This window comes from Paenibacillus tianmuensis (genome assembly GCF_900100345.1).
In the GTDB taxonomy this organism is placed as follows: domain Bacteria; phylum Bacillota; class Bacilli; order Paenibacillales; family NBRC-103111; genus Paenibacillus_G; species Paenibacillus_G tianmuensis.
In genome coordinates, this window is the sequence record NZ_FMTT01000047.1 from 1 (window position 1) to 50293 (window position 50293).

50 protein-coding genes and 3 pseudogenes are annotated in these 50293 nt (G+C 51.0%); 19 read left to right on the forward strand and 34 right to left on the reverse strand.

The window, feature by feature from the left end; all coding sequences use genetic code 11:
- Together BLO51_RS23150 and BLO51_RS31280 are read left to right on the forward strand one after the other, a co-directional pair.
- A pseudogene (locus BLO51_RS23150) lies at positions 1 to 273 on the forward strand (IS4 family transposase); the annotation flags it as partial.
- Positions 274 to 427: 154 nt separating this feature from the next.
- A pseudogene (locus BLO51_RS31280) lies at positions 428 to 1145 on the forward strand (IS1595 family transposase).
- Between the two features lie 168 nt (positions 1146 to 1313).
- Here the strand turns inward: BLO51_RS31280 and BLO51_RS23160 are convergent.
- The 9 genes from BLO51_RS23160 to BLO51_RS23200 form a co-directional block, all read right to left on the reverse strand.
- Positions 1314 to 1529, reverse strand: coding sequence for a hypothetical protein (locus BLO51_RS23160; RefSeq protein ID WP_090675615.1), 216 nt, complete (start codon positions 1527 to 1529; stop codon positions 1314 to 1316).
- The gene (locus BLO51_RS23165) at positions 1529 to 2038 is read right to left on the reverse strand and encodes a helix-turn-helix domain-containing protein (protein ID WP_167670296.1); all 510 of its coding nucleotides are present in this window, start codon (positions 2036 to 2038) and stop codon (positions 1529 to 1531) included. The genes BLO51_RS23160 and BLO51_RS23165 overlap by 1 nt, the downstream gene beginning before the upstream one ends.
- A gap of 181 nt (positions 2039 to 2219) precedes the next feature.
- Positions 2220 to 2534: a type II toxin-antitoxin system RelE/ParE family toxin gene (locus BLO51_RS23170; RefSeq protein WP_090675619.1), complete on the reverse strand. Its 315-nt coding sequence runs from the start codon at positions 2532 to 2534 to the stop codon at positions 2220 to 2222.
- Between the two features lie 11 nt (positions 2535 to 2545).
- Positions 2546 to 4393 (reverse strand): N-6 DNA methylase, encoded by a 1848-nt coding sequence (locus tag BLO51_RS23175; RefSeq protein WP_167670297.1) that lies wholly within the window; start codon positions 4391 to 4393, stop codon positions 2546 to 2548.
- Between the two features lie 148 nt (positions 4394 to 4541).
- Positions 4542 to 4820 (reverse strand): type II toxin-antitoxin system Phd/YefM family antitoxin, encoded by a 279-nt coding sequence (locus tag BLO51_RS23180; protein WP_090675622.1) that lies wholly within the window; start codon positions 4818 to 4820, stop codon positions 4542 to 4544.
- Between the two features lie 65 nt (positions 4821 to 4885).
- Complete coding sequence (gene rlmD / locus BLO51_RS23185; protein ID WP_174551305.1) at positions 4886 to 6400, reverse strand: 23S rRNA (uracil(1939)-C(5))-methyltransferase RlmD; 1515 nt, start codon at positions 6398 to 6400, stop codon at positions 4886 to 4888.
- Positions 6387 to 7373 (reverse strand): diacylglycerol kinase, encoded by a 987-nt coding sequence (locus tag BLO51_RS23190; protein ID WP_090675624.1) that lies wholly within the window; start codon positions 7371 to 7373, stop codon positions 6387 to 6389. Before BLO51_RS23190 ends, rlmD begins: the two co-directional genes overlap by 14 nt.
- Positions 7374 to 7449: 76 nt before the next feature.
- A complete protein-coding gene (locus tag BLO51_RS23195) occupies positions 7450 to 8241 on the reverse strand; it encodes a sirohydrochlorin chelatase (RefSeq protein WP_090675626.1) in 792 nt (263 codons plus the stop codon).
- Between the two features lie 155 nt (positions 8242 to 8396).
- Positions 8397 to 8687: a YerC/YecD family TrpR-related protein gene (locus BLO51_RS23200; RefSeq protein WP_010494821.1), complete on the reverse strand. Its 291-nt coding sequence runs from the start codon at positions 8685 to 8687 to the stop codon at positions 8397 to 8399.
- Between the two features lie 286 nt (positions 8688 to 8973).
- On the opposite strand from BLO51_RS23200, the gene BLO51_RS23205 reads away from it, so the two are divergent.
- Both BLO51_RS23205 and namA read left to right on the forward strand, forming a co-directional pair.
- The gene (locus BLO51_RS23205) at positions 8974 to 9516 is read left to right on the forward strand and encodes a hypothetical protein (RefSeq protein ID WP_143006950.1); all 543 of its coding nucleotides are present in this window, start codon (positions 8974 to 8976) and stop codon (positions 9514 to 9516) included.
- Between the two features lie 293 nt (positions 9517 to 9809).
- The gene (gene namA / locus BLO51_RS23210; RefSeq protein WP_090675630.1) at positions 9810 to 10817 is read left to right on the forward strand and encodes an NADPH dehydrogenase NamA; all 1008 of its coding nucleotides are present in this window, start codon (positions 9810 to 9812) and stop codon (positions 10815 to 10817) included.
- A gap of 142 nt (positions 10818 to 10959) precedes the next feature.
- Here the strand turns inward: namA and BLO51_RS23215 are convergent, their stop codons facing one another.
- Together BLO51_RS23215 and gap are read right to left on the reverse strand one after the other, a co-directional pair.
- Positions 10960 to 11178, reverse strand: coding sequence for a GapA-binding peptide SR1P (locus tag BLO51_RS23215; RefSeq protein WP_143006951.1), 219 nt, complete (start codon positions 11176 to 11178; stop codon positions 10960 to 10962).
- The gene (gap, locus tag BLO51_RS23220) at positions 11157 to 12203 is read right to left on the reverse strand and encodes a type I glyceraldehyde-3-phosphate dehydrogenase (protein ID WP_090675634.1); all 1047 of its coding nucleotides are present in this window, start codon (positions 12201 to 12203) and stop codon (positions 11157 to 11159) included. Before gap ends, BLO51_RS23215 begins: the two co-directional genes overlap by 22 nt.
- Positions 12204 to 12590: 387 nt before the next feature.
- Between gap and BLO51_RS23225 the strand changes: the two genes are divergently transcribed.
- Entirely contained in the window at positions 12591 to 13262 is a 672-nt protein-coding gene (locus BLO51_RS23225) for an RlpA-like double-psi beta-barrel domain-containing protein (RefSeq protein ID WP_090675636.1), read from the forward strand.
- The gene (locus BLO51_RS23230) at positions 13255 to 14337 is read left to right on the forward strand and encodes a TolB-like translocation protein (RefSeq protein ID WP_090675637.1); all 1083 of its coding nucleotides are present in this window, start codon (positions 13255 to 13257) and stop codon (positions 14335 to 14337) included. The genes BLO51_RS23225 and BLO51_RS23230 overlap by 8 nt, the downstream gene beginning before the upstream one ends.
- Before the next feature lie 118 nt (positions 14338 to 14455).
- Here the strand turns inward: BLO51_RS23230 and BLO51_RS23235 are convergent, their stop codons facing one another.
- From BLO51_RS23235 to BLO51_RS23250, 4 genes are all read right to left on the reverse strand, one after another.
- The gene (locus BLO51_RS23235; protein WP_090675639.1) at positions 14456 to 14896 is read right to left on the reverse strand and encodes an N-acetyltransferase; all 441 of its coding nucleotides are present in this window, start codon (positions 14894 to 14896) and stop codon (positions 14456 to 14458) included.
- Between the two features lie 91 nt (positions 14897 to 14987).
- Positions 14988 to 16442: a PH domain-containing protein gene (locus BLO51_RS23240; RefSeq protein ID WP_090675641.1), complete on the reverse strand. Its 1455-nt coding sequence runs from the start codon at positions 16440 to 16442 to the stop codon at positions 14988 to 14990.
- On the reverse strand, positions 16429 to 16905 hold the full coding sequence (locus BLO51_RS23245) for a PH domain-containing protein (RefSeq protein WP_090675692.1): 477 nt from the start codon (positions 16903 to 16905) through the stop codon (positions 16429 to 16431). The genes BLO51_RS23240 and BLO51_RS23245 overlap by 14 nt, the downstream gene beginning before the upstream one ends.
- 202 nt (positions 16906 to 17107) lie before the next feature.
- Entirely contained in the window at positions 17108 to 17845 is a 738-nt protein-coding gene (locus tag BLO51_RS23250; RefSeq protein WP_090675643.1) for a ThuA domain-containing protein, read from the reverse strand.
- A gap of 240 nt (positions 17846 to 18085) precedes the next feature.
- Here BLO51_RS23250 and BLO51_RS23255 point away from each other — a divergent pair, with 240 nt between their 5' ends.
- Positions 18086 to 19009 (forward strand): helix-turn-helix domain-containing protein, encoded by a 924-nt coding sequence (locus BLO51_RS23255; RefSeq protein ID WP_245719785.1) that lies wholly within the window; start codon positions 18086 to 18088, stop codon positions 19007 to 19009.
- Between the two features lie 350 nt (positions 19010 to 19359).
- On the opposite strand, the gene BLO51_RS23260 is transcribed toward BLO51_RS23255, so the two are convergent.
- The gene (locus BLO51_RS23260; RefSeq protein WP_342672455.1) at positions 19360 to 19929 is read right to left on the reverse strand and encodes a DNA-binding response regulator; all 570 of its coding nucleotides are present in this window, start codon (positions 19927 to 19929) and stop codon (positions 19360 to 19362) included.
- A gap of 502 nt (positions 19930 to 20431) precedes the next feature.
- Between BLO51_RS23260 and erm the strand changes: the two genes are divergently transcribed.
- Together erm and BLO51_RS23270 are read left to right on the forward strand one after the other, a co-directional pair.
- The gene (gene erm, locus BLO51_RS23265; protein WP_090675647.1) at positions 20432 to 21283 is read left to right on the forward strand and encodes a 23S ribosomal RNA methyltransferase Erm; all 852 of its coding nucleotides are present in this window, start codon (positions 20432 to 20434) and stop codon (positions 21281 to 21283) included.
- A 136-nt stretch (positions 21284 to 21419) separates the two neighbouring features.
- A complete protein-coding gene (locus BLO51_RS23270; RefSeq protein ID WP_090675649.1) occupies positions 21420 to 22097 on the forward strand; it encodes a DUF2238 domain-containing protein in 678 nt (225 codons plus the stop codon).
- Positions 22098 to 22218: 121 nt separating this feature from the next.
- Here BLO51_RS23270 and BLO51_RS23275 read toward each other — a convergent pair whose 3' ends face one another.
- A complete protein-coding gene (locus BLO51_RS23275) occupies positions 22219 to 23214 on the reverse strand; it encodes an endo-1,4-beta-xylanase (protein ID WP_143006952.1) in 996 nt (331 codons plus the stop codon).
- 290 nt (positions 23215 to 23504) lie between these two features.
- Between BLO51_RS23275 and BLO51_RS30905 the strand changes: the two genes are divergently transcribed.
- The 3 genes from BLO51_RS30905 (at position 23505) to BLO51_RS23285 (ending at position 26005) form a co-directional block, all read left to right on the forward strand.
- The gene (locus BLO51_RS30905) at positions 23505 to 23639 is read left to right on the forward strand and encodes a hypothetical protein (protein WP_281180420.1); all 135 of its coding nucleotides are present in this window, start codon (positions 23505 to 23507) and stop codon (positions 23637 to 23639) included.
- A complete protein-coding gene (locus tag BLO51_RS23280; protein WP_090675653.1) occupies positions 23636 to 25138 on the forward strand; it encodes a glycoside hydrolase family 26 protein in 1503 nt (500 codons plus the stop codon). The genes BLO51_RS30905 and BLO51_RS23280 overlap by 4 nt, the downstream gene beginning before the upstream one ends.
- A gap of 258 nt (positions 25139 to 25396) precedes the next feature.
- On the forward strand, positions 25397 to 26005 hold the full coding sequence (locus BLO51_RS23285) for a pyridoxamine 5'-phosphate oxidase family protein (protein ID WP_090675655.1): 609 nt from the start codon (positions 25397 to 25399) through the stop codon (positions 26003 to 26005).
- A gap of 15 nt (positions 26006 to 26020) precedes the next feature.
- Here BLO51_RS23285 and BLO51_RS23290 read toward each other — a convergent pair whose 3' ends face one another.
- The 3 genes from BLO51_RS23290 to BLO51_RS23300 are packed head-to-tail and all read right to left on the reverse strand — an operon-like array spanning position 26021 to position 27638.
- Positions 26021 to 26809: a sigma-70 family RNA polymerase sigma factor gene (locus BLO51_RS23290; RefSeq protein ID WP_090675656.1), complete on the reverse strand. Its 789-nt coding sequence runs from the start codon at positions 26807 to 26809 to the stop codon at positions 26021 to 26023.
- Positions 26806 to 27255, reverse strand: coding sequence for an anti-sigma B factor RsbW (gene rsbW, locus BLO51_RS23295; RefSeq protein ID WP_090675658.1), 450 nt, complete (start codon positions 27253 to 27255; stop codon positions 26806 to 26808). The genes BLO51_RS23290 and rsbW overlap by 4 nt, the downstream gene beginning before the upstream one ends.
- A 20-nt stretch (positions 27256 to 27275) precedes the next feature.
- The gene (locus tag BLO51_RS23300; protein ID WP_425415829.1) at positions 27276 to 27638 is read right to left on the reverse strand and encodes an STAS domain-containing protein; all 363 of its coding nucleotides are present in this window, start codon (positions 27636 to 27638) and stop codon (positions 27276 to 27278) included.
- Positions 27639 to 27857: 219 nt separating this feature from the next.
- Here BLO51_RS23300 and BLO51_RS23305 point away from each other — a divergent pair, with 219 nt between their 5' ends.
- From BLO51_RS23305 to BLO51_RS23320, 4 genes are read left to right on the forward strand one after another with little or no spacing between them, the layout of a single operon-like run.
- A complete protein-coding gene (locus BLO51_RS23305) occupies positions 27858 to 28910 on the forward strand; it encodes a BMP family lipoprotein (protein ID WP_090675660.1) in 1053 nt (350 codons plus the stop codon).
- Positions 28907 to 30466: an ABC transporter ATP-binding protein gene (locus tag BLO51_RS23310; RefSeq protein ID WP_090675661.1), complete on the forward strand. Its 1560-nt coding sequence runs from the start codon at positions 28907 to 28909 to the stop codon at positions 30464 to 30466. The genes BLO51_RS23305 and BLO51_RS23310 overlap by 4 nt, the downstream gene beginning before the upstream one ends.
- The gene (locus BLO51_RS23315) at positions 30459 to 31535 is read left to right on the forward strand and encodes an ABC transporter permease (protein ID WP_090675663.1); all 1077 of its coding nucleotides are present in this window, start codon (positions 30459 to 30461) and stop codon (positions 31533 to 31535) included. Before BLO51_RS23310 ends, BLO51_RS23315 begins: the two co-directional genes overlap by 8 nt.
- A gap of 4 nt (positions 31536 to 31539) precedes the next feature.
- Positions 31540 to 32502 (forward strand): ABC transporter permease, encoded by a 963-nt coding sequence (locus tag BLO51_RS23320; protein WP_090675665.1) that lies wholly within the window; start codon positions 31540 to 31542, stop codon positions 32500 to 32502.
- 148 nt (positions 32503 to 32650) lie between these two features.
- Here the strand turns inward: BLO51_RS23320 and BLO51_RS23325 are convergent, their stop codons facing one another.
- The 7 genes and pseudogenes from BLO51_RS23325 to BLO51_RS29405 form a co-directional block, all read right to left on the reverse strand.
- Positions 32651 to 33115: an ATP-binding protein gene (locus BLO51_RS23325; RefSeq protein ID WP_090675667.1), complete on the reverse strand. Its 465-nt coding sequence runs from the start codon at positions 33113 to 33115 to the stop codon at positions 32651 to 32653.
- Positions 33112 to 33447, reverse strand: a complete 336-nt coding sequence (locus BLO51_RS23330; protein ID WP_090675668.1) for an STAS domain-containing protein — start codon at positions 33445 to 33447, stop codon at positions 33112 to 33114. The genes BLO51_RS23325 and BLO51_RS23330 overlap by 4 nt, the downstream gene beginning before the upstream one ends.
- A 61-nt stretch (positions 33448 to 33508) precedes the next feature.
- The gene (locus tag BLO51_RS23335; RefSeq protein ID WP_245719786.1) at positions 33509 to 35821 is read right to left on the reverse strand and encodes an ATP-binding protein; all 2313 of its coding nucleotides are present in this window, start codon (positions 35819 to 35821) and stop codon (positions 33509 to 33511) included.
- Between the two features lie 62 nt (positions 35822 to 35883).
- Positions 35884 to 37034 (reverse strand): annotated as a pseudogene (locus BLO51_RS23340) (PP2C family protein-serine/threonine phosphatase).
- A 196-nt stretch (positions 37035 to 37230) separates the two neighbouring features.
- Complete coding sequence (locus tag BLO51_RS23345) at positions 37231 to 38145, reverse strand: polyprenyl synthetase family protein (RefSeq protein WP_143006953.1); 915 nt, start codon at positions 38143 to 38145, stop codon at positions 37231 to 37233.
- Between the two features lie 33 nt (positions 38146 to 38178).
- Positions 38179 to 38805: a response regulator transcription factor gene (locus tag BLO51_RS23350; RefSeq protein WP_090675672.1), complete on the reverse strand. Its 627-nt coding sequence runs from the start codon at positions 38803 to 38805 to the stop codon at positions 38179 to 38181.
- Positions 38802 to 40058 carry a sensor histidine kinase gene (locus BLO51_RS29405; RefSeq protein WP_167670299.1) on the reverse strand — a complete coding sequence of 419 codons (1257 nt, stop codon included), beginning with the start codon at positions 40056 to 40058 and terminating at the stop codon, positions 38802 to 38804. The genes BLO51_RS23350 and BLO51_RS29405 overlap by 4 nt, the downstream gene beginning before the upstream one ends.
- Before the next feature lie 1151 nt (positions 40059 to 41209).
- Between BLO51_RS29405 and BLO51_RS28805 the strand changes: the two genes are divergently transcribed.
- Positions 41210 to 41401 carry a hypothetical protein gene (locus tag BLO51_RS28805; protein WP_143006954.1) on the forward strand — a complete coding sequence of 64 codons (192 nt, stop codon included), beginning with the start codon at positions 41210 to 41212 and terminating at the stop codon, positions 41399 to 41401.
- Positions 41402 to 42228: 827 nt separating this feature from the next.
- Complete coding sequence (locus tag BLO51_RS23360) at positions 42229 to 43953, forward strand: sensor histidine kinase (protein WP_090675676.1); 1725 nt, start codon at positions 42229 to 42231, stop codon at positions 43951 to 43953.
- A 285-nt stretch (positions 43954 to 44238) separates the two neighbouring features.
- Here BLO51_RS23360 and BLO51_RS23370 read toward each other — a convergent pair whose 3' ends face one another.
- The 3 genes from BLO51_RS23370 to BLO51_RS23380 all read right to left on the reverse strand — a co-directional run bounded on the left by BLO51_RS23370 (position 44239) and on the right by BLO51_RS23380 (position 47480).
- Positions 44239 to 45165 carry a hypothetical protein gene (locus BLO51_RS23370; protein ID WP_090675680.1) on the reverse strand — a complete coding sequence of 309 codons (927 nt, stop codon included), beginning with the start codon at positions 45163 to 45165 and terminating at the stop codon, positions 44239 to 44241.
- A 138-nt stretch (positions 45166 to 45303) separates the two neighbouring features.
- Positions 45304 to 46086: a LytR/AlgR family response regulator transcription factor gene (locus BLO51_RS23375; RefSeq protein ID WP_090675681.1), complete on the reverse strand. Its 783-nt coding sequence runs from the start codon at positions 46084 to 46086 to the stop codon at positions 45304 to 45306.
- 308 nt (positions 46087 to 46394) lie between these two features.
- Positions 46395 to 47480, reverse strand: coding sequence for a DUF1648 domain-containing protein (locus BLO51_RS23380; RefSeq protein ID WP_090675684.1), 1086 nt, complete (start codon positions 47478 to 47480; stop codon positions 46395 to 46397).
- Positions 47481 to 47792: 312 nt separating this feature from the next.
- Between BLO51_RS23380 and BLO51_RS23385 the strand changes: the two genes are divergently transcribed.
- Complete coding sequence (locus BLO51_RS23385; protein WP_090675686.1) at positions 47793 to 48476, forward strand: aspartate/glutamate racemase family protein; 684 nt, start codon at positions 47793 to 47795, stop codon at positions 48474 to 48476.
- Between the two features lie 229 nt (positions 48477 to 48705).
- Here the strand turns inward: BLO51_RS23385 and BLO51_RS23390 are convergent, their stop codons facing one another.
- The 4 genes from BLO51_RS23390 to BLO51_RS23405 all read right to left on the reverse strand — a co-directional run.
- Complete coding sequence (locus tag BLO51_RS23390) at positions 48706 to 48966, reverse strand: hypothetical protein (RefSeq protein WP_143006955.1); 261 nt, start codon at positions 48964 to 48966, stop codon at positions 48706 to 48708.
- 48 nt (positions 48967 to 49014) lie between these two features.
- Positions 49015 to 49692: an ABC transporter ATP-binding protein gene (locus BLO51_RS23395; protein WP_090675689.1), complete on the reverse strand. Its 678-nt coding sequence runs from the start codon at positions 49690 to 49692 to the stop codon at positions 49015 to 49017.
- Positions 49693 to 49698: 6 nt separating this feature from the next.
- Positions 49699 to 49929 (reverse strand): hypothetical protein, encoded by a 231-nt coding sequence (locus tag BLO51_RS23400; RefSeq protein WP_174551306.1) that lies wholly within the window; start codon positions 49927 to 49929, stop codon positions 49699 to 49701.
- A 90-nt stretch (positions 49930 to 50019) separates the two neighbouring features.
- Positions 50020 to 50293: transposase (locus BLO51_RS23405; RefSeq protein ID WP_174551307.1), on the reverse strand; the 274-nt coding region annotated here is incomplete at its 5' end.

The following is a 50293-nucleotide window of genomic DNA, read 5'->3' on the forward strand; positions in this document are numbered from 1 at the left end:
GAGGTATTTTTTCGTTGGATTAAGCAGCATTTAAACATTCCTACGTTGTTTGGGACAACAGAGAACGCCGTTTATGGTCAGTTATTTGCAGCATTGATGGTGTACGTTCTGCTGAAATGGCTGTTTGACTCCGTTTCTGCATCCATATCTCGACATGTGGAACTCTCCTTTGTCCGATTTACACGTTTATTCGCTCTTCATCTGCTGCCTGCTGAATGGCTTATAAAGATTCAATATATTGTGCAGACACATAACCCCCAGAGGGTTGTTTAGATTACATAATTTGGTTAATCAACAGGCCTGATACAATAATATACATTCCCTCTTATATTATATAATTTGATTCTCCAGTTAACTCAGGTAACTCCATTAATACGAACGTATGTTTTTTATACCAGAATCAAACATATGTTCGGGAGTGATCTTGATGGCAAAGAAGGAAGCGATGAATCTCATCCAGTTTCAAAAGGCGTTCCAAACGGAAGAAGCATGCCATCGTCATCTCATGAAAATGAAGTGGCCTGAAGGCTTCTGTTGTCCGAAGTGTCAGCATGACAAGGCTTACGAGATCACGACACGTAAGCTGCCGCTGTTTGAATGCGTTCGTTGCCACCATCAAACCACTGTCATTGCAGGTACGATTTTCGACCTCGTGAAATGGTTCTGGGCCGTCTTTTTGATCGCTCACGATAAGCGAGGCGTTTCGGCAACGTATCTATAATCTATCGGAGGAAGTCGGTATTGCTTATCAGACTGCATGGACGATCCAACATAAAGTGAGAAAGGGCATGGGCGAGCGCTCGTGGATTTCGCACAGAAGTATATCGAGGCCGGCTCCACGAATTTCCAGCGACAAGTATCGCTCTTACCAGGCTCTGACCAAACAAGGCTACCAGCATGAAGCTAAATTGTTTAACCCTGTTGAAAACCCGGATCACCTCAAGTGGCTTCATACGGTCATTTCCAACGCCAAAGCGTTTATTGGCGGTACGTTCCACGGTCTTGACTCAAAGCATTTGCAAGCTTATCTGGATGAGTTCTGCTATCGGTTCAACCGACGAGAAGTGAAGAGCGAGTTGTTCAACCGACTTGTTCAGTGTTGTGTTTTATCTGCAACCATCACCTATCCTGAGTTAGTTGGATAATCAAATTATATAATTAATTCAATTATACTATATAAGCATTCCTGTGAAAGATGGATTTTCCTCACGGGTACATTGTTAGATGGGCTTCACACCCCGGATGTGCTCGTATCCGACGCATGCCATCCTAGCCTGACCGGGTTGAGGTAGCCTGTCGCTTCGTAAGAAGCCTCAACGTATTGCGCCTCGTGGCGCACGCTCATCTTCCTGCCAAACAATCTCGCCAGTGGCATAGTCAACCGTTGCCAACAGTTTGATGACGCGATGATTGCCAGTGGTTCGTATGATCCGCTGTTTGCCGCGCAGAAACCATGTTTTTTGAATGGCTTGGTAGTCACGGATCATCGACTCATCTTCAAACAGTAAATAATCGATTTCATCATTCATCAGTCTTTTTTTAAATGCGGGAATGTATCTTCCGAAAACTGGCGCTGCTTTTCTTCATCCGCCGCCGCTAAGGTATACGTGGGTTTCGTATAGCTTAACCCTTGGCGATGCATCATTTTCGAAACACCACGAAGCGAATAGATATAGCCAAATTCTCGTTTAATAAAGGCCGCGATGATTTCCAACGTCCAGTTGTGGCGGGCCGTAAAACCCACATCATTTGGAACTGAACTTACAATGGTCTGCTTTAGTTTTTCCTGCTGTTCTTTCGTTAAGCGAACAGGTGCTCCTGGTGAATGATTCATTTTCAGAGCGGAAAGACCGCCTGTTTGATAAACTTGAATATAGCCTTTGACCGTTTGAACGCTTCGGTTTAAAATAGGCGCGATCGCTTCCGCCCGGGTACCTTGCAAATATAAATATAGCGCCTGATAACGCTCGTACATGCGGCGATCTTTTGCTTTTTTCATCGCTTGCTTGACTTCTTCTAATTTTTGTGCATTTTCCATCTTCATTCCCTGCCTGTCTGTTCATGTTTCATTACTGATTCGACAAGCAGGTATGAAATTCCTTACATTTTTAGTTCAACTCCCTCAGGAAATTAAAGTTGAAGGAAACAAATGACGACCCGAAGCGGACTGGTGGGCCTCCTCTTCTTTGTTTCATTAGTTCACATACATACGGTCAGTATTACAAAAACATATTCTCATAATTGCGTTTACTATAAATAATGCGTCGGATTTCTACAATATTGTCTAGCACAACATAGAACACGAGGTAATTCTCAACGGCAAGCATTCGATATTCATCTTCGAGTTTACCCGTACATCTATAGGGATGTCCAGAATACGGAAAATCCTCCAATCTGGAAATAGCCTTTTCGAACTTATTAACAAGATTATTTGCTGCTTGTGGCGCGCAGAGTTGTTCACTAATATAATTAACAATATCTATCAAATCTGATTCTGCCAGTGCAAGATAACGTAAATTGTACTTTTTCTCCATATGGGCCCCCTCTAAGCTTTGTCATTAATCCCCAATTGTTTAAGTAATGTTCTCTTTTGCATTACAAACTTGTTTTCAGTTTCCTTAATTTTTTCTTCGTATTCTTGTTTATTCTGCTTTAATTTCTCACCCACTTCATTCATGAATTCCATAGGATATAACGGGATTTCAAGCTGCTCTAATCTGGAAGGGTTAATCAATTTAATTGTTGTACCCGTTTGGAGACCATCAATCATTCTGCGCCCCACCTCACTTTGCAAAAACTCATACAGTACATATGCGTTATATTGTTTAGGGTTTACTCGAATAATCGATAAATTCCCACTAATAAATGCCTCGTTAAATGGATTTTTGACCATGGCAAATTTGATCATTGAACCTTTAGAAGTGATGAGAATATCCATCGGTTGAATCGCAAACTTCACAAGCCAGTCTTTCTTTTTATAGGTTATTTTTGATTCTTCATCATAAGTAATTCTCCCATTCTCTATATCTTTGATATTTAGAAAATAATGTGTTGCAGATACCATAAGATCTTCGTATTCTTCTTTTGATAATTGAACGCCCCGTCTGACCTCTGCGATTTCACCAAGCTTGACTGTATGCTCGAATGAATTCTTCAAAATATCAAAATCTAAATATTCTTTTGAATTGAGGCTGTAGTTGTAAGATTTAATTTTTTCAACGTCAATAAGTCTGCAAAACCGATCTTCTTCAGTTCCATTCCAATAAGCATGATTGATTTTCGAAAGGCCCTCCTCAGTAATTGCATGTTGATTTCTATTTATTCTGGATGAATATTCACTAGCATCTATAAACAATACTTTGCCCAGCCTATTTTGCGGTTTCCTTTTATTAAAAATGATCAGTTCTGTACTGATATTGGTTTTAGAGTAGAGATTCTCTGGTAATGTTATGATCGCTTCAATTAAGTCCTTGTCAATGATTGATTGTCTTATGTTAACTTCACTGCCTCTAACTAACGTTCCTTTTGTCCCGACAACAATTGCTTTACCGTTATCATTCAAATGGTAGAGAACATTTTGATAAAATGCCCAATCGGCAGAAGATTTCGGTGGAATACCGTGCTCATATCTGGGATCATTAAGAGCATTTTCATAGTTCCAAGTTACTCCAAAAGGAACATCTGAAAAAATGAAATCGAAAGTTTTCTGCTCTTCATCTCTACTTATACGGTCTAAAACATCCTTATTAACAATATTGAAATTTGGGACTCGATTTAAGAGCACTAATAATTTTGAAATCAAATAAGACAATACATTTATTTCTTCCCCATAATATGATGTGAGGTCTACTTTTCCCATAGCTTTCAAACGACGAAATACCTCAAGGTACACACTTGAAGTCCCTGAACAGTAATCGGCAAATGAATGAATGTTTTCAAGGCGGACCAGATCGAGAGTCAAATTGGTTATTGCTTCAGGGGTCCCTACATCACCAAATCTAAGCGCCAGTAGATTAATAAGTTGTAGAAGTTCATCTTGATTGTTGAATTGAAAACTGCCCAGATTATTTATTATTGTTTTCAAGGCCCGGTTAGTAGCGGAATTGGAAAAATAACGAAATGAAGTGACAAGACCCGTGAAAATACCTTTCAACTTTTTGTTATCATTCTCCAATTGTTTCATTCTAGTATCTAACAACTCAACGATTGAATTTTCTTGATTAACCCGGAACCATTGCAATTTCTGCTCGGGGCTTAGTTCATGTTCATTTAAATAATAAATGGAGGAAACGACCAATAACATACAAACTGACTGTTCAGTCGTATATGTTCCCCTTAACTCATCAAGACAGACCCATATTAGTTTGTTCAGTTCAGCATTCCTATCGCTCATATACATCCCTTCTCCATTAGGTATGTCCATACCAATTAAATTTGATTAAAAAAATATGTATAAATATACCTTCAATTTTAACATGGCAAAAAATATTTATCAATAATTTCATAAAACTGGAGGCAATCACCCCCAGTTTTATATCACCTTATGTTTCTTCCCCTTTGCGATTTCGCATTCTTAACTTATTAAACACCTCAGAGTGACTATAACGGACGTCAGAGTTATTCGCTTCAAGTTCAGCCTCTTTAAGCTTTATAAAAATCTCGTTGTTGTTCTGAATAGTCTCATATTGCTCAATACTCATGACAACCATATCGCCATATCCGTTTTTTGTGAGAAATACGGGCTCATTACTTTCGTGAACAATTTTAGATATTTCTGCAAAATTGTTTCGCAGATCAGATACAGGCCTAATTTGCGGCACGGTATCCCCCTCCTTCTTTTGACATTATTTTATCATTATTATGATAATCATTCAATATTATCATTTCAGCTTTTCCTATGCATCCTTACCACACTCTCCACATGCACCGTATGCGGAAACATGTCCACCGGCTGCACCTCCACCGTGCGGTACCCGCCATCCTCCAGCACGCGAAGGTCGCGCGCCAGCGTCGACGGGTTGCATGAGACGTACACCACGCGCTCTGGCCGCATCGCGAGGATCGTTTCCAGCAGCGCGGCGTCGCAGCCTTTGCGCGGCGGGTCGACGACGATCACGTCAGGCGCGATGCCCTGTCGCTTCCACTCGGGGATGACAACCTCCGCGCCGCCGACCTCGAACCGCACGTTGCGGATCTCGTTCACCAGCGCGTTGCGCTTCGCGTCCTCGATCGCCTCCGGGACGATCTCGACGCCGTACACCTCGCGGGCCTTCTGCGCGAGGAAAAGCGAGATCGTGCCGATGCCGCAGTAGGCATCGATCACCGTCTCTTCGCCGCTCAACCCGGCGTAGTCCAACGCCTTCCGGTACAGCACCTCGGTCTGAACCGGGTTGACCTGATAGAACGAGCGCGCCGAGATCGCGAAGCGGACATCTCCGATCGTATCGTAGATGACCTCGCTGCCCCAGAGCACCCGCGTCTCGTCGCCGAAGATCACGTTCGTCTGCTGCCGGTTGACGTTCTGGCAAATGCTCCGCACGTCCGGGATCGCCTCGCGGATCAGCCCGACCAACTCGTCCCTACGAGGAATGTCGCGGCCGTTCGTTACGAGCACGACCATAATCTCGCCTGTGTTGAAGCCGTAGCGGGCGATAACGTGGCGCAGCAGCCCTTTGCCCGTACCCTCGTTGTACGGCCGGATGCCGAGTTCGCCCGCGATCCGTTTGACTGCCGCGACGACGGCGTCGTTGTTCTCGTGCTGGATCAGGCACGCCTCCATGTCGATAATCCGGTGGCTGCCCTGCGCGTAGAAGCCGCCAATCAGACCGCCCTCTTCGCCCGCGGCGAGGCCGATCGGCACCTGCGCCTTGTTGCGGTACCGCCACGGGTCACTCATGCCGAGCGTTGGATGCACAACGATACCCGCATCCCTCGCGCCGCCGCTCCCGGCTCCCACGCCTACACCCGCCACAGCCTCCGCGCCAACGCGCAGCTCTGCCCCAGCATCCGCCACTCGCAGCTTCCCGATCCGCTCCAGATTGTCAATGACAAGCCGGCGCTTCCAGCGGAGCTGCGCGTCGTAGCTCAGGTGCTGGAGCTGGCAGCCGCCGCACTGCTTGTAGATCGGACAGGGCGCGTCGATCCGGTCCGGGCTCGCCTCGATAATCTCCAGCAGCTTGGCGTAGCCGTATTGCTTCTTCACCTTGAGCACCTTGGCCCGTACTTTTTCGCCGGGCAGGGCGCCCTGAATAAAAAGGGTAAAGCCGTTCACACGGCCTACCCCTTCTCCGTCATGTCCCAAGCCGACAATGTCGGCGATATATTCTTCGTTCTTCGCGACGGGCAGGCCGCTGAGATCGGCAGCGGACGCGCCCGGGCGTCGTTTATTATTCCTGTTCATGTTCGTCCACTCCGGGTCTCGTTTTCCATGGCAGCTTCATCATGTTGATCGGAGGCGACTTGTAAGTCGACTGGCCCGTCTCGTCGATGAAGATGTGCAGATGCTGCGGCAGGTTCGTGAAAATGCACGGCAGCGTGCCGCCCAGCTCCCCGTCCAGGTTCACCTGCACGTAGTCGGGGGACGTCACTTGAATCTGCCTCGTTTGAAGGTAAATCAGGTTCGGATCGGACAAATGCTCGCCGCGCAGCGCCAGCGAGACGACGCGGATAAATTCCGCGAGGTTGCATTTGCGCAGGATCAGCACGTCGAACAGACCGTCGCTGAGCGACGCGTCCGGCGCCAGACGCTCGAAGCCGCCGACGGAGTTGCTGTTCGAGATGAGGAAGAGCATCACTTCCTCGTGCATCTCCACCTCCGCCGTCTTGATATACAGCTCGATCGGGCGCAGCCGCGGCAGCTTCTCCAGCCCCTTCATATAGTAGGCCATCTGGCCGATCATCGTCTTCAGCTTGCTCGGCACCTCATAGGTCAGCTCGGTCAGCGATCCGCCGCCGGCGATGTTGATGAAGTAGCGCTGGTTCACCTTCCCGACGTCGATCACCCGTGAGTGCTGGCGCAGAATGACGTCCACCGCGCCTTCCAAGTTCCGCGGAATGTTCAGCGCCCGGGCAAAATCGTTCGTCGTCCCGAGCGGCAAGATCCCGAGCGGCGGCCGATTCGGCTTCTCCGCCAAGCCGTTGATTACCTCGTACAGCGTGCCGTCGCCTCCGGCCGCGATGACGATGTCGAACCCCCGTTCCACCGCCTCCGCCGCCGCGAGCGTCGCGTCGCCTTCCCCAATCGTCGCATGCGTGCTCGTCTCCAGCCCGCCGCGTTCCAGCCGCTGCAATATGTCCGGCAGCCGCTTCTTCATTTCCTCCCGGCCGGAGGACGGATTGTATATGAGCCTTGCCCGTTTGACTGGCTGAGCCATTCTTTTTCTCACCCGTTCGCATAAGAAATCGTATGAAAGCAATTTTGACCATAGGTCGTTTGACCGCAAAAAACTGCTAAAGCTGCGTTCGCATTCCATCCTTCATCGGATCGACAAAAGGCCTGATCTGCCGCTCAATCCACCGGGAAATGCCGGGATGCGGCAGCAGCGCTTCTCCGTTGTATCGATACGAGTACCCCTGCAAACGCTCCGGGATGACCTCTTCGGTAAAATACCCCTCGCTCAGGAACAGCGGCGCCACAATGACCGTATGCCCCGGCTTGCGCTTCCGCCAATACTCCATCCGGTCCGGAATCTGATTAGGCAGCAGCATCGCCGAAGCCGCTTCGTCGAAGCCGCCGAGCCGCTTCAGGCGCTCCGCCAGCCGCTCCAGTCCCCGCCGCCAGCGCTGATGGAAGCCGTTCTCGATGCTTCCGTGGCCGACGAGCAGCACCATTTCGCGTCCCGGGTCCGTTGATAGCGCTTTGATTTTCGCATAGACGATCTCGGCGATCACCGGGTCGTCGTCGATCGGCGTCGTCAAGTGAATGCGCGCCCGGATGGCGAACGGCTTCATGTCCGTCGGCAGCTGCGGCGCTTTCTTGACGCCCAGCGCATAAGCGATCTCGTCGATATGCGTGCTGCCGGACGAGACAAAGAGCGGAACGACGACGATATTCGTCACGCCGAGCGACTCCAAATGCGTGATGCCGTCCTGGATCAGGCGTCCTTCCACAATTTCCAGAAAAGAGGAAAAGACCGGTACTTCCGCAGGGAGCCGCACAGCGCCGACCGCCTCGTCCACCAGGCGGACCCACGACTCGCTCCGGGACCCGTGACTTATCACTAATATACCGTATTTTACCACACTGTATCCCTCCCGGGTGAAAAAGATCGTGTCCCGCAGCAATGGCTTTCAGCCGTACGAACACGAAAAATCCCACTCCACCGGCCCGGCGAGAAGGATTTGTTCGAGTGCTCCGTTGTAATCGAGTCCGGACGCGGTAAGAGGTAACGTTCGTTTTACCTTCCCAGGCGCTCCAGCGTCATTTTGTAGCCGTCGTTGCCGTAGTTCAAGCAGCGCTTGACACGCGAGATCGTCGCCGTGCTGGCGCCGGTCTCCGCTTCAATCTGGTTGTAGGTGTTGCCCTTGCGCAGCATGCGGGCTACCTCAAGCCGCTGCGACAGCGACTGGATTTCGTTCACCGTGCACAAGTCGTCAAAAAACACATAGCATTCCTCTATATCCTTGAGCGTCAGGATCGCCTCGAATAATTGGTCGATCGCTTTATCATTCAACTTTTTCAGCTGCATTACGAATTTTCAACCCCTTGATGGTCTGCTAAGATCGATGAATTCCAAAGTCCATAACTTAATTTCGACATCTGGGAGTGAAATCCTCCCTTTAAGTTAGCAAAACGTTGCTATTTTTATGCGGTAGTGGGCTAAACCGAAACTGGGCAAAAATCATTAAAACCGTGACAGGAGTCCAATCCAACCATTCGCCCACCACATACAGTATACTAGGAAACCGCCTATAGAGGAAAGTGCGACAAGATGAACTTTGCGACATTACTATGAATAAAAGGGTTGTGAAACGATGAGCTATCCAAGACGAATGATTGGCAACCGAAGCATGACACCCTATCCGCGTGCCGTCACGTACGCGCATCCGCATGCAACACCCCAGGTGTACGCTCCGGGCCAGCAGCAAGTATTTACGCGCAGTCTTACGCCGGCTGCAGGTATGGGCGCGGGCAATCCTTACGGAGATTTCGGAGAATTCGGCGGCAACCCGCTGGCCTTGCATCCGGCGGCCGGGCAGGAAGGCGGAGGTCTTCTCTCCTCCATGTTCGGAGGCGGCGGCGCAACGGGCACAGCAGGGGCCGGGGGCGGCTTTAACGTCGAGCAGGTCAAAGCCGTCATCGACAAGCTCGGCGGTGTGGAAGGCATCGTCGAAACCTTCAGCAAAATGCAAAAGATGGTGCAGAGCGTTCAGCAATTCGCCCCGATGATAAAGCTACTGTTCAATTCCTTTGGCAAAAAAGATTCGGCCGCCTCCAAGAGCGGGGGCAACAGATCGGGCAGGAGACGGCGCAGGAGACGGGGAACGGCGCAAGGCCGCAAACGGTCGAACAAATAGCCGCCCGGCCCCGTCGCCCGCTGGCAGCAAGAGCTCGAAAAACAAGCAAAACCGGCTGTGCTTGCCGTATGAATACGGTTTGGGTGCAGCCGGTTTTTGGCTTGTACCGACGCTGCGCCGCAATTCCGCACCGGGTACGCGTATGCTTTGCAGCTCGACGCCATACCTTGCCTGAAGCTTGCGCACAAACCTTTGCCATCCGGCCAAATTACTGCTAAACTAACATAAGTAGTATACATCATGTAACCTGCTAACCATAGTATAGATAAAATCGCAAAGGATGTGGAAAACGCATGCTGTTCACTTCTTACCCGCTGCAAAAGCTGACGCTCAAAAACCGGATTGTCATGTCGCCGATGTGTATGTACTCCTGCCACGATGAATCGGGCCGCGTCACGGACTGGCACAAAATCCATTATCCGGCCCGCGCCGTGGGCCAAGTCGGACTCATCATCGTAGAAGCCTCAGCCGTCACGCCTCAGGGGCGCATCTCGCCTTATGACCTCGGCATTTGGAGCGACGATCAGGTGCCGGGCCTGCGCGAGCTGACCGGGCTCGTACACGGGCAAGGCTCCCATATCGGCATTCAGTTGGCCCATGCCGGGCGCAAGGCCGTGCTGGACGGGCCCATTGTGGCGCCATCGGCCATTCCGTTCGACGACAAGTCGAAAACGCCGGAAGCGATGACTGCGCAGCAGATCGCCGAGACCATCGAAGCGTTCAAGGCTGCCGCCGCTCGGGCGAAGGAAGCGGGCTTCGACGTCGTCGAGATCCATGCCGCGCACGGCTACCTGATCAACGAGTTTCTGTCGCCGCTGACGAACCTCCGCACAGACGAATACGGCGGAGACCGCGACGGCCGCTACCGCTTCCTGCGCGAGGTCATCGACAGCGTCAAAACCGTGTGGGACGGACCGCTGCTTGTCCGCATCTCCGCGCACGATTACCATCCGGAAGGCCTCACGCCGGAAGATTATGTCTACTACGCTCGCTTGATGAAAGCGCAAGGCGTCGACTTGATCGACGTCAGCTCCGGCGCTGTCGTCGGTGGTCCGCCGAAGGTATATCCGGGCTACCAGGTTCCGTTTGCAGAGCTGATCCGCCGCAGCGCGGACGTGCCGACCGGAGCCGTCGGCTTAATTACGCAGGCCGAGCAGGCGGAGGAGATTTTGCAGAACGGCCGTGCCGACCTGATCTTCATCGGCCGCGAGCTGCTGCGCGATCCGTTCTGGGCCCGCACCGCCGCCAAGCAATTGCGTGCGGAGCTCACGCCGCCCAAGCCGTATACCCGCGGCTGGTAAGCCTTAGTCCAGCGTGTCAAAGCATGATCCCGAACCGCAAAAAGCCGACTGGCTCCCGCGACGCTGTAAGCTCGTCGCAGGACCGGTCCGGCTTTTTTCTCATGCTGATCTAAGATCTGGCTGTTTATATCGAACAGGCGCGTTAAGCTTCGAAGACGGTGTGCGGTCCGGCTGAGGCGACGGCGGACCCGTCCGCCACCAGGGAGCGTCCCCGGCCGTCCAAGCAGTGCTCATGACTGCATTCGCTGTAATAGACTGTAACCTTCCGCGTATCCTGCGTACCGATGACTTGATGGCAATGCTTGCACAGAATCGTTCCGAGGTGCATTTCCTTCTCCATTACACGACGGCTTCTTTCCACGCTTCATCGCTCTCCTTTTTCATGGTTTCAGAAACAATTTTCGCCAAATCCATTACCCGGCTCGCATACGCCCATTCGTTATCGTACCAAGCCAGCACTTTGATCTGATCCTCAGCCACCATCAACGACTGGCCGTCAATGACCGCCGATTGATCGCAGCCGATAAAATCCGAAGAGACGAGCGGCTCGTTGCTGTAGCCCATATAGCGGGCCATCGGGCCTTCCGCTGCTTGACGGAACGCCGACTGTACTTCCTCCAACTGAACCGGCCGCTTCACCTGTACGGTGAGGTCGACCAGCGAGACGTCCGGCGTCGGGACGCGGACCGAGATGCCGTTCACGTGCGGCGCAAGATGCGGCAGCACGTCGATGAGCGCTTTGCCTACGCCCGTGCTCGTCGGAATGATCGACTGCGTGCAGGCGCGCGCGCGGCGCAAATCGGAATGCGGATTGTCCATGTGCTTCTGGTCGTTCGTGTACGAATGAACGGTTGTCATCCAGCCGTTCTTCACCTGAAACGCCTGATCCAGCACATGCAGCACGGGAGCGACGCAGTTCGTCGTGCAGGACGCGGCGGACAGCAGCGTATGCTCCTTGGCATTGTAGCGGTTATCGTTGACGCCCATGACGACCGTCAAGTCCATGCGCTTGCCCGGCGCCGTAATCAGCACCTTGCTCGCGCCCGCCGTCAGGTGCCGCGTAGCGCCTTCCCGGTCGTTGAACTTGCCTGTCGCGTCGATGGCCAGATCCACGCCGAGGGCTTTCCACGGAATAGCCGCTGGGTCGCGCTCAAACACGATGCGGACACGTCGACCGTTAATGACCAGATCGTTTCCTTCCTCGCGGATGTCGGCTTTCCAAGTTCCATGTATGGTGTCATATTTAAGCAAATGGGCGATCGTGCCCGCTGGGTATAGTGAGTTAATCGCTTGCAGGCCCATCCCGTTCTCATCCGTATCAAAAGCGCGGCGAACCAGCAGTCTGCCGATTCTTCCCATCCCGCTTACGCCAATCGTTCCTGTCATTCCGGTCCCCTCCCAAGCTTGCTGTTGGTTTTGCAACGTCTATATATATTGTATAACATATATTCAAATAGTACACAATAAATATTTTCATTACATTTTTGTGATGACTTATATCCGACACAGAAAGCCTAATCCAACCACAAGCCGACAAAGAAAAAAAGCTGCCCGCGGCAGCTTTCAGGCTGTTGACAAAGCTCTGTTTTTTTGAGTTCGTTTGAATAATTAAGTTAATCCTGAAGTATCGCGCTAGTAAGGCTAAATGCTCCCATGAATCTCACCCTGTGACGAGGTCTTAGGTTGATTTATACATAATATTTTCCCAAAGTGGGGAAATTATATAGGAAAAACTTAAATAAATTTACATTTCTGAAAGGAGATAAATATTGTATGGGTATAAAAATAATCAGGTACTGCGTGCTTATAGCACTCCTGTTTACCACAAACTTTTTCGCTGGGACTCCGAAGATACTTGCGCAACCTAAGCGAATTCCAGAAAAGATGGATCCGGGAACCGTAATTCATTATGTGGCGGATAATAAATACGAGGTGATTGCAAAAGGCATACCCCTTAGCGATCCTGAAGCCGTTCGTCCCCCTGAAAAAAAGGATAAATATTTGCCGCGCGGTAAAAAAGGAGTCACTGTCGAATATGGCGTAGATGGAAGACCTTCCTACATGAAAGGAGTTTCTTTCGGCGAGGAAAATCCTGGAAGAATGGTGCCGCACGCTTTAGGAATTGTACAACCTGCATCGAAGGATGGCGAGGTTATGGAGGGGAACGTTTCCATGTATGGGATAGGCGGCTATTCTAAAAACGAACGCGGATTTCCCCTTGATAATTTTACATGCGCTACAAATCAGGAGATGGATGATCCCCCTTACGGGAGTACTGTCGTCTTGAAAAATCTTGAAAACGGAAAAGTCGTTTACTTAAAAAAGAAAGATGTCGGACGACTTCATACAGGCGTTGTGTTAGACATTCGCCCTTACGTATTTGAGGAGGTGCTCGGAGTGAACAGAGAACAGGGATGGTTAAAAGGAGCGTATTTCCATGATTAGTCACATGGTGAAGAAAAAATATTTCCTTTGGTGTCCTTTAATCGCGGTATTGGCGATGGCGTTTAGTTGCCATGCGGTAATTGCAGAAGAGCCGCTCCCTTCAGACCAGTTGTTTATTGTGGCTTCAGATATAAAAGAAGCTACTGACAATGTAAACTTTATTCTTTTTGATCACAGAACACAAGAAACAAATTCCCTTCTCCGAAGGAAAAATACGGTGTTTCCAACCGCGGTATTATCCAGAGATGGAAAAAATCTTTACACGAGCAAGATTCATCAGACCGGAGCCGGCTCTCCTGACTATATTGAATTGTTCGGATACGCGATGCCGATCAATCCACGAAACATGCCGGAACTTTTGACGGAGCCCCAAAAAATTTGGAATGTAGATTACATGCGGAGCAGCGCGGATAACACCAAAGTATTTATGCGCGTTGTGCAGGCGAAGCGTGATAATGCCCAGCTAGCCGTGTACAATGTCGATTCAAAAAAAATAAACGTTTGGAACGAAAACGATTCTACTAATGAAATTCACTACTTTGATTATTCTCCTGCTTCGCGTACGATTATCGCACTGGAACATTCCCTGGACGAAGAAACGGCTCTTCTTCAACATGCAAATCGGAATCAAGTTGCATTGCCGCCTGTTACCTACCGCGTTGTTCTCTATTCTGAAGATGGCAGGAAACTTCGTGAGGTCGGAACCATAAAAAAGCATATTCTCGATATTTCGCTTTCCCCCGATGGAAAGCATGCGCTATTCACAGTAACAGATCAGATCAATTCCAATTCTTTCAACTTAGTGTTTAAGCTTAATTTGGAGAGTGGTTCCTACGAAGAAGTTTTTCGCGATACCGATACTTTTAGGAGAATCAAGCATGCCCAATACGCTTCAGATGGAAAACGCATCTATTTTTCTGGAATTTTGAAAAATGCCCCTGTGTTGAGTGGTGAGAGGCGCAGAAAAGTTCCTGCTCGTAACATTGCCATTTACGACCCGAAAACCAATCAAATGACAAAGGTTTGGTCCATGGAGAAGGGAACAGTCAACCAGTTTCAAGTTTTATATCCGTGATTTCCCGCAGACAACAGCGACCGGAAGTGGCCCCCCCCTTCGTAATCCCTTCTCACAACGGACCACTTTCTTAACAGGCTCAAAGCTGCCCCGTCAGCTTCTTCCGAGTTATAGCCATCTATTCATGATTCCTCATCCATACCATCCCGTACTCTTCCGTCGATGTCGCTTCGTCGATCGTTTCCTCTTCGATGCGAAAGCCTTGCTTCTCATAGAAGCGGACGGCTTGCTCGTTCTGGCGATACACCTGCAGCCGGATCGCGGTCCGGTCTTGTTTTACATGGGCGAGCAGTTGTTTGCCCAGCCCTTTCTTTTGATGCCTGCTGTCGATAAACAAGGCAGCCATGTAATCGTCCACCATGGAAACAAACCCTGCGACGCGCCCGTCTTCCTCGATCACAACCGTATCCGCCTTAGGCAAATACTTCGTCTTCATCTCTTCCGCATTCGTCCGCCAATACTCCGCATCGATAAACGGATGGGCGGTCAAGGATTCTTGCAGCCAAAGCTCAACTAACCCATCGATATCTTGGGGAACGCTCGGTCTAATCCTGCTCATTCTGACAATCACTCCTGTTTGTTCGTTTTTCGAATCATTCTCATCGTGACGATACCCATTCGATTTCCGGGAAAAAGCTGTCCGCGAACGGCTATCGCTTATTCCGGTCCATATACCAGCGGACCAGTTCCCGCGCCTCCTGCTCCGGCACCCCCGCCAAGCGGAAAAAGGCGCCGCGTCTGCCCGACGCCACGGCAATCCGCAAGGTAGACAAGCCGAGCTTGCGCTGCAGCGGCCCGATCTCCACGCTGACGGACTGTACCCGCGGCAGCGGGATGACTGCCGTCGTCTTCGCCAACCGGCGGAAGCGCAGGACGAGCATCCGGCCTTCCCGGCTCCAGCCCGCGCTCCGGTACCTCCACCCTTGCCAGATCATGACGAGCGGGCACAGCAGCAGTCCGGCATAAGCCCACGGGGCGATCAAACCGGCGGCCACGGCAGCCAGCGCCAGCACGAGCGGCGCGGGCAGCGCATAGCACCACAATGCCCGCCGCGGCAGCGTATGATGCTTCAGCGAAGCCGGAACCTCGAACAGAGGCGTCATTCGCTTCGCGAATTCGCCGATCTCGCGATTGCGGAGCAGCGGGAATAAATGCGCGTTCTCCCCCTTTTGCGCGCCATAGCCGGCGGTTTCCGCATAAAGCGCCGAAAAGCCGAAGAGCTGCCACAGCGGCTCTTCCACGATGCGAATCGCCTGAATCCGGCGGAGCGGAACAGTCACTTGGCGGCGCTCCAGCAAGCCTCGGGTCAGGAGCAGCTTGTTTTCTTTTCGCGTGATCGTAAAGTTTGCAAACTTCAGGACAGACGCGATCGTCGAAATCATCCACGCCACCAGCAAAATGCCCAGGGCAAACACAGGAATCATCGCCGCATCGAGCGCATTCCACAAATACCGGTACACCTGAGCGTCCGGAAACAGCTCGTCCAGCCTGCTCATGGCCGCCGCCAGCAAAGAAACGGACACCCCGAATCCGCCCGTGGTCAGCGCGGCGACGAACAAGCTTCCGGCCGGAAGCTTGTAGGTCAACCGGAGCTTGGGAGGCTCTCTCTCGGCAGATAAAGATAAGACCCCGGGCTGCCCTTGCCCTTGAGGCGCTTTCCCCGGCTCCAGCATGCTCCGCAGCCGCAAGGCGTCCTCGCGGGCGAGCGCCGGGAACACCGCCTCCGGCTTCTGGCCTCCGGCGGTCTGCACCTCGACGCGGACCAGCCCGAACAAGCGGTGAAGCACTCCTTCCATCAGGTCGACGGACTGGATACGTTCCAACGAGATGAACGTCTTTTTTTGCACGAATACGCCCTGCGTCACCTTAAGCTGCTCATCCGACACTTCATACCGGAACCGGCGCCAGGATAAAAATCCCCATACGATGGAACCCGCCAGCGCGACCAAGCCCCAACCGACCTGAAAATAGAGCGGAGACCCCGACCCGGAACGCGAATGCTTGGACAGGAGAATGACGAGCAGCGGGACGATGAGCCCTTTGACGATCTGCAGCGAGACCAGGACGGCGGCAAACGGGTGGAGCCTTCCCTCAGAGGTCTTCATGGGACACCTTCGCCAGCTCCGCAATCCGCACGCGCAGCGCTTCTGCCGTTTCGCTGGTCAGCGCGGGAATCTGATGGCTGCCCGCCGCCGTGGAGAACGTAATGCCGGACAGCCCGTAGGCCCGCAGCAGCGGACCTTGATTCGTATCGACGTGCTGGATGCGCACCATCGGAATGAGCGTCCGCTTGACGAACATAACCCCTTGCTGCAGCATAATTTCGTCTTCCCGCACCTCGTAACGCCACCGCTTCCAGCGCAGCTCAGGCATGACAAGAACCGTCAGGACGATTTCCGCCAGTACGCCTGCCATCAGCACAACGGGAATCCACCCGGGCCAATGAAAACGATGCGCGAGATAAAATACCGCGGCAGCCAGCAGGGCGGAGACCGCCGAACTGATAAATCCGCTCCATCTCCATACAACGATGGCTTTGCGGTCAATTTGTTCCTGCGGCTCGATCATTCGATTCACTCCAATACGCAGCGAAAAGCTTTTCATTTCCATTATCGAACAAACCGCCCCGCTCTGCAAGCGCCCCGTCCTGCACGAAGCAGCGCCGGAACGCAGCACCGGAAGCCAGCCGGGACAGATAGGCAAAAAGAAAAGCCCGACGCGGTTCATGCTTTCGCATGCCGTGTCGGGCTTTAGTCTTATGGCTTGGGAGTTAAGCGTTCGCGTTCCCTTTAATCGCTTCGAGCGGCTTGTGGTTGCCGTATTTCGGGTACTCGCGCGTCGTCGGCGCGGCCCATTGGGCGGCGTTACGGATGACGCGGCGCACTTGCTCGTTGTAATAGGTCGGGTACGTTTCGTGACCCGGACGGAAGTAGAAGATTTTGCCTTGGCCGCGATGGAACGTGCAGCCGCTGCGGAATACCTCGCCGCCCTCGAACCAACTGACCATAATCAGCTCGTCCGGCTGCGGGATGTCGAAGTGCTCACCGTACATTTCCTCGGCCGGCAGCTCGATATATTCGCCGATCCCTTCGACGATCGGGTGGCCCGGGGATACGACCCAAATGCGCTCTTTCTCGTTGGCTTCGCGCCATTTGAGGTCACAGCCGGTGCCCATGAGCTTCTTGAAAATTTTCGAAAAATGCCCCGAATGCAGCACGATCAGCCCCATGCCCTGCAGGACACGCTGATGCACACGCTCTACGATATCATCCTGAACGTCTCCGTGGGCTTTATGGCCCCACCAGATCAGCACGTCGGTATGGTTCAGCCTCTCTTCGGTCAATCCATGCTCCGGCTCGTCCAGCGTCGCGCAAGCTACTTCGAAGTTCGCGCCCAGCCCTTCGCCGATCGCCGTGTGAATACCGTTCGGATATACGGAACGCACGATCTCGCTTTCTTTTTCATGACGGAATTCGTTCCATACGGTAACGCGCAATTTTTGGCTCATAAGAGTCCCTCCAACGTTAGAATTGAAGCTTTTCTTACAGTATAGTGATTCCCTTTGCAAAAAGATATTCCCAATCCTGTTTCGTCTATATGCAAAACTGCCATCGACGCCGTTTTCGTGATATACTGAATTGCGGATTGTGTCTAGAAAGACTATAAACCGATCTATTCAAAAATGGCTTGCCGTCTATCGTATACATAGAAGCGAGGTGCCAACGAACCGATGAAAACCGTCGTCGATATGCCAATGGAAACAGCCAGCGAGGAGGAGGTTATTTACCAGAACCCGCTGCTGTGCTTGAAAATATGGGAAATTTGCTGGGATTCGCCCTACCACGGCCTCTCGGACAAGTGGCAGTGGCACTACCACAAGGAAGTGGAGTTCCTTGCGATCATCGAGGGGCGGCTCGGCATCCAGACGAAGCATGAGTACACCGTTATCGGTCCCGGCGATCTGATCCTGCTGGGGTCCTCGCAGCTGCACCGGACGGCCAAGCTCGACCCGGGGATGCTTCGCTATATTGTGTTTCAGGTCGATTTGTCCCAGCATTTCGATCAAAGCACGATGCCTTACCTGAACTGCTTTTCGGAGCTGACGCAGCCGCTATGGAAGCTGAATTATATTTTCCGCGACAATGACGCAGCGCAGCGGGAAGCGTACGCGCTCATTATGGATATTTTCGAGGAGTCCCAAAGCCGGATGCGCGGCTACGAGCTGGCCATCAGCGCTGCGATCAAGCGGCTGATGCTTCTGCTCATGCGAAGCGACACGGAGGGCGTGCTCGGCGGCGCAGAGGAAACCGAGCTGACCCGGCTCCGCCCGGCGCTCGATTACGTCGACCGGCACCTGAACGAGAAAATCGCCGTGGAGGACATGTGCGGGCTGCTGAACCTGAGCTACCATTATTTCATCAAGTACTTCAAGAAGGTCATGGGCCTCTCCTTCGTCGATTACGTCAACTACAAGCGCGTGAAAAAAGCCGAGCGCCTGCTGCTGACTCGCGATCTGAGCATCGTCGAGGTCGGCTTCGAGGTCGGCATCCCCAATATGGCTCAGTTCTACAAGCTGTTCAAACGGCATAATCACTGCTCGCCGAAGGAGTTCAAACAGCGGATGCGCGGCGAAGCGGGAGTCGGCGTGAGCGAAGCCACACCGCAGGCGTAGGCAGCGGTTGGGGGACGCAATAAGCCTCTCATGCCACGAACGGCGGGCGGCGGGCCCTAAAGTACGGAGCGCCGGGGGCACGATAGTCCAATATGAGAACGGCGGCGCGCGCCTAAAGGGTGCCATACAAAATAGCGGAACTCAAGTGACTTATTCTCTCTAAACCAACGATGTCTGAGAAAATAGAGGAAGTACACTTCCTCTAACAGCCTTCGTCCTCATCACATTCACATTTTTCGACACGTATAAAGCACCTCAGTTCCGCTACATTTTGGCGATCGGTCAAAAGAAACAAATAGCGCATCTCAAAGTACTTCATTTGTCCATCATCTCCAGGACACCCACCCCCGCTACAAAAACACCGGTTTCCCATTCGGATTTAGCAGGTAAGCCCGAACGCGCAAGGTGCCCGAAGCCGGCACCAGCACCTGGCGCTTTAGGAGGCTCTGCAACAGCTCCCGCGCGTACCGCACGCTTACGCCTAAGTGTTGACTCACTTCAGCAGGGGTCACCCGCCGCTGTTTATGAACAAGTAAGCGCACAATTTCTTTCTCCTTCAGTGTCAACGCGACCGGTACGTTCTCGTCCCCGAACCACCTGCCCATCAGTTGCTGGATCATTTGTTGGCAGCGCCTCGGCTTCTCTTTAATATCGTCGTAAGCAAAACGAATCACTTTCCAATCGTCGATCACCAAATGATTCTGCCTGACAAGCCGGTCGGCAAATTGCCAGCGGCTCGCATCCCGGCTATGCGGACCGTAGCCGTCGATTTCGAAGCACACCTTGAACGGCGGGCGCAGATAAGCAAAATCCAAGTAACGGGTTCCATCCTTGAAGTCATGGACCTCAAACTCCGGATGCAAGTGCTCAAAATGTCCGACAGCCGGCCACCACACTTCCTGCAAAAACAGTTTCTCCATATGCCCGTGCCCCTCCTTCAACCGCCGCTGCCTCTCGCCCGTTGACGAGAGCATATGTGCTTGCAAAAAAGCTTCGTAAGCGTCTTGGAATGTCCTTCCTCAGGTTCACCTCCAAAAATAAAAAACCGCCCGATCTCCATTACCGGAGATGGACGGTGTGTGCTTCACAACCAAATCATATAGCTTAATCATAAACGAATCGGGCAGTAACAAGCAAGGCACACGTAGTGCCCGGTTGTAGTCCCCCCTCGTCGCATAAAAATCCGTGGTATTCCTTTTTCTGCCATGCTATACTTTAAAAAAGGCTCGCGAACCTTTTACTCTAACAAATTCCGAGGTATTTTCTTTCATGTGCATCCAAATGTGTATCCAATTCATGCGTTTGCGGTAATGTGAGGTACAGAACACGTATTCCCGGCTAAAAACAGCTTTTCGCCCGGGTTTATTTGTGCTGTACCTTTTTCATTCCCCAAAAACGAATGAATGAGGTGCATTTTTTGTGATGTCCAAAAACAAACGTCCGTCCCGTCAAGCGGGGCGTCCTGCCCTTCCCAACTTTTCAGGCCAACACCTGATCCGCGATAAATCGCTTGTCCGCCGCATGATCGAGCTTGCCCGACTCTCGCCCCAGCCGCTTGTGCTGGATATCGGGGCGGGAGCCGGCGCGTTGACGCTTCCGCTCGCCCAAGAAGGCTGGCAGGTGCTCGCCATCGAGAACGATTCCCGTATCGCCGAAAAGCTCCGCGGCAAGATCGGAGAAACGGAAGGCATTCGGCTCGTCGAGACCGACTTCTTAGAAATGCCGCTCCCCCGCAAGCCTTTTGGCGTCGTAGCCAACATCCCTTTTGCCATCACGACGGCAGTGCTCGGCAGGCTGATGGATCATCCCGCCGTCCCGTTCCGGCATGGCGTGCTGATCGTCGAGTTCGGGGCGGCCCGCCGCTTTACGGCCGATCCGGTCACGCAGGCGCGAATTCTGGGATGGCGCATGCAGTTCGATCTGAAGCTCGCCGAGCCGGTATCGCCTGATCGCTTCTCGCCCCCGCCCCGGGTGCATTGCGCGATCTTGACCGTACGCCGCAAAAATGAGCCGCTCGTGCGGCCGAGCGACCACGCCCGCTTCATGGGGCTCGTCACGCAAGCGCTCCGGGTGCCCGGCGCTCCGTTACACGCGGCGCTCGGGCCTTGGTTTACCCCGGCCCAGTTGAAGCATCTCGTCAAGCTGCTGCGGGTGGACCGAAGCGTACCGGTCGGCGCCTTGAACGAGCGACAGTGGGCTGCCGTCTTCGAGACAATAATCCGCTATGTGGAGCCATACCGGTGGCCCAAAGCAGGCGGCTTGTTCAGGTGGTAAGCGTCAGCCCTTCCAGAATTGCCGAAGAAGAAAACCCATTAAGGTATGACATTGACTATTTTGCCAATACTACGAACGTCGTCCGAACCGGCTGGAAACAGCCGGTCACCATGAAAAACCGAAAGGAGAAGCTACGATGGCTCGACAATCCGCAGTTCGCGGTGGAACGGGAACCAACTGGTTGATGGACCCGGAACTACCTTTTTCCCGCAACATCATCCTGCAGCTGCTGCTCGCGGTTTTTGTTGTATTTTGGATCGTCATGGCGATCTCGCCGACCGACCGGATTCAATGGCTGATGGAAAACGTGCTTGTGGTCGCGGCCTTTTTCACCCTGCTGTTTACGTACAAAGCATTCCGCTTCTCGAATCTATCTTATTTGCTGATCTTTCTATTCCTCTGCGTCCATGTCTTCGCGGCTCACTATACGTATCAGAATACGCCGGTCGACCAGTGGCTGAAAGCTTCGTTTCATCTCCAAAGAAGCTACCTCGACCGGGTCGTTCACTTCTTGTTCGGCCTGTGTCTTGCCTACTGCCTCCGGGAGTTGCTTATCCGGGCCGCAGGTCTGCGCAATTTCTGGTCTTACGGGATTCTGGTCATGTCGATGCTCGGGTTCAGCGCGTTGTTCGAAATCGTGGAAATGGGGGCCGCTTCCGTGGCCGGACAAGCCGGAGCCGACTATCTCGGGCTGCAGGGCGATGTGTTCGATACCCAAAAAGATATGTTGATGGGACTCGTCGGCGCTATAATTTCGATGGGTACGCTCGCAATCATCTTGCACAAAACGAGGCACGCGAAGCCCTCTTCCTGATCCGGCATTCTGCCGCAGGGCCCAGCTTCTTCGGCATCCGGCCTGCGTCTACTCGCAAAAAAACGCCCCGGGAAATTACGGAGCGTTTTCGTTGTAAGACAAGCGACGCCAAAGCCCGTGCTTAAGGGCTTTGCAGCGCATCTCTTATTTTATAGTACGGGAGCTTCGGCGCATAATGCTCGTCGTAGATGAGTCCGTTGCCGAATTCGTTGTATTCGTCCGCAGGCTGGAGCGACGAATAGCGGTCGGTAAATCCCCACATGGCGTAGGACGTAAACCGGTTATTCGCTTTGGTTGGCGCCAGGATCGATTTGAAATACTCCGCCTGCTTTTTGCGCAGCGTGTCCGTGACCTTGCCATGCATGTTTACGTCCAGCTCCGATACCCGCACCTCCAGACCAAGATCGGTAAACCGTTTGGCCGTGCGCTTGAACTCGTTAACCGATACGGGATCGTGCGTCTCGTTGCCGTCTTTGCCGATATCTTCGTGAAGCTGAAAGCCGATGCCGTGCAGAGGCACTCCGCGCGACTGGAGCCGCTGGACGAGCTTATACAGCGCGTCCGCTTTGTCGTCCTCCGCCTCGCAGCCATTTTCATTGATGTACAGCTTGGCATCCGGGTCGGCCTCGTGAGCGGCGCGCAGCGCGATGTCCAGAAACTTCTCGCCCATTGCCTTGAACCAGATCGAATCCCGCAAGCCGAGGTTGACGTTAAAATTCTCTTCCTTGAGCGGCTCGTTTATAACATCCCACTCCTTAATTCTGCCCTTGTGCCGTCCGACCACTGTCTTCACGTGCTCCTCCATGATGGCCTGGAGCTCGGAAGCGCTGTAGTTGCCCTGTGTGAGCCAACGGGGATTCGCCTCGCTCCAGACCAGCGCATGACCATGAATGTCCATACCGTTGCGTTCTGCGAAATCGACCAAGCTGTCCCCTTCCGCAAAAGCGTAAACGTTCCGCTGCGGATGAATGAATTGAAATTTCATGTCATTTTCCGGAGTCAGGGTACTGAATTCCCGTCCCAGGCACAGGATGCAGCTCCGACAAGCAACGCGCAGTACGGCTACACCCTCGATGACTACATCGACTACATGAAGAACAGACAGAAAACAAAGCATGCACGAAAGGTGCAGAGAGCAAAGGAACGAGGACAAGAGTATTACATGCCTGACCTCGTCCGGAAAATGCAATATGCACAACGCTTAGCGACATACTAATTTCAAGTTAAATCACGTTGGTGAGCCGTATGCCTTAGTAGGGCACGTGCGGTTCGATAAGGGGGAAGCCATAAGAATGGTTTCCCTACTTAATTTTACAAAATAAAACTTGTAGTTTATATTTGACCTAGGTTAATTTCACCTTATAAATTGACCGACTTAACCAAACTGTGGCAAAGGAGAAATTTGTGATGAAACGTATTTTTCAAGATCCCACCTTTTCTTTCGAGCTGCTGCTTGCGAATGCCGTCATCTATAAGGGATGCAAGCTCATCCCCGTCCGGTTTAACAAGCTTTATGCGGCAGAGGGAGGAAGAGCCGGATGAAGCTCAAAAAAACGTACCTTATTTCCGGCGCCGTATTGGTCGTTCTGCTCGGCGTTTTTATCGCGCGATCCATGTTTTCCGAATCCGAATTCGATTCCCAATCTATGGCGACGTATACCGATTCGCCTTATGGGTATGAGCTGCGCTATCCGAAGCAAATGAAAGTCGACCAGTCCTTGCCTGGGATCAGAACTCGTTTTTCGGACGAAACGACCCAAATCGACGTGTACTACGACGATTTCAACGGCACCGTGTCCGACGCCGCCGCGTATATCGGGTACGGCAACAAGTTTATCGAGAATACGAAGGATCATCGCGTGAGCAAGAACGAAACCAAGACGATCGGCGGTCGGTCCGTCCATTTGCTGAAATGGGAGCGCGATAAGCTCAAGCACGTGGAGAACGACAAACCCTACTATGCAACTGCCGAAATCGTCAAAAACGACAAAGAAATATACACCATCGCGATCAAATCTAGCCAGCCCATCACGAATGACGAGAAGATCGTAAAATTGTTCCGGCTTATTCCGCCTCAAGGGGACAAGCCGGCGCTTGGCACGGTGACGAAGAAGGTGCCGCTCAAAACAAATCAAGAAACGGCGGAAGTGTACCGCAAGCTGTTTATGACGGACGGGCTGAAATGGGGCATTTTCGAGCCGACGGCTCCAAAAAGAATGGATATTCTTCATGCGCTGGAGCAGAAGCTGGACTATAAGTTCAATACGTTGATCCTGTACAAGTCCTTAAACACGGAATTTCCGATGGAAGAGTTAAAAAACGCGCAAAATGACAATCGTTTGGTTGAATTGACGATGCAAACGATGCGGTTCGGCGAACCGAACCCCAGCGTGATGTATGACATTTTGAGCGGAAAATATGACGAGTATTTCACGAAATACGCGCAGGGTCTCAAGGAGTTCGGCCATCCGCTGCTGTTCCGGCTGAACAACGAGATGAACGGGGACTGGGTGCCTTATTCCGCCTATCACTACTCCAAGGACCCGGATCTGTATAACGAGGTCTGGAAATATATTTACCGGACCTTCCAGAGCCAGGGCGTCAATAACGTCCTGTGGGTATGGAACCCAAATCATCTGGACAAGCCTGGATTCAAGTGGAATCATTCGCTGCTTTATTATCCAGGCGACGAATTCGTGGACGTGGTCGGGCTGACCGCCTACAATACCGGCAACTACTATCCAGGCGAGAAGTGGAGCACGTTCGACGAGTTGTACGCGCCTTTGTACGCGGATTACACCAAATGGTTCGAACAGCCGCTGATGATCACGGAATTTTCCTCAAGCTCGGTCGGCGGAGATAAAGCGAAATGGGTGGATCAGATGTTCAAGGACATTAAAAAATATCCCAAGCTGAAAGCGGCCATCTGGTGGAGCCATACGGATTTCGATAAGGACAACCGTCCGGCCCGCAAGTATAAGCTGGACGAAGCGCCGGAGCTGGTAGAGCGGTTCCGGCAGCATTTGCAGGAATATAAGTAGTCCCGGAGTCTGATAAAAAACCGGTATCTCTGCCTCAGCGCAGACGTACCGGTTTTTTCGCGTTGCCGCACCTGTCAGCGCTCCGCCGCCCGTCCGCCTGAAACGGCCGTTCGCAAGCAGCGTGCCCGGCCTGCGTTCCTCAAGAACAATAGGCGATGCCTATAAGCGGAATATGTAATGTGTATTTGCCAGACAAGCTCTAAGAGCGCATACTATTACATAAAGAGACTTGGAAAACAAGGAAAGGAGATCTTACCTATGGGAAAAATGTTTCCGGCCTTGCTTCCCGAGCATGAGGCGTTTATTCGCAAGCAGCGTCTCTTCTTCGTCGGGTCCGCCCCGCTGGAGGCGGAAGGCCATGTGAACCTCTCGCCCAAAGGATACGATGTGTTTCGAATCGTCTCGCCGAACGAGGTAGGGTATTTGGACTTGACCGGTAGCGGGAACGAGACAAGCGCGCACTTGGAGGAGAACGGCCGGATTACGCTGATGTTCGTTGCGTTCGAGGGCCCTCCTCTGATCTTGAGGCTGTATGGAAAGGGCCGCGTCATCCTTCCCGGCACTGCCGACTGGGAGGCGTGGGCGCCCCGCTTCGAGCTGCTTCCCGGAGCCCGGCAAATTATCGGCGTCGACGTTGACTCCGTGAAGACCTCCTGCGGGTTCAGCGTCCCCTTCTACACGTACGAGCGAGAACGCGATACGCTGCACCGGTGGGCCGCGACCAAACGCGACGACGAGCTGAACGATTACTGGCGCAGCAACAACGCAGTGAGCATGGACGGCATCCCGACGCCGCTCGGCCGGCGGATCGCCGAATCCGCTCCCTTCGAGGACGAACGGAGCGCCAACGAAAAAACTCGCCCTTAGCTGCAAAGGGCGAGTCTACGAACCCAAACCGATATCGCCGGCTCCCGGCTCGGTAAAATAATGTTTCAGCTTGTCGAGGGCCCGCTTCTGGATACGCGACACGCTTATCTGCGAAACGCCGAGCTGGTTCGCAATCGTCCGCTGCGACTGGCCTTCCACATAGGCGAGATGCAGCACCTGCTGCTCCTCCGGCTTTAGATGAACAAGCGCCTCTTGCAAAGCGAGGCGATTCTCGACGCGCAGATAAGCGTCGCTCGGGCTGCCGATCACATCGCCGATCGTCGATCCGTTATCTTCGGTGGATAGCGGAGTATCCAGCGAGACATAGTGATAATAATCGCGTCCGGCCAAAATTTCGATCGTTTCCTCGACCGATAGCTCCATTTCCGCGGCAATTTCATCGATATTGGGCGAGCGCTCCAGCTTGACCGTGAGCATGTCCACGACCTGCTGAATCTGGTTGCCCTTTTCCTTGATTCGCCTCGGAACCTGGACATACCAGGATTTGTCGCGCAAATAATTTTTCATATGGCCGATGACGCTTTTCATCATATAGGCTTCAAACTGCACGCCCATCGACAGATCGAACTGCTTCAGCAGCTTCAATACCGACAGTTGCCCCACTTGATACAGGTCTTCGAACAAATCGGGGCGATTGCGTGACATTTTGCCGGCCGCCATCTTGACCATAGGCTCGTACTGCTGCAGCAGAACCGTAGCCGCATCGTTGCAGCCGGTTTCTTGATACCTTACGATGAACTCCTCAGCACTCGCATTGGCACATCGCTCCGAATTCATTTTCATACCATTTCCTCGCTCCTGCACACCCGCTTGGTCAGGATGACCTCCGTGCCGGTGCCCGTCTTGACCTCGACATTGTCCATGAGCGCCTGCATCAAATAAATCCCGAGGCCTCCCACATGGATATCGTTGAGCGATTTATCGTGCAGCGACCCGGCCCGCCGCGCCTTCTCCGCATAATCGAAGCTCGGTCCCTGATCCTTGACCACAATGCGGAGCCCGTCCTCGATTCGCTCGAAGCGGACCTCCATCAGGCCCGGACTGCCCGGTTCATAAGCATGCACCACCGCATTATTGCACGCTTCGGCGACGGCCACCTTCATATCCTCGATTTCCTCGTACGAGAAGCCGAGCTTGGAGCTGATGCCGTAAAGCGTCAAGCGGACCAAGTCGATAAATTCCGCTTCCGCTGGCACCGTGAGACTAACAACATGGGATTCGGGCTTCATACGGTTTCTTCTTTCCTTTCCTATCCGTTAATGAACGCGTCTTGGGACTTCCCGGCGGCCTCGTTCGGCTGCAAAAACGGGGTGATGCCCGTCAGATCGAACAATCGCTTGATTTTCGGCGGAATCTCCTGCACCTCGAACGGCGCTTTCAGCACGTCTCGGGCTTTTAATACCGATACAATCACACCGATACCGATGCTGTCAATATATTGCAGACCGTTCAGGTTCAGCACAAGCTTGCGGTTTGTATCCGCGATGAACGTGTCAAGCACGCAGCGTAAATCCGAAACTTTGGACAAATCGAGCTCGCCGTGCAAATAAACGGAATTGGCTTGCTCGGTTCGTTGCGTGTCGACATGAAACGATGGTTGTTTATTCATCATACCCGCTTGGTTCCTCCCCATGCGCAGCTTGTCTGCTCCAAGAGCCGTGCTGCATTCTACGAATTTGTATGGTATTTACCCCGGGCCGGACGCTTGAAACAGAGCATCTGCATGACCGCCCGTCCGTTTTCCAGCAATGACATAAGGAAGCAAAGCTTGGAGAATACTATACCCCAAGCTTTGCTACTTTGCATTCCATTACGGGAGGACGGATGAACGATGAAACGATGGATATCTCTTGGCATGATCGGCATGCTGGCGGCCGGGCTGACGCTCGGCGGGTGCGGCCAGAAGCCCGCGCCGCCTAACAACGCGGGAGCCGGAGGCGCGCCGGCAGCAGGCGGCGACAAGCAGGCGGGCGCGAAGTTCAATATCGGCATGGTCACGGACATTGGCGGGGTCAACGACAACTCTTTTAACCAAAGCGCCTGGGAAGGGCTGCAGCGGCTTACGAAAGATACCGGGGCACAGGTGAAATATTTGCAGAGCAAGAGCGATTCGGAATATATTCCGAACCTGACCCAAATGGTCAAGGGCAACTTCAACCTGACGTGGGGCATCGGCTTTATCATCGGCGATGCGATGAAAACGGTAGCGACGCAAAATCCGAACGCCAAGCTGGCGATTATCGACAATGTCGTCGACGCGCCGAACGTGGAGTCCGTGACGTTTGCGGAGAACGAAGGCTCCTATCTGGTCGGCGTCGTTGCGGGTCTGATGACCAAGACGAGCAAAATCGGCTTTATCGGCGGGATGGACATTCCGGTAATCAAGCGCTTCGAAGCCGGCTTCAAGGCGGGCGTGGCCGCCGTCAATCCGAGCGCCAAGCTGACGATCAACTATACCGGGGCGTTCGACAAGCCCGATCTCGGCAAAGCCGCCGCTTCCACGATCTATAACGACGGCGCGGATATTATTTTTCATGCGTCGGGCGCAACGGGGAACGGCGTGTTCAACGAAGCGAAGGATCGGCTGAAGGCCGGCAAAAAAGTGTGGGTCATCGGCGTCGATCAGGACCAGTCGAAGCTGTTCGGCGACGACGTGACGTTGACCTCGATGATCAAACGCGTCGATGAGGCCGTTTACCGCATCTCGAACGATCTGATCGCAGGCAAATACGAGGGCGGCAAAACGATTGTGCTCGGCCTTAAGGACGACGGCGTCGGCCTGCCGGACACATCGAAGAAGAACGTGCCGGAGGACGTGCTCAAGAAGGTCGAAGAATACAAGCAAAAAATCGTTAAAGGCGAAATCAAGGTTCCCGAAAAATGAGCGGTATGAAAGTGGAAATGCGCGGCATCACCAAGCGGTTTCCCGGCATCGTTGCCAACGACGGCATCAGCTTGACGCTCCGTCAAGGCGAGATTCTCGCCCTGCTCGGCGAAAACGGCGCAGGCAAATCAACGCTGATGAACATTTTGTTCGGGCTGTACCAGCCGGACGAGGGCGCAATCCTCATCAACGGCGAGCCGGTAGCGATCGTCAATCCGAAAACGGCCATTCAGCTCGGTCTCGGCATGGTGCACCAGCATTTCAAGCTCGTGGAGCCGTTCACGGTGACGGAAAATATTATTCTCGGGCAGGAGACGCGGCGGGGACTTCGGGTCGATTACGGAAAAGCGGCGCGTCAAGTGTCCGAGCTGTCCGCCCGATACGGACTGCGCGTCGATCCGCGTGCGCGGGTGAGAGACATTTCCGTTGGCATGCAGCAGCGCGTCGAAATCCTGAAGACGCTGTACCGGGGGGCGGACATTCTCATCTTCGATGAGCCGACCGCCGTGCTGACGCCGCAGGAAATTCACGAGCTGATGGACATCATGCGCAAGCTGGTGGCCGAAGGCAAGTCGATCATTCTGATCACGCACAAGCTAAAGGAAATCATGGCGATCGCGGACCGCGTCACCGTCATCCGCCGCGGCAAGGCCATCGATACGCTCGCCGTTAAGGACACGAACCCGGACGAGCTCGCGGCCAAAATGGTCGGCCGGGAAGTCTCGTTCCAGCTCGATAAGAAGCCTCCCGCCATCGGTGCGCCGGTCCTGAGCGTAGAGAACGTGACCGCCAAGGGGCCCGGCGGCCTGACCGTGCTCAACGGCGTCACCTTCGAGGTTCGCGCCGGGGAAATTCTCGGCATCGCCGGCGTCGACGGCAACGGCCAGAGCGAGCTGATCGAAGCGCTGGCCGGGCTGCGCGGGATCGACGGCGGCCGCATCGCGCTCGGCGGCCGGGAGATCGCGAGCCGTTCGCCCCGCGACATCGCGGAGGCGGGGCTCGGGCACATTCCGGAGGACCGGCATAAGCTCGGACTCGTGCTGGATTTTTCGATGAGCGAGAACATGGTGCTTAAGACGTACTACACCTCCGCCTACAACCGCGGAGGCTTTCTCAACTACGCCGCGATCGACCGGCAGGCGCAGCGGCTGATCGCCGAATTCGACGTGCGGGCGCCAGGCCTCCGCACCCCGGCGCGGGCGCTGTCCGGCGGCAACCAGCAGAAGGCGATCATCGCGCGGGAAATCGATCTGAACCCAGATCTGCTGATCGCGGCGCAGCCGACGCGCGGGCTCGATGTCGGGGCGATCGAGTTCATCCATAAACGGCTGCTGGAGCAGCGGGACAAAGGCAAGGCCGTATTGCTCCTCTCACTGGAGCTGGACGAGATTCTGAAGCTGTCCGACCGCATCGCCGTCATCTATGAGGGCCGCATCGTCGGGGAAACCGACCCGGCTCACACATCCGACCGCGAGCTCGGGCTGATGATGTCCGGCTCCGGGCGCGCAGCCGAAGCGGCGGCTCCTTCAACCTCCGGAGGTGAAAAGCATGGCTAAAGCCATTCGTATCATGACCAAGGATTCGGCGCTCGTTCCGCTGGTCGCCATCGTACTCGGGCTGCTGGTCGGCGCCCTGATCATGCTGGCCGGCGGCTATAACCCGCTTACCGCCTACGCGGCGTTGATCGAGAAGGTCGTCGGCGATCCGTACAGCATCGGGGAGACCATCCGCGAGATTACCCCGCTCCTGCTGACCGGCTTGTCGGTCGCCTTCGCGTTCCGAACGGGTCTGTTCAATATCGGCGGCGAAGGGCAGTTTATTATGGGTATGACCGGCGCCACCTGGATCGGCGTCAAGCTGACCCTGCCGTTCTGGCTTCATGCGCCGCTCGCCATCGTAACGGGGGCTGTGCTTGGGGGATTGTGGGGAGCCATCGCCGGTTACCTGAAAGCGCGGCGCGGCGTCAATGAAGTAATTACGACGATCATGCTGAACTGGATCGCTTTGTATCTCGGCAACTACATCATCAGCCGCTATTTGCTTCAGCCCGGCCAGCAGCGCTCGTATCTGATTCACGACACCGCCTCGATCAGTCTGAACGCACTCAGCGCCTTATTCGGCAACGCCCGGCTGCATCTCGGCATCCCGATTGCGCTGCTCGCCGCCGTCGCATTCTATGTCCTCCTGTGGAAGACACGCCAAGGCTACGAGCTCCGTGCAGTCGGACACAGCCCGTCTGCGGCGGAGTACGCCGGAATGAACGTGAACGCGGGCATCGTACGGGCGATGTTTATCGGCGGCGTCTTCGCCGGACTTGCCGGGGTGTTCGAGGTGCTTGGCGTCTTCCACTACCAAGTGATCAGCGCCGCATCGCCCGGCTACGGCTTCGACGGCATCGCCGTCGCGCTGCTCGGCGGCAACCATCCGCTCGGCGTCGTGCTCGCCGCCGCTTTGTTCGGCACGCTGACGTACGGCTCGGCCGGAATGAGCTTCGGCGCGGACGTGCCGCCGGAGATCATCCGCGTGATCATCGGCACCGTCATCTTCTTCGTGGCCTCGCACGGGATCATCCGCTGGCTTCTGAAGCCGCTGCGGACCGGCCGCAAGCCGGGGGAGGTGGCCTAAACGGATGGATGCGCTTCGCATTCTCGGCGAGCTGATCCATACGACGCTCGTCTTCTCGACCGCGCTTATTTTTACGGCGATGGGCGGTATCTTCTCCGAGCGCTCCGGTGTCGTCAACATCGGCCTGGAGGGGCTGATGATCTCCGGCGCGTTCGCCTCCGCAGTCGCGGCCTGGTACGCCGAGCAGGCGGGCTTTGCGGGCGGCGCGCCTTGGATCGGCCTTTTGGCGGCCATCCTGACCAGCATGCTCGTCTCGCTTATTCATGCCGTTGCCTCGATCACCTTCAAGGCCGATCAAGTCGTCAGCGGTGTCGTCATAAATTTTCTGGCTGCCGGTTTTACGGTCTATCTCGTCAAAATTTTGTTCGCCGGCTCCGGACAGACGGAAACGCTGAACGCCGTGTTTCACAATGTTGCGATTCCCGGACTGGCGTCCGTCCCGCTGCTGGGCTACGGCGTATTCACCGCTTACCCGACGACGTATTTGGCATGGGCTGCCGTCGTACTAGGCTGGTACGTGCTATTCAAAACCCCGTTCGGTCTGCGCCTCCGCGCGGTCGGCGAGCATCCCGGCGCCGCAGACACGCTGGGTGTGAACGTCACCCGCATGCGGTATATCGGGGTGCTGCTGAGCGGCGCTCTGGCCGGGCTCGGCGGCGCGACGATCACACTCACGACGACGAGCAACTTCTCGCACAACACGATTTCAGGGCAGGGCTTCATTGCGCTGGCCGCGATGATTTTCGGCAAATGGCATCCGTTCGGCGCTTTGGGAGCGGCGATCTTCTTCGGCTTCGCGCAGGCGATCAGAAACTTCGTGCAGCTGTTCCCAGTCTCCCAATCGATTCCGATGGAGTTTATCTACATGCTCCCCTACATTTTTACGATTCTGGTGCTGGCGGGCGCCGTCGGCCGCGCCTATCCTCCCGCGTCGCTCGGCGAGCCGTACGACCCGGGCAAGCGTTAACCGGGGCACGAAAAAAAGCCGCATTCCCTACGCTACGATCGCTGCTGCGATCCGCACCACCGGGATGTGGCTTTTCAATTCGGGCTGCATTTTATACGGGGGATATGGACCCAAGAACGTCCGCTCCATGATCGGTAAACCCGCCCGCTCACTCGGCCACAAGCCGCTTGATCAGGACGATCGCTTCCGATGCGCCTTCGCCTCCGGGCTCCACTCGAAGCTCATCTACCAACGCTTGCAGTAAATACAGGCCGATCGGCGAGTCTTCGAGATGTTCCAAGGCATCCGCCCCCTCCGGCGGCAGCTTCACGGGACGCAGCGCTTCCCCGAACGTAACATCCGGCGAATCCGTTCCAATCCGGATCTTGAGCTCTGTCTCCCTCAGCGTGAACACCAGCCGCAGCATCGGCAACCGTTCTCTATCCCCGGCTTGGAGGATCGCATAATTGCACGCTTCGGTTACCGCTACCTTCAAGTCCTCGATCGCTTCGTATGAAAACCTTACGCGGACGGCCACGCCATACAGCGCCAAGCGGACCGTGGCCAGATCGTCCGCCCGAAGCGGCACGCACAAGACGACGGTTTTCGAGTCGGCCTCCGTTTGCCCCTTCATAGTCCACCCCCTTCGATCGTCAGGTAACGGGACAACCCGGTCATATCGAACAGCCGCCTGATTTTGGCCGGCACTTCCTGTACGGCAAACGACGCATCCTCCGGCTGCCGTTTTTTAAGCACGAAGACGAAAATCCCGATCCCCGTGCTGTCAATGTAACTCAACTCCCGCAAGTTCAGCTTGAGCGGCACCGTCCGCTGACCCGCAAGCGGCTCCACGACGGAACGGAATTGCTCGGCCGTGCTCAAATCAAGCTCGCCGGATAAGAACAACACGTTCGCTTCCGGCGTAGTCAGCACTTTGACATGGAACTTCTGCGCGTCTCTGTCCATCCGCTTTAACCTCCCCCTGAATCCATGATTATTTGTAGAATAGCAGATTTTGGGAATCTTTTCACGGCACCCGCAGAGCACTCTGCTGATTCACCGAAAAGCTGCGGGGGTCATCATCACTGCAATCGTATTCAAGACAACTCTTGACATGGATGGAGAACACGAACTCCGCCCCCCGGCGGTCTCCCGACGCAAGCGCAATGCGGCCGCCCATGAGCTGCACAAGATTTTTGCAGATCGCGAGCCCCAGCCCCGTTCCCCCATATTTGCGGGTTAAGGACGAATCGACCTGCGTGAACGGCTGGAACAACATGCCGCGCTTCTCCTCCGGGATGCCGCTGCCCGTGTCGGAGACGCGGAACTCCAGCTCCAGCTGCTCTTCCGAGCGGCTTAACACGGCGACCGAGACGTGCACGCCGCCCTGCTCGGTGAATTTGACGGCGTTGCCGACCAAGTTGATCAGAACCTGCCGCAGCCGCGTTTCGTCGCCGATGATGCATTCGGCCGTCTCCTGCAGGCAGACCGTCTCCTCATGCAGCTCCATCCGGCCGGATTCGACCTTGGCCAAATCGAGCACATCGTCGATCAGCTTAAGCAAGTCGCAGCCGGACGAGTAGATCGTCTCGGCGTACTCCACCTGCTTACCCGTCAAGTTGCGCTCCTTGTTCTCCTTCAGCAGTTGGGAAAGGATCAGCAGGCTGTTGAGCGGCGTCCGCAGCTCGTGCGACATGTTCGCCAGAAATTCCGACTTGTACCTGGAAGCCAGCGCCAGCTCCAGCGTCTGCTTCTCCAGCTTCTCCTTGGCCAGCTCGATCTGACGGTTGACCTCCTCCGTCTCGCGGACTTGCTCTTCCAGCTCCGCCGTCTTGCGGACCAAGGCATCGTTGTTCTGCTCCAGCACCTCCTGCTTCAGCTGCAGCTGCTCCTCCGACGCCCGCAGCGCCCGCGTCTGCTCCTCCAGCTTCTCATTGGAAGCCTTAAGCTCATCCTGCTGGGACAGCAGTTCTTCCGACTGGGTCTGCAATTCGTCGGTCAGCGCCTGATGAATGCGCAGCAGCTCCTCGATCCTCAAACGTCCCATCAACGCGTTCAGCGTCACGCCGAGGTTCTCGCTCGTTTGCTTAATCAGCTTCTGCTCCAGCTCCGAGAACGCTTTCAGCGACACCAGCTCGAACACTGCGATCACTTCGTCGTCGTACTCGACCGGCTGGACCGTCAGCGTCAGCGGTTCCAGCTCGCCGAAGGCGGAACGAATCGCGCCGTATTGTCCGGCGACGCCCTCGACCGTGATCGGCTTGCCATCCTTCGCACACTGCCCGACAAGCCCTTCGCCGAGCGGAAGCTCGGCAGCGGCCGTGCTTTCCGATCGGGCGTACGTACCGGTAAGCGCCAGCTTGGCGCCCGAGGCCGCCTGCTTCAGCACATAGAACGCCCCGTCCTGCGCGCCGACGATCCGGGCCAGCTCTCCGATGAACGTTTGCGCCATCTCCTCGACCTTCCGCGAATCCTCCAGCATCGCATACATGTGCGCAATCTGGGTTTGCAGCCACAGCGTATCCTCATTCGCTTTATGGAGCGCCCGCTCACTCGTCGTCGCCTGCTCCAGATCGTCCGCCAGCCGGTTGAACACGTCCGTAAGCTTGCCGAATTCGTCACCGGACGTAACCGGTACCCGGTAAGCCGCGTCTCCCCATTTTCCGCTCGCAAAATTCGTAAGCATCGCCGAAAGGACGTTCAGCCCCCGGGTAAACCCGAGCACGATCCACAGCATGATCGCCACACTCAGCAGAAGGCCAACCAACGTCAGCAGCCCGGTGTAGGTCAACATTTGTTGGTTATCGCTCAGCGCCTGCTTGATCGCCGCATCCATCGCCTCATCGTGGAAATTCGTCAAATTGCCCATGCTGCTTGTAAAATGATCCTGCAGCTCAATCCCCACATTCGTGCGAAGCGCGTTCGCCTCCGCTTGTTTTCCGCTTTGGTTCAAACGGACGACCTGTTTTTTAAAGTCCAGGAAGCGTTTGCCGTGCAGCAGCACTTCGTCGGCCAGCTCCCGTTCCTTCCCTTCCTTGGAAAAACGATCGATCTGCTGAAGCCCTTGCTTGACCTTGACGCTGATTGTCTTGACCGCTTCGGCATTCTTCTTGTCGCTGTCGGCCGAGTCGATCAACAGCAAATTCACGATGCCCTTGGCAAGCTCCGCCGCGTCATTGCGCACCTGCGTACTGATCCGTACCTTCTGGTACCGGTTCTCGTAAATTTCCTTAATCACGGAATCCGTGCTGGTGAGCTCGCTCATGCCGATGCCCGCCAAAGCAAAAATCAGCACCAGCAGGATGCCGAATCCCATAAACAGCTTCGTCTTCATCTTCATCAGTTCATTTCCTCTCCCGTCCCTTTCTCTCTCTTCGTATGGTCTTAATTCGTGGCCGCCAGCTACGTAGCGGTGATCAGCACCATGCAAATATCGTCGCTCTGCGCCTCCCTCACGTCCTGAGGCAGCAGGGTCTCAACGAGGCATTCGGGACTGGGCACCTGATGAATGCAGCTCTGCAGTCGCAGCGCCAGCAGATCCGATTCCGCCGCGTCCTCCGGGTAATCCTCCGGCAGCGGCAGCGCCTCCAGCAGCCCGTCCGTATACAAGGCGATGCGGATCGGCTGCTCATACGTGAAGATGCTCTTCGTAATCTCCATCTGATCGAAGAAGCCGACGGCGCAGCTTCCCTGATTGAGCGCCACCGGCGCTTTTCCCTCTTCAAAAAGAAACCCGGGCGGATGGCCCGCGTTCACGTATTCGATCGTCTTGGTCCGGGTATCGATCAGCAAATAAATCGCTGTAAAATAACCGACGGATTTTTATGATTGAGCTGGTTCATGTACCGGTTCAGCTCCGTTACGACGAACTCCGGCGAGACGAAGCGCGTGATCGTGTCCTGCATGACCGAGGAGATGAACATGCATACCAGCGAAGACGAAATCCCGTGGCCCATCATGTCGAGAATGATGACGCCGTGCCGGTCCTCGTCAATCCGGTACCATGCGTAAAAATCGCCCGCCAGCTCAAACGACGGGTAATACGCGGCGCTGATTTCCAGCCGGTCCTTCTTCAGGGGCGGGCTGAGCACGCTGCCCTGCACTTGTCTGGCCAGCTCCAGTTCCTCGCGGATACGGGCATCGTTCTCCTTGTGCCAATCCTTCTCGTATTTGAGGCGCAGCGCCGAGCGAATCCGCGCGATCAGCTCGATTTTGTTCACCGGCTTCATCACGTAATCCATCGCCCCGGCCTCCATCGCCTCCGCCAGCTTGTTGGAATCGCCGAGCGCCGTCACGATAATGACCGGGATATCCTTCAAGCGCTCATCCTGCTGAATGCGGCGGCACGCTTCGATCCCGTCCATCTCCGGCATCATCATATCCATCAGGATCAAGTCGACCGGCACCTTGCCTCCGTCCGCATACTCGGTGAGCCGCTGCATCATTTCCACCGCCGAAGCGGCTTTCCAGAACGAATCGTATCCTGCGCTTTTCAATATTTTTTCGATCACCATGAGATTGACTGGGTTGTCGTCCACGATGGCAATGTTCATACGTTGTTCGTCTCTCCCTTGTCTGTGTGCATCCTTTGACCCCGATGGGCAAAGGTCCACTTTTTACCATTATAGCTTTTTTTAAAGCTTAATTAACCGAAAGCGGAACGCTTGAATCAGCCCAAGGTTTCCTCCCAAGCCAAAAAGCACCTCGATCCTTTTGCGGGTCTCAAGGTGCTTCGTTATCTTTTTGGGTCTAGACAAAAGCGGCATACGTGAGCTCCCGGAACTTTTCCTTCCCCGGGGACGGGACCTGGAGATCGGTCCATAGCTCCTCTGCCTTTTGAACGCATACGGACTGCACGATCTTGGTATATTCGATGCAGCCGGAATCCGTGATCAGCCGCATATACTGCTCCTTATCCTGCACAAGAGCCTCTGCGGTAATTTTTCCTTCATAATACTCCTTCACCGGGCGAAACGCTTCGCTGTCCACATTGAGCAGATACAGCACGGGCAGCGTCCGCTTGCGAAGCAGCAAATCGCTCTTCACGTCGAATTGGGCGATGTCCTTCAGATCGTTCTGGATCTGATGAATCATCCCGACGCAATCCGCCAGATCGTCGATCCGCTCCATCGTCTCTTCGCTGCAATCCGTCAGACAGTACCCCATCAGACAAGCGAACCGGAACAAAGACCCGGATTTCTCCTGAATCATGGTGAGATAATCGTCGACCTCGGATACCTCATTCGTGACGTCCTTATGCTGTCCGCTGACCGATCGGGACAGCATCTTGCTGATCTCATAAAGCGAACGCCCGTTCACTCCGCATTGGCCGAGCTCTCCGATGAAGCCCGTCAGCAGGACGAGCACTGCATTTAACGCCACCGCCGGCGGACACTGCATCCATGGCTTGCTCTCGTGATCCTGATCTTGCAGGTCGTCAACGATGTCGAAGCAGAGAAGAATCAATTCCGTCGCCGCGGCCAACCGGTCGATATGCGGCGAAGCTCCTCCCAGCATGTCATGAGTGCAGCGTGTGATGCTCGACCACGACCCTTGTTCCTGCGCCTTTTCCTCGATGAACGCTTTGAGCAAAGCATTGAGATTCTCCGCGCCTACGTGATCGTCTACCATCCGGTACATATGCTCTAATGTCTCCCGATCCAACCGCCCGTCCCCCTAGTTGTCCTGATCAAGTGTCTATGTATAATGCCTGCTCTTAATAAACTTCTCCATCGCTTCCATTCTTGACTTCGCGCCCAGCTTGTCGTAGATTCGGCGCAGGTAATTATCGACGGTACGTTTGCTCATGTGGATGTGATCGGCAATCTGATCGTGTGTGGCCCCCTTAACGACCATGCCCATCATCATCACTTCTTCATCGTTCAATTCTTCATAGGATGGCGAGCCGCTCAATTGAATCTGGTGATACAGCGACAGCGGCAGCATCGTATGGTTGTCCAGAATGCAGTTCACCATGTTCTTGATCGTTCTGATACTGGATTCCTTCGATAGCACGCCGCTAACTTTCAGCTCGATGAGCCGATTCATCGCCTCCGTCAAGTCGTGACCGGTAAAAATCACAATATGAATGTGCGGATATTCCTGCTTGATTTGCGCCGCGACCTCGGTCCCCGACAGATCGGGAAGCTGGTAATCCAGAAAAACGAGCCCCGGCTGGTGCTTCCTGATCTGCTCCATACCTTCCTCGGCACTGCTGGCCATGCCGACCACTTCAATGCAATCCGCTTCTTCCAATAATTCCTTCGTCGCGCGGGCAACGAGCGGATGATCATCGATGACGAGAGCTTTGACCGTTTCGTTCATACGGACATCACCTCCTGGACCGGAATCGTAATAACAAGCTTCACACCGGCGCCTTGCCGCGAATCGAACTCCAGCTTCCCGTTCAAATGCAAGATACGACCTCTCATTTGCTCCACTCCCATCCCAGATGCTCCAATCTCCATGCGAGGTACTTGCGTGCTGTCAAATCCGACGCCGTCGTCTTCATAAGTCAGGCAGAACCTGTGATCCTTCACTGTCATGGCAAAAGATACTTTCGAAGCCTGCGAATGCTTCTTCGCATTGTTAAGCAGCTCCTGAATAATGCGGAAAATATGCCTTTTCGTCTTCAAATCCTTCGACTCGATAGCGGAAGCCTCCTCTTCCTTGAACTCGATCTCGAACGGCGTATGGTACGCTTCCTTGTCCAGATACGTCCGCACGGTTTCGATCAATCCGATCTCCTTCAGCAGGAACGGGTTCAATTCGAAGCAGCTTTGCCGCAGGCTGTTGTTGATCAGCTCAACGAAATTGATAATGTTGTTCAAATGCTCCTTGTCTTCCTTGTTCATCGCGTACTTGTCCAGCAACGACACGAATCGCCGCTTGAGGAAAAACAGATCCTGCATCGTCGTATCGTGTAGATCAGCGGCGATCCGGAGCCGTTCTTCTTCCTGCAGCTCGAACATGATTTTGCGGAACCATTGAATGTCCTGCGCCGACTGCTCGTCGGGCAATTGCGCCGCCAGCAGATGCATCTTCGCCGTCAGCTTGCGGATCAGGTGGACATTCTCCAGACTGACTTCCAAGTAGGAAGTAATCAAGTGAAGCCATTGAACCTCTTCCTTGCCCAGGAAGGTATTCGCTTTGTTGCGTGTAATAACCAGATAGCTGGCGTACTCTTCATGACGAGTAATCTCGATACAGGTGTATATCGGATGCTGGAGCCAAGTCGATGAGCGGATCATCTCCTTGATCTCCGCCGTATCGATCTCCCCTTCGTCGATGATCTCGGTGTCGTTCTCGTACTGGAACACGATCGCGCCGCCTCTCACCTGGAGCGTATTGACAATGTCCACGAGGACAATTTCTTTCAGATCGCGGAAGCTCGAGATGGCCCCCAGACTCTTGGAAATTTTCTTGAGCGCCGTCTGAAGCACATACTTCCTTGGAAACAGGAAACGTTCGAGTCTCGTTGTTAAGTATTCGGTCGAGTACAAGACAATGGATAGCATGATGATGGAGCCGAAAAAGATGAAAATAATTTGCCTTGCATCTACCAGGTCTTTAAACAAGAAAGCGTAGCTTCCTGTAAATATACCGGACGGTATGATGGCAAGCAAGACGGCAAACCCTATGCGCCGGAGGACTAAGCCAATATCGTATAGCTGGTTCGTAGCAATTAAGTAAGCGAACGAGATCGGGAAAAACAAGATAAACCAGCTAGTATAGACGGCATTAATAATTCGTTGTCCGGTAATGATTTGCGGAAGAAAAGATAGACATATTGCCGGTAAAAACGATAGAAAAAGCGAGAACCATACACTTCTCACAATACTTGACAAGTACGATTTTTCTTTGCGGATTTTGAAATAAACGAAAGTTAAAACACTAATATTGAACAGAAATCCAATAATGAAAAAACACAAAGTCACCGTTGCATTATAACGGTAAATCATATAAGCTGTTGGAGGGTATAAGATAAGAAGTCTTATCCCAAAACCTACAGCAGCCATCGCATACAAGTATTTTAATATCCGAGCAGGTAATTGTATATTTCCTTTCTCCTTGAAAAAGACCACTAAGAAATGAAAAAAAATAAAGGGCAGCACCATCACAAGACTCGTAATTAAAATCTTCCCAACTGCATCCCCTCTAACCGAAGCACCCTGACTTAGATAAATGATCCCGCAGGTCAGAAAAACAACAGCAAGTAACTTCGCTGATGAAGAATGACGCAACTTCATATACAATAGACCAGCCATGAAAAGACACAATAACTCTTCTAGAAGTGGAACAACGTCGTAGGTGATGACATTCCGGTTATCAACAACGATTTCATGCTCAATACCATCTCTTGATACAAGTACCTTATGAGCTTGTTCGACTACTCTCCATTTGTAGATCATTTGATTATCATTAGGAGATTTCCCATCTACTTGTTTTATGATATCTCCAACTCTAAGATTATAATATTTATGAGCTCCTTCCTCTGCCAACTCTTCAATAACCCATTCGTTTTGTTGATTCAATCCTAGATAAATTCCCATATAAGGCATTTTGAATGTAATGGAAGAACACCAAATTTGCAATCCGACGAAAATCGACAAAAACAGCAACAATACTATTTTTTTTCGCATAAAATTCTCCCTAAATGTTTACGTCTATTAAATTTTATTGATATACTGATTCTAGTAAAATAGTCTCATAAAAGGGGATATCCTACATGCTAACCATTCAGGTAACGCCGCAGTTGCATCATGTCGTTCACATATTGAAACATGTTGATTTGTGCAAATATGTTGTAAACCCTTCCTTAAAAAGCTTATTCTTATCTAATGCTGAGGCTATTGCAGTTGTGAAAACATTTGATCATTCTGCAAATGGCACGAAACAACCTAAATCTGATTGGGGATAACCTATAGTATTATTTTACCAAATCAACAAGAGGTTGTATATTAGGTCTTTCCTAGTATACAATCTCTTTTTAGATTTTATGCTCTATTTCGATAAGAAGTAACAATTTTTATATTGAAGGCAGCCTCCCCGTATCAGGCATGAATGACATCGCAAACGTGATCCTCTACGAAATGGTACCGCATGTCTTTGACTTTCATTTTTTGCGCAAAAATAAACATATGTAAGCTCTCCGCACAGCAAAGCCGGACGTGTTCGCGCGGCAAACCCGGAGTAGGTGTTGTTCTTCTTTGTTCGTTAATTCGCGGACAAAAAACATAGAAAATCCCTCTTATTTACTTCATCGGGAGGGCCTAAATCTCGTTCCATATTGAGGTTAATATTTGTCGATGGGGCAGTAGATAGAACTATGGTCTTCCAAACTCTACAATTATTTTACAAATTAGTTGGTTATCAAACAATAACAATAGAATATTATTACAAATTTCAAGGGTAAGAAATAAAAATAATGTCGAAAAAAATAGTACAGCCTATTTTGGGTTTCCTTACATCGCTTCATGCAGATTGAGCTTCCAATTCTCGCGTTATTGAAGAACAAATCTCTTGGAAGGCTATAGAGTCTCTTACCGTTTGGCTCGATATTTATAAACCATAATCGCCTTTCTCTCGACATCATAGTACTCTGCCTGGACATTGAGATCTAAATTCTAACCTCCGTGGGGATCACAAAACCTTCACAAATGTTCAATAATGATATGTTCGTGGAAGATTCTTGATTATATCTGTAGAAAACAATTCCAAAAGTTAGCTCAGGAGGAAAGAAATCAAATGAAATTAGATTTATTCATGAATACCAGACGATTAAAAGTTTCAATCATTTCTTTGATTCTAATAATACTTGTTTTATCTGTAATTAATAGTACATACTACAATTTTACTCGTAATGAACTATTGAAGCAGCAAGTTGAAAAAATGAAAATTCAAGCCACAAATATTAAAATTGCCATTGAACTCTCGCAAAAAGGAGAGAAATATGTGGAAGGGATGGTAGCCCAGAATTTAAGAACTGTCTCTCTATATGTCCAGTCCAATGTAGATCCGGATATCGAAAAGGTCTCAAATGAGAAACTTAAAGAACTAAGTCAGAATTCTGGAATTGATCATATAACATTGTTAAGGCGATCAGGTGATGACATTATCGGTTACCGATCTTCTGAGCCTAAAGAAATAGGAATGAGTTCCAAGAGATGGGGAGGTCATTGGTTTCGTGCATTTAATCAACTATTTGAATATAAACAGGTAGACGTTCCGGACGGTGAGATCTTGCCAAATTTTTGGGCCGGTCCTTGGAGTACTTCCAGCACTGATCCGAGCAGTGTCGATAAATGGGGTTATTATTATGACGGAACAACCAATTACATTATTGATCCATATGTTCATGATAAAAGTATACGACAATACCAGAAAGATACTGGTGTTGATGCTACAATTCAACAAATGATCAAGAATACCAATGTGACGGAAGTAACCGTTTTTAATCCACCCATTTTTCTCAAAGAGAAAGAAGCATATCAAGAAAATGGACATGTTTGGCATGAGGATCGAGAGGTGCTATTCGGAACATATAGCCTGGTAGATAACAGAGACGCAATGTTTGTAAAACAGGCCTTAGACACAAATGTCGAGAAAACGTACGAAACAATGATGAATGGTACCGATATCATAAAAACATTCTTTCCGCTTCATCTTGATGTACCAGTTGTTGTTGGGCTTGTCACCGATTTGTCTTCGTTAAATTCCTATATGAAAAATCTGCAAATTAAAATGGTAATCCTAATTGGGGTAACTACAATCGTTGCGTTAGTAGTCTTTATGCTTATCTCCAGGTATTACACGAGAAATAAAGAGGCAGCAGTACAATCCGTTCAAGAGGTTTTTGTTGGAAATATGGATCAACTCTTCACTACTTTAAGAGAACAAAGGCACGATTTTAATAATCACATTGCAACCATTAATTCGCTGGTTCATCTTAAAGAGTATGAAGAGTTGAATAAATATACAAAAGAGATTGTGGGAGAAATAACAATAGTAAACGATATCATAAATATAAAATCACCGGCCCTTTCAGCATTAATTCAGGCTAAAATAACCCAGGCATTGAAGAAAAGAATCACGCTGGACCATAATATAATAAATATGGAACAATTATCACTGGGTGCAATTAAAAGTACAGACCTTGTAAAAATACTTAGTAATCTTATCGATAATGCCTTTGAAGCAGTCGAGACACTGCCTGAAAATGAACGGTATGTTGAATTGAACGGGTATATCAAGCAAGACAAACTATATTTCAGCGTCTACAATAAGGGGACCCCTATCCCAAGCGAGCAGATTGGTAAGATGTTTGAAAAAGGATTCAGTACTAAGAAAAGTAATAACAATAGTGGACTTGGATTATTTATTGTTCAGAGAATTATTAAACAATATAAGGGAAAGATTTTAGTCATGCCAATGCAAGAAGGTAACAAGTTCGAAATCATTATTCCTTTATAGCAAAACTATTTTTCTCCTATGTCATGAAACAAGCTGACGACAGTTTCGTTTAGACGCCAGCTTGCCAAGGAGCGAATTAAGTAATCTGCTCTCGGATTTCTTTGGGGATTGTTTTAAGAAAGAATTCCAATTGTTCAGGCCTTATGAATTTTAGCATCTTCTTTTTTTGTTTAATGCTTAAGTCCGGGTTACAAAGCGCAGTTCTAACTCGTTCTTGAACCGATCCTTGGATGCCACTTCGATATCTTTCAATGTCATTGTTCACCACTTTATCTCCTTTGTTCATTATTTACAGTAGGAATCAATGGTGTCTAGCAATATCTCTACATAGCGCCTATAGTCGAACCATTTCCTATCGATATGGATTTCTGTATTATCATCAATCATTCGTAACGCTTCACGCGGATTTAAGATATCATATCTTGGCTCGTAAATTTCAGTGAAGGGTGGTCGTCCATTTACATCCATAGGAATGATGGGTTTTGCCCCAAGCAAGTATGCCTCGTATAATGCTAAGGTTAAGCTTCCGCCGATCGTTACTGAAATGGCAGCCTTTGCCTTTGACAGCAGTCGGTAATACTCTTGCTGGGGTAACTTCCCAACTTCAATGCCCAAATCCCTCCACAAGCTCACAGGGTAATGGATCTGCGGCTCAACAGGAGAGGTAATCACGGTTCGATACCCCTTATCTTTGAGTTCCATTGCCATTCTAACCGATAGGTATGGCTGATAGAACTCATTCAATCGTCCAGGAAATACAACCAATTTCTCTCGGTCTTTCGTTGGTTTGGTCTCATCAATAATTGCATTGATCTTCTCATGATCATATGGAAAGCCAGCTGCAATAACTTTAACTGAACTGTTAGGACCCGTTGACCTTTCTCCCCAGTCCAACATCGACGGATTTGTATACAGAATTGCCTTACAAGATGGATGTTGAAAAATCCATAATGTACTTGGATCAACGACATTGGTAAAAGGATTCCATACGTCATGCTCCATAATAATGAGATGCTTTGGTGTAGGCTTAGCCTGATGAATCGTTTCGAATAATGTATATCTTGTAATCAAAACAACATCATCAGGATTTTCGGGCAAATCCGGACTGAATCTAAAATCAACTTTCGCTTCTTGAAGTCCTTTTCTTAATCCAGATAAATAGTTAGGATACCACGCTGTTTTGTCGGTTGGATCAACTAGTATATGAATCAAGGTCCTATCTTCCCTTCGTAGTCTAGAATGCAAAGTCCCTTATTAACTCATATCTTAATTGTAATCCAAAGGAAGTGTCAAATGTCGATTTTCAAAATTATGGAAGTTTCTTGACCAATAATCCTTGTAAAACAAGGACTATTCTATTTTAGGATTGTCTCGCAACCGAATTTTTGCAAGGTAGTCTGGGTAATATTTGCTGGATAATGGTAGGACATCCATTGAATTAGAGAGGGTTATATCATAACTTCCTGGGGTATGAATGTTTGCATAAACAGCTCTTATGTACTTTATATTTACTAAATAACTCTTATGAGAGCGAAAAACGTTATTTGAGCATTGTTTTTCGATTTCCTTTAGCGTTGTGGAGGTTTTTACTATTCCCCCATCAGCAAGATGGATATGAGACAAGTACTTATCTTCTTTTTTTATATGGACAATAAGATGCTCGGGAATTTGCTGGTCTCTGTATTTATATCTACAATTTATCCATCTAACTTCTGCTTGATTTACCGATGCAATTGAAGTTAGAAGTCTTGCTTCTGTTCGTTTAACTGCTTCTTGAATAGCTCTAATGAATTTTAATTTGTCTACTGGCTTAAGAATATACCCCACAAAATTTAATTCATATCCAATCAATAGATTATCCCTATCTGTATTTCCTGTGACGACAATAATTTGCGGAGTGCTGAAGGATAAGATCTCTTTAGCTGCTGTTATGCCATCTTTTTTATGTAGACCAATGTCAATTACAATAATATCTGCATTATGTCTTTTATAACTTTCAACCAAACGTTCTCCTGAACTTACAGAATCTATAATTTCAAGATTATTTACCTCTTTTAGAAAATGAATAAGTACTTGTCTTTGGAATATATCGTCTTCAGCAATTATTACGGTGTATTTTTTTGATAAACTCATTTAGCCCATCTCCTGTTGAACTCCCAATTCTTAATTAAAGAAAAATTTATGTTATAGAAAAAGTAGGTATCCGAGGGAATCTATAGTGACATGTTAATCTCAAGATTATCAGATCGTCAAGTGTATTATTGAAGTTCATTTTTATCGACATTTTCTTGGCTCCCCTTTAAGGCTGACCGTAGAATACCCACGGAAACGGTCGGCTTAAAGGGAAGTATAATCAACATCCATGACTTGAAAAATATTATACCAAGGGGTTATTCGAAGGGGAGTGGAGTCGTAAAGGCATCGAAATAGCCGATCCTATTTCAAAGGAAGCTAAAAAGAACAATGACTCCTGCAAAAATCAGGGGAGCTATCAAGAAAAACCAGCCGGTCAGCCAGCCCAAATTGACCGTAACCCCGATACCGCCCCTTTTCTCAACGAACAGCGCCGGATCGTCCCGATTGACATAGAACAATCCCCACTTCCAATGCTCATCCGAACCGGCGTCTGGAAACACGATATGAGTATTGGCTCCAGCCATAAGGGCCTGATTTTTTTTCAAAACGATCGGCAAGCTGATTAGGGCGGCAAAAATCAGAAGTATGGCGGCAATCAGTATCCAGTTGGTCAGACTGGAATCAATAAGCCCCGCAATCGAAAACTGAACAGAAGCAAATAACGCCAGCGAAATTAAAGTAATAAAATAAATAACAGCGGCTTGATAGCGTCTCGAGCTTCGTCTTATCTTATTGATCGATTCAGACTGCTCCGGATGAACCTGCCGTTTACTTCGGATGAGAGCCTCTTGTACGCCCGCCATAATTAGCGCCATCAAGCATTGAATGAGATTAGGGGCAAAGATGATCCCGATCGATTTTTGCGCGATTCGATCCACTTGACCGGAAGCATTGTAATGAATAGGAATATTAGCTGGAATCTGGTCATAGTTCCACGCGACAAAGACAATATTGGCTGCAATAAGCCAAAACGGAATAAGATTCCACATTCTCGAAACCGTTGACCAATGATGTTCCGAAGTGTCAACAGCTAAGACGGATGGTTTTTCCACCATCCATTGGTTTTCCTTCTTTAATCGCTTTACCCCTCTGTATCCTTGCAGGTAGATCAGCATGTGAATCACAAAGTAAGCGGGAATAAGATAAACCATCGAAGCCGTCATAGTCATGACTTCGCGTTGCACGCAAAGAATGGATAGTCCCATCAACAGGACTGCCGCGATGACGGTTGCAACACAATAATTACGTCTGATCGCAAGCAATTTTGGATGCCTCATATGCTCCTTGGGAATCAATATCCCGAAAAAAACACCGGGATGGGACCAAAAAGGAACCAAGGCATTCATGATTATCATCGGAATCCAGATGAAAAACAGAGTTACCAAGGGCATTACTCTCCACCTCCGGAGTTGACAATATCGTGATACACTTCCAGAATTGCCGAATGAATTTGTTCCAGCGAAATGTCACGGTAAATCGCACCCGTGAGGATTGTCCAAAGCGTTACCAGATGAAGTCCATCTCCGTGTCGGTCAAGTCTTTCCACACCGGATCGCAAGCGACTTAAGCTAGCAGGCAACTGAGTATGTCGATTAAACAAAAGGAAAATCTCTTACATATGACGAATATAAAAATGAAGTCTTATAAGAACAGGCCACGCTTACAACGGTCGGTTCTCAAACATAGAAAGGGTCTGAATAAGGATGATTGGAATCTTAGCAGGAATGGGACCTAAATCTACGGGTCCTTTTGTTGATTGTGTGGTTGACCAATGCCAACAAATTTATGGTGCCAAGCACGATATGGATTTTCCTCATATGATGATCTATTCATGTCCAACCCCTTTTTACATGGACAGGCCAGTTGACCATGCTGCTATGGAGAAGGCTATTATTAACGGCGCCCAAAGATTGGAACGCACAGGTGTGCATTTCATCGTAATTCCTTGCAATACGGCACATCTCTATTATGAAAATATAAAAACTTCCGTTTCTGTACCGGTGTTAAATATGGTGGATGAAACCATTCTCAAGTTGCCAAATAGCGCCAAAAGAGCCGCACTGTTAGCTACACCTGCCACGGTACAATCCGGTATTTATCAACAAGCTTTGCATAAACTTGGCGTTGATCTTCTACATCGGGATCACTGGCAACATTGGGTGAATGCCATGATTACCAGTATAAAGGCAGGTCAAATTCAGGAATCAATTATTCTATGGCAACGATTGCATTCAGAGTTAGTGGAGATGGTAGATATAGCCATACTCGCATGCACCGATTTAAATGTTATTACTAAAGGTGAGCAAACAGAGCTTGCCATAGTTGATTCATCATTGTGTTTGGCACAAGCTACAGTGAAGAGGTATATGAGCCTAAGTATCAACTAACGAAGTACGATGGCTCAATAAATGCGGCGGCAGTCTATGACTTTATTTTCAAGTCCTTAGACCGCCGCTGTTTCATTTTGGATTCAGTCTAATACTATTTTTTAATGGGCTATTTTCCCATCATTATGCCTCCGCATATAAATGTTGACATTTTTTTGTTGATTCTTCATGTATATTTTACTTAGATGTTCTGGAAAGACATGCCTGTGTTTCCTCGCCCCTTCGAGTCCTACTCAACCCAAAGAGAAACCCAAATAAAAAGGACAACCATCAAAGGCCCCAGCAGAGAACCCACAATAACCGAAATCCAGAACCCTCGTGTCATTATGAAGTTTTTTAAAGTATTTCGCTGCATACGCCTGGCTCTAAGTCTTTTCAAGCAGTCTGTCATATAATGTTCTGCGAAAGCTTCGTCACAATGTTGAAGCTCATTCCATAATTCAGTATGTAAGGCTTGAATCTCTTCACGTTTTTCACTGTCTTTTAACACCACAGTAACACCTGCTCCCCAGATAATTAAGGATGGAATCCATGCACACTAACAGGAGAGCGTTTCACGTATTAGCCCTTCCTTTGTTAATTGATATACTTCATCACAATGTTTGGCTACCATCGCGCTGTGAGTTGCAATGATGACTGACACTCCGCCTGTTTTCAGCTCGTTCAGACACATTAAAACGATGAGCGCTGTCTCATCATCCAATGCACCGGTCGGTTCGTCAGCCACAAGGAGCCGCGGCTCCTTGATTAAAGAACGAATGATACCTACACGTTGGATCTCTCCACCCGACAATTTTTCAATTTTATGGTGGAGCAAATGGTTTATCTCGAATAAATAGCTCAACTGTTCAATCCGCTTTGTAATGTTATCGCTATTTTCACGTTTCTTCTCAAACCATAAGGGAACTACGATATTTTCCAAGGCAGTTAATTTCGGGATCATAGGGCTATGCTGTGAGATGTACCCTATTTTACGCTTACGGACATCACTTAAGTCGTTTAAATTCATTTGGCTCAAATCTTCTCCATCCAGCATATATTGCCCGGATGTGGTTTTTTCCAACCCGGCCACAATGTTAAGTAAAGTGCTTTTTCCAATACCGCTTTTTCCTTTGATCGCTATAGTGGTTCCCTTTCCTACGGCCAAATCTACATTTTCAAATACCGTTGAACCTTTAAACTCCTTGGCTATAGATGTCAACGCAACAAGCGGCATACACTCTCATCCTTTCAACTGCTGGACAATATCTAGTTTATAGAAATATTTTTGCGTGTAGCGGCCGATCACAAACCACATAATCAAAATGGAAATGCCGACTACCACAACAACATAATTAAAGATGATGAACAACGGATCTTTAAGCGTTAGAGCAAGGAGCAACAGAGGCGGAATACAGCCGATCAACTGCAATAAAATGGCTTGACGTTTTACGATCCTAACCATCTGCTCCATGCTGACGCCGCTAATCAGCAGCACTTTATAGATATCGATATTTTTGTTGATTGTGATTCTATATAAGTTGAACTAATGAATTCATTAGAATTAGAACCTAACACAAAGCCGATCTATGATCGACCACCGAGATTTCATGATTTCGTCCATAAACTGCTGAACATTGTTACGGATTTCGGCCACCGTGTGATAGAACACATTGTTAATTACATCGGATTTCAGCCATTTCCATAACCCTTCAACAAGATTCAATTTCGGACTGTAAGGCGGCAGGAAAACCAGTTCGAGTCGGCCTTTCATCTCTTCCAAAAACGGCTGCAATAACTTGGCATGATGAATGCGAGCGTTATCCAACACGATGACG

What these genes read in the sequence shown, in the direction of transcription:
- BLO51_RS23230 (WP_090675637.1), top strand. Translation starts at nt 13,255, where the DNA reads ATGATTAGTCACATGGTGAAGAAAAAATATTTCCTTTGGTGTCCTTTA.
- BLO51_RS23280 (WP_090675653.1), top strand. Translation starts at nt 23,636, where the DNA reads ATGAAGCTCAAAAAAACGTACCTTATTTCCGGCGCCGTATTGGTCGTT.
- namA (WP_090675630.1), top strand. Translation starts at nt 9,810, where the DNA reads ATGCTGTTCACTTCTTACCCGCTGCAAAAGCTGACGCTCAAAAACCGG.
- BLO51_RS23400 (WP_174551306.1), bottom strand. Translation starts at nt 49,929, where the DNA reads ATGGAGCAGATGGTTAGGATCGTAAAACGTCAAGCCATTTTATTGCAG.
- BLO51_RS23190 (WP_090675624.1), bottom strand. Translation starts at nt 7,373, where the DNA reads ATGGCTCAGCCAGTCAAACGGGCAAGGCTCATATACAATCCGTCCTCC.
- gap (WP_090675634.1), bottom strand. Translation starts at nt 12,203, where the DNA reads ATGACAGGAACGATTGGCGTAAGCGGGATGGGAAGAATCGGCAGACTG.
- BLO51_RS23250 (WP_090675643.1), bottom strand. Translation starts at nt 17,845, where the DNA reads ATGAGCCAAAAATTGCGCGTTACCGTATGGAACGAATTCCGTCATGAA.
- BLO51_RS23395 (WP_090675689.1), bottom strand. Translation starts at nt 49,692, where the DNA reads ATGCCGCTTGTTGCGTTGACATCTATAGCCAAGGAGTTTAAAGGTTCA.
- BLO51_RS23385 (WP_090675686.1), top strand. Translation starts at nt 47,793, where the DNA reads ATGATTGGAATCTTAGCAGGAATGGGACCTAAATCTACGGGTCCTTTT.
- BLO51_RS23200 (WP_010494821.1), bottom strand. Translation starts at nt 8,687, where the DNA reads ATGCAGCTGAAAAAGTTGAATGATAAAGCGATCGACCAATTATTCGAG.
- BLO51_RS30905 (WP_281180420.1), top strand. Translation starts at nt 23,505, where the DNA reads ATGAAACGTATTTTTCAAGATCCCACCTTTTCTTTCGAGCTGCTGCTT.
- BLO51_RS23275 (WP_143006952.1), bottom strand. Translation starts at nt 23,214, where the DNA reads ATGCTTTGTTTTCTGTCTGTTCTTCATGTAGTCGATGTAGTCATCGAG.
- BLO51_RS23165 (WP_167670296.1), bottom strand. Translation starts at nt 2,038, where the DNA reads ATGGAAAATGCACAAAAATTAGAAGAAGTCAAGCAAGCGATGAAAAAA.
- BLO51_RS23325 (WP_090675667.1), bottom strand. Translation starts at nt 33,115, where the DNA reads ATGAAGGGGCAAACGGAGGCCGACTCGAAAACCGTCGTCTTGTGCGTG.
- BLO51_RS23235 (WP_090675639.1), bottom strand. Translation starts at nt 14,896, where the DNA reads ATGAGCAGGATTAGACCGAGCGTTCCCCAAGATATCGATGGGTTAGTT.
- BLO51_RS23380 (WP_090675684.1), bottom strand. Translation starts at nt 47,480, where the DNA reads ATGCCCTTGGTAACTCTGTTTTTCATCTGGATTCCGATGATAATCATG.
- BLO51_RS23335 (WP_245719786.1), bottom strand. Translation starts at nt 35,821, where the DNA reads ATGAAGATGAAGACGAAGCTGTTTATGGGATTCGGCATCCTGCTGGTG.
- BLO51_RS23205 (WP_143006950.1), top strand. Translation starts at nt 8,974, where the DNA reads ATGAGCTATCCAAGACGAATGATTGGCAACCGAAGCATGACACCCTAT.
- BLO51_RS23270 (WP_090675649.1), top strand. Translation starts at nt 21,420, where the DNA reads ATGGCTCGACAATCCGCAGTTCGCGGTGGAACGGGAACCAACTGGTTG.
- BLO51_RS23260 (WP_342672455.1), bottom strand. Translation starts at nt 19,929, where the DNA reads ATGGAGAAACTGTTTTTGCAGGAAGTGTGGTGGCCGGCTGTCGGACAT.
- BLO51_RS23255 (WP_245719785.1), top strand. Translation starts at nt 18,086, where the DNA reads ATGCCAATGGAAACAGCCAGCGAGGAGGAGGTTATTTACCAGAACCCG.
- erm (WP_090675647.1), top strand. Translation starts at nt 20,432, where the DNA reads ATGTCCAAAAACAAACGTCCGTCCCGTCAAGCGGGGCGTCCTGCCCTT.
- BLO51_RS23175 (WP_167670297.1), bottom strand. Translation starts at nt 4,393, where the DNA reads ATGAGCGATAGGAATGCTGAACTGAACAAACTAATATGGGTCTGTCTT.
- BLO51_RS23245 (WP_090675692.1), bottom strand. Translation starts at nt 16,905, where the DNA reads ATGATCGAGCCGCAGGAACAAATTGACCGCAAAGCCATCGTTGTATGG.
- BLO51_RS23305 (WP_090675660.1), top strand. Translation starts at nt 27,858, where the DNA reads ATGAAACGATGGATATCTCTTGGCATGATCGGCATGCTGGCGGCCGGG.
- BLO51_RS23300 (WP_425415829.1), bottom strand. Translation starts at nt 27,638, where the DNA reads ATGATGAATAAACAACCATCGTTTCATGTCGACACGCAACGAACCGAG.
- rsbW (WP_090675658.1), bottom strand. Translation starts at nt 27,255, where the DNA reads ATGAAGCCCGAATCCCATGTTGTTAGTCTCACGGTGCCAGCGGAAGCG.
- BLO51_RS23160 (WP_090675615.1), bottom strand. Translation starts at nt 1,529, where the DNA reads ATGAATGATGAAATCGATTATTTACTGTTTGAAGATGAGTCGATGATC.
- BLO51_RS23225 (WP_090675636.1), top strand. Translation starts at nt 12,591, where the DNA reads ATGGGTATAAAAATAATCAGGTACTGCGTGCTTATAGCACTCCTGTTT.
- BLO51_RS23240 (WP_090675641.1), bottom strand. Translation starts at nt 16,442, where the DNA reads ATGAAGACCTCTGAGGGAAGGCTCCACCCGTTTGCCGCCGTCCTGGTC.
- BLO51_RS28805 (WP_143006954.1), top strand. Translation starts at nt 41,210, where the DNA reads ATGCTAACCATTCAGGTAACGCCGCAGTTGCATCATGTCGTTCACATA.
- BLO51_RS23330 (WP_090675668.1), bottom strand. Translation starts at nt 33,447, where the DNA reads ATGGACAGAGACGCGCAGAAGTTCCATGTCAAAGTGCTGACTACGCCG.
- BLO51_RS23170 (WP_090675619.1), bottom strand. Translation starts at nt 2,534, where the DNA reads ATGGAGAAAAAGTACAATTTACGTTATCTTGCACTGGCAGAATCAGAT.
- BLO51_RS23320 (WP_090675665.1), top strand. Translation starts at nt 31,540, where the DNA reads ATGGATGCGCTTCGCATTCTCGGCGAGCTGATCCATACGACGCTCGTC.
- BLO51_RS23375 (WP_090675681.1), bottom strand. Translation starts at nt 46,086, where the DNA reads ATGAGTTTATCAAAAAAATACACCGTAATAATTGCTGAAGACGATATA.
- BLO51_RS23350 (WP_090675672.1), bottom strand. Translation starts at nt 38,805, where the DNA reads ATGAACGAAACGGTCAAAGCTCTCGTCATCGATGATCATCCGCTCGTT.
- rlmD (WP_174551305.1), bottom strand. Translation starts at nt 6,400, where the DNA reads ATGAACAGGAATAATAAACGACGCCCGGGCGCGTCCGCTGCCGATCTC.
- BLO51_RS23310 (WP_090675661.1), top strand. Translation starts at nt 28,907, where the DNA reads ATGAGCGGTATGAAAGTGGAAATGCGCGGCATCACCAAGCGGTTTCCC.
- BLO51_RS23315 (WP_090675663.1), top strand. Translation starts at nt 30,459, where the DNA reads ATGGCTAAAGCCATTCGTATCATGACCAAGGATTCGGCGCTCGTTCCG.
- BLO51_RS23360 (WP_090675676.1), top strand. Translation starts at nt 42,229, where the DNA reads ATGAAATTAGATTTATTCATGAATACCAGACGATTAAAAGTTTCAATC.
- BLO51_RS23290 (WP_090675656.1), bottom strand. Translation starts at nt 26,809, where the DNA reads ATGAAAATGAATTCGGAGCGATGTGCCAATGCGAGTGCTGAGGAGTTC.
- BLO51_RS23285 (WP_090675655.1), top strand. Translation starts at nt 25,397, where the DNA reads ATGGGAAAAATGTTTCCGGCCTTGCTTCCCGAGCATGAGGCGTTTATT.